General features: G+C 35.8%; 38 protein-coding genes, 4 tRNA genes and 1 pseudogene (1 of these 43 running past the window's edge). 5 read left to right on the forward strand and 38 right to left on the reverse strand.

Annotated elements, in window-relative coordinates; genetic code table 11:
• The 5 genes and pseudogenes from VI621_RS10625 to dapF all read right to left on the reverse strand — a co-directional run.
• Nucleotides 1-342, reverse strand: a pseudogene (locus tag VI621_RS10625) (peptidoglycan-binding protein LysM); the annotation flags it as partial.
• A gap of 197 nt (nt 343-539) precedes the next feature.
• On the reverse strand, nt 540-1,460 hold the full coding sequence (locus tag VI621_RS10630) for a DUF2279 domain-containing protein (RefSeq protein WP_324218366.1): 921 nt from the start codon (nt 1,458-1,460) through the stop codon (nt 540-542).
• Nucleotides 1,461-1,462: 2 nt separating this feature from the next.
• A complete protein-coding gene (gene mltG / locus VI621_RS10635) occupies nt 1,463-2,533 on the reverse strand; it encodes an endolytic transglycosylase MltG (protein ID WP_324218367.1) in 1,071 nt (356 codons plus the stop codon).
• A gap of 16 nt (nt 2,534-2,549) precedes the next feature.
• Nucleotides 2,550-3,077 carry a GNAT family protein gene (locus VI621_RS10640; protein WP_324218368.1) on the reverse strand — a complete coding sequence of 176 codons (528 nt, stop codon included), beginning with the start codon at nt 3,075-3,077 and terminating at the stop codon, nt 2,550-2,552.
• Nucleotides 3,078-3,100: 23 nt separating this feature from the next.
• Nucleotides 3,101-3,883, reverse strand: a complete 783-nt coding sequence (dapF, locus tag VI621_RS10645) for a diaminopimelate epimerase (RefSeq protein ID WP_324218369.1) — start codon at nt 3,881-3,883, stop codon at nt 3,101-3,103.
• 138 nt (nt 3,884-4,021) lie between these two features.
• On the opposite strand from dapF, the gene VI621_RS10650 reads away from it, so the two are divergent.
• The 3 genes from VI621_RS10650 to VI621_RS10660 all read left to right on the forward strand — a co-directional run bounded on the left by VI621_RS10650 (nt 4,022) and on the right by VI621_RS10660 (nt 7,849).
• Complete coding sequence (locus tag VI621_RS10650; RefSeq protein WP_324218370.1) at nt 4,022-5,422, forward strand: trypsin-like peptidase domain-containing protein; 1,401 nt, start codon at nt 4,022-4,024, stop codon at nt 5,420-5,422.
• A gap of 156 nt (nt 5,423-5,578) precedes the next feature.
• Nucleotides 5,579-7,024 (forward strand): glyceraldehyde-3-phosphate dehydrogenase, encoded by a 1,446-nt coding sequence (locus tag VI621_RS10655; protein ID WP_324218371.1) that lies wholly within the window; start codon nt 5,579-5,581, stop codon nt 7,022-7,024.
• A gap of 99 nt (nt 7,025-7,123) precedes the next feature.
• Nucleotides 7,124-7,849, forward strand: coding sequence for a hypothetical protein (locus VI621_RS10660; protein WP_324218372.1), 726 nt, complete (start codon nt 7,124-7,126; stop codon nt 7,847-7,849).
• A 210-nt stretch (nt 7,850-8,059) separates the two neighbouring features.
• Here the strand turns inward: VI621_RS10660 and VI621_RS10665 are convergent, their stop codons facing one another.
• Both VI621_RS10665 and VI621_RS10670 read right to left on the reverse strand, forming a co-directional pair.
• The gene (locus tag VI621_RS10665) at nt 8,060-9,469 is read right to left on the reverse strand and encodes an APC family permease (RefSeq protein ID WP_324218373.1); all 1,410 of its coding nucleotides are present in this window, start codon (nt 9,467-9,469) and stop codon (nt 8,060-8,062) included.
• Nucleotides 9,470-9,818: 349 nt separating this feature from the next.
• Nucleotides 9,819-11,066, reverse strand: coding sequence for an NlpC/P60 family protein (locus tag VI621_RS10670; protein WP_324218374.1), 1,248 nt, complete (start codon nt 11,064-11,066; stop codon nt 9,819-9,821).
• Nucleotides 11,067-11,831: 765 nt separating this feature from the next.
• Here VI621_RS10670 and VI621_RS10675 point away from each other — a divergent pair.
• On the forward strand, nt 11,832-12,416 hold the full coding sequence (locus tag VI621_RS10675) for a hypothetical protein (RefSeq protein ID WP_324218375.1): 585 nt from the start codon (nt 11,832-11,834) through the stop codon (nt 12,414-12,416).
• A 95-nt stretch (nt 12,417-12,511) separates the two neighbouring features.
• Here the strand turns inward: VI621_RS10675 and VI621_RS10680 are convergent, their stop codons facing one another.
• From VI621_RS10680 to VI621_RS10695, 4 genes are all read right to left on the reverse strand, one after another.
• The gene (locus VI621_RS10680) at nt 12,512-14,776 is read right to left on the reverse strand and encodes an aconitate hydratase (protein ID WP_324218376.1); all 2,265 of its coding nucleotides are present in this window, start codon (nt 14,774-14,776) and stop codon (nt 12,512-12,514) included.
• Between the two features lie 508 nt (nt 14,777-15,284).
• Nucleotides 15,285-16,238: a MoxR family ATPase gene (locus tag VI621_RS10685; RefSeq protein WP_324218377.1), complete on the reverse strand. Its 954-nt coding sequence runs from the start codon at nt 16,236-16,238 to the stop codon at nt 15,285-15,287.
• A gap of 79 nt (nt 16,239-16,317) precedes the next feature.
• Nucleotides 16,318-17,724, reverse strand: coding sequence for a peptidylprolyl isomerase (locus VI621_RS10690; RefSeq protein ID WP_324218378.1), 1,407 nt, complete (start codon nt 17,722-17,724; stop codon nt 16,318-16,320).
• 114 nt (nt 17,725-17,838) lie between these two features.
• Nucleotides 17,839-19,815, reverse strand: coding sequence for a peptidylprolyl isomerase (locus tag VI621_RS10695; protein ID WP_324218379.1), 1,977 nt, complete (start codon nt 19,813-19,815; stop codon nt 17,839-17,841).
• 222 nt (nt 19,816-20,037) lie between these two features.
• Here VI621_RS10695 and VI621_RS10700 point away from each other — a divergent pair, with 222 nt between their 5' ends.
• Nucleotides 20,038-21,627: a peptide chain release factor 3 gene (locus VI621_RS10700; protein WP_324218380.1), complete on the forward strand. Its 1,590-nt coding sequence runs from the start codon at nt 20,038-20,040 to the stop codon at nt 21,625-21,627.
• A gap of 149 nt (nt 21,628-21,776) precedes the next feature.
• Here the strand turns inward: VI621_RS10700 and VI621_RS10705 are convergent, their stop codons facing one another.
• From VI621_RS10705 to VI621_RS10835, 27 genes are all read right to left on the reverse strand, one after another.
• Nucleotides 21,777-21,989, reverse strand: coding sequence for a hypothetical protein (locus VI621_RS10705; RefSeq protein ID WP_324218381.1), 213 nt, complete (start codon nt 21,987-21,989; stop codon nt 21,777-21,779).
• 65 nt (nt 21,990-22,054) lie between these two features.
• A complete protein-coding gene (locus VI621_RS10710; RefSeq protein ID WP_324218382.1) occupies nt 22,055-26,623 on the reverse strand; it encodes a reprolysin-like metallopeptidase in 4,569 nt (1,522 codons plus the stop codon).
• Nucleotides 26,624-27,783: 1,160 nt separating this feature from the next.
• Nucleotides 27,784-35,460: a beta strand repeat-containing protein gene (locus VI621_RS10715; RefSeq protein ID WP_324218383.1), complete on the reverse strand. Its 7,677-nt coding sequence runs from the start codon at nt 35,458-35,460 to the stop codon at nt 27,784-27,786.
• Between the two features lie 483 nt (nt 35,461-35,943).
• The gene (locus tag VI621_RS10720; protein WP_324218384.1) at nt 35,944-36,255 is read right to left on the reverse strand and encodes a DUF3467 domain-containing protein; all 312 of its coding nucleotides are present in this window, start codon (nt 36,253-36,255) and stop codon (nt 35,944-35,946) included.
• A gap of 3 nt (nt 36,256-36,258) precedes the next feature.
• Nucleotides 36,259-40,572: a DNA-directed RNA polymerase subunit beta' gene (gene rpoC, locus VI621_RS10725; protein ID WP_324218385.1), complete on the reverse strand. Its 4,314-nt coding sequence runs from the start codon at nt 40,570-40,572 to the stop codon at nt 36,259-36,261.
• A 277-nt stretch (nt 40,573-40,849) separates the two neighbouring features.
• Nucleotides 40,850-44,662, reverse strand: coding sequence for a DNA-directed RNA polymerase subunit beta (rpoB, locus tag VI621_RS10730; protein WP_324218386.1), 3,813 nt, complete (start codon nt 44,660-44,662; stop codon nt 40,850-40,852).
• Nucleotides 44,663-44,928: 266 nt separating this feature from the next.
• Nucleotides 44,929-45,297, reverse strand: coding sequence for a 50S ribosomal protein L7/L12 (gene rplL, locus VI621_RS10735; RefSeq protein WP_324218387.1), 369 nt, complete (start codon nt 45,295-45,297; stop codon nt 44,929-44,931).
• Nucleotides 45,298-45,387: 90 nt separating this feature from the next.
• Nucleotides 45,388-45,882 (reverse strand): 50S ribosomal protein L10, encoded by a 495-nt coding sequence (rplJ, locus tag VI621_RS10740; protein WP_324218388.1) that lies wholly within the window; start codon nt 45,880-45,882, stop codon nt 45,388-45,390.
• A gap of 22 nt (nt 45,883-45,904) precedes the next feature.
• Nucleotides 45,905-46,594 (reverse strand): 50S ribosomal protein L1, encoded by a 690-nt coding sequence (gene rplA / locus VI621_RS10745; protein ID WP_324218389.1) that lies wholly within the window; start codon nt 46,592-46,594, stop codon nt 45,905-45,907.
• Between the two features lie 11 nt (nt 46,595-46,605).
• Nucleotides 46,606-47,043, reverse strand: coding sequence for a 50S ribosomal protein L11 (rplK, locus tag VI621_RS10750; RefSeq protein WP_324218390.1), 438 nt, complete (start codon nt 47,041-47,043; stop codon nt 46,606-46,608).
• Between the two features lie 66 nt (nt 47,044-47,109).
• Nucleotides 47,110-47,661 (reverse strand): transcription termination/antitermination protein NusG, encoded by a 552-nt coding sequence (gene nusG, locus VI621_RS10755; RefSeq protein ID WP_324218391.1) that lies wholly within the window; start codon nt 47,659-47,661, stop codon nt 47,110-47,112.
• A 10-nt stretch (nt 47,662-47,671) separates the two neighbouring features.
• Nucleotides 47,672-47,869, reverse strand: coding sequence for a preprotein translocase subunit SecE (gene secE / locus VI621_RS10760; protein WP_324218392.1), 198 nt, complete (start codon nt 47,867-47,869; stop codon nt 47,672-47,674).
• A gap of 16 nt (nt 47,870-47,885) precedes the next feature.
• Nucleotides 47,886-47,956 (reverse strand) — tRNA-Trp (locus tag VI621_RS10765).
• A 61-nt stretch (nt 47,957-48,017) separates the two neighbouring features.
• Nucleotides 48,018-49,205, reverse strand: a complete 1,188-nt coding sequence (gene tuf, locus VI621_RS10770) for an elongation factor Tu (protein ID WP_324218393.1) — start codon at nt 49,203-49,205, stop codon at nt 48,018-48,020.
• 60 nt (nt 49,206-49,265) lie between these two features.
• Nucleotides 49,266-49,337, reverse strand: a tRNA-Thr gene (locus tag VI621_RS10775).
• Nucleotides 49,338-49,414: 77 nt separating this feature from the next.
• Nucleotides 49,415-49,495 (reverse strand) — tRNA-Tyr (locus VI621_RS10780).
• 34 nt (nt 49,496-49,529) lie between these two features.
• A tRNA-Thr gene (locus VI621_RS10785) sits at nt 49,530-49,603 on the reverse strand.
• A gap of 91 nt (nt 49,604-49,694) precedes the next feature.
• On the reverse strand, nt 49,695-49,997 hold the full coding sequence (hpf, locus tag VI621_RS10790; RefSeq protein WP_324218394.1) for a ribosome hibernation-promoting factor, HPF/YfiA family: 303 nt from the start codon (nt 49,995-49,997) through the stop codon (nt 49,695-49,697).
• 33 nt (nt 49,998-50,030) lie between these two features.
• Entirely contained in the window at nt 50,031-50,927 is an 897-nt protein-coding gene (locus VI621_RS10795) for a tyrosine-type recombinase/integrase (RefSeq protein WP_324218395.1), read from the reverse strand.
• 69 nt (nt 50,928-50,996) lie between these two features.
• Nucleotides 50,997-51,191, reverse strand: coding sequence for a 30S ribosomal protein S21 (gene rpsU, locus VI621_RS10800; RefSeq protein ID WP_324218396.1), 195 nt, complete (start codon nt 51,189-51,191; stop codon nt 50,997-50,999).
• 180 nt (nt 51,192-51,371) lie between these two features.
• Nucleotides 51,372-52,547: an acyl-CoA dehydrogenase family protein gene (locus tag VI621_RS10805; RefSeq protein WP_324218397.1), complete on the reverse strand. Its 1,176-nt coding sequence runs from the start codon at nt 52,545-52,547 to the stop codon at nt 51,372-51,374.
• A gap of 20 nt (nt 52,548-52,567) precedes the next feature.
• Entirely contained in the window at nt 52,568-53,437 is an 870-nt protein-coding gene (locus VI621_RS10810; RefSeq protein ID WP_324218398.1) for a helix-hairpin-helix domain-containing protein, read from the reverse strand.
• Between the two features lie 9 nt (nt 53,438-53,446).
• The gene (locus VI621_RS10815) at nt 53,447-53,674 is read right to left on the reverse strand and encodes a PspC domain-containing protein (protein WP_324218399.1); all 228 of its coding nucleotides are present in this window, start codon (nt 53,672-53,674) and stop codon (nt 53,447-53,449) included.
• 60 nt (nt 53,675-53,734) lie between these two features.
• Complete coding sequence (locus VI621_RS10820; RefSeq protein WP_324218400.1) at nt 53,735-55,006, reverse strand: DUF2851 family protein; 1,272 nt, start codon at nt 55,004-55,006, stop codon at nt 53,735-53,737.
• A gap of 93 nt (nt 55,007-55,099) precedes the next feature.
• A complete protein-coding gene (locus tag VI621_RS10825; protein WP_324218401.1) occupies nt 55,100-55,582 on the reverse strand; it encodes a 3'-5' exonuclease in 483 nt (160 codons plus the stop codon).
• Between the two features lie 121 nt (nt 55,583-55,703).
• Nucleotides 55,704-57,065 (reverse strand): pyridoxal-phosphate dependent enzyme, encoded by a 1,362-nt coding sequence (locus VI621_RS10830; protein ID WP_324218402.1) that lies wholly within the window; start codon nt 57,063-57,065, stop codon nt 55,704-55,706.
• Nucleotides 57,066-57,223: 158 nt separating this feature from the next.
• On the reverse strand, nt 57,224-57,671 hold the final stretch of the coding sequence (locus tag VI621_RS10835) for a putative porin (protein ID WP_324218403.1). Its footprint extends 1,481 nt past the window's final position; the window shows 448 of its 1,929 coding nt (coding positions 1,482-1,929); its start codon lies beyond the right edge, outside the window — the gene reads right to left on this strand; it ends in the stop codon at nt 57,224-57,226.

Consider the following 57,671-nt stretch of genomic DNA (forward strand, 5'->3'; position numbering starts at 1 on the left):
GCTGTTTAAAAACGCTAAACTGTCGTGGATTCCTACGGTTTTCAAGGTTTCTTTACCAAATTGGTATTTTCCCATATAACCCAGTGAGTTAATCTTTTTGTACTTTCCTTCCGACTCTCTGTAAGCAACTGCTTCTTTAAAGCCAATAAAAAACCTTCCTGTAAAAGGAATATTTAAACTTTTGTAATCATTTTGTTTTTGGGAGGGAAACAGATAATTGGTATCATCATTAACATCTACATGAAACCAATCGTAATTTTCAGATTTTAAAGGCTTAAAACCTGAACTAAGAAGTGCTACAACGCTTATCAAAGAAGCGTAAAAAAACCATTTTATTAACATAATTTGTTTTTCTTCTTAACGATGTTTCGCGATTTACAAGACACTAATTCTCATTAGTTTGAACCTCTAAATCAACATCAAAACCAAACTAATTATTCAAATATTTTAAATAAATAATAGTCCAATTGTTAAGAAATTTCTACGTTGCAAAGATACGGCAAATAAAACAAGCCTGAAAATCACGGTGTTAAAGTTTTCTAAAAATAGACGAAGTGCCACTTTAACTGGTTGTACTGCGTAAATTCAACAGTAGGTGCGGGTAGTTTTACATTGTTAAAAATAGAAAAAACAGTTTTCAAAAGATGGGATTTCGTCTCGATTCTTGTCAAATCGACATCCAGACTCAAATAATACTGTCGGAATCTTTTGGGGTTTGGTATAGATGGATTATTTGCAGATTCCTCATGTCCGTTTATCATTCCTTCGGCTCCATATCCAACCGCCACGTTAAGCCATTTTGGAATTTTAGAAGCTTTAAAAAAAGAAGCCATATTTGCAGACAACCAATACGTTTGGCCATTATAGTCTTTTAGAATTTGCTCGTTCAATGAACTTCCGAGAACTTCCGGTCTTAGAGAGGCGTAACGCGTAGTATGAAACGAAAATTTAGGAACAATGCGCTGTTCGTTCCAAAGTAATTCCTGAGAGACAAACAAAGCCGTTCCTGAGGCATTCGCAATAACATCTCCCATAGAAGCTCCCCATTCCGAAGAATAACCATCGAAAACCTCAACAGCAGAGAGAAACACAAATCCTAAGGTGGCTCCATAAATCAACTGATTCTTTCTGCTTTCACCACTCCATTGCAAAGCATCTTTCCCAATACTACCAAGATGATACGATGAAAACACGTGACCTAACTTATCCATTTGATTCCAATCGGCATTATCATTTATAAAATGAAAATCAGATTTAGGATAATCGGCATACCAAAGTTGGTTCAATCCTACCAAAGTACCAGTGGCAAGCACGGTTTCGGATATCAAAACAGCATTTCTTCTCTGCATATTTAAAGTATCAGAAGGCTTAAGGAAATTTTCTAATGAATTTTGCGCAAAAGCAGCATTCAAAACAGTCAAAAGAAATAGTACTAAAAATAGTCGTTTATTCCATTTCAAAACTATTTATCTGAAGCTTGTTGCTCTAATGTTTGTTTTTCCAGAACTTGCTTATTGAGCCAATCCACATATTTTTTACGATTTACCGCATGTTGAGATAATGTAGTGGCAAATTCATGATAACCAAAATTAGTCACGCTGGCACAAAAATAAAGATAATCGTTCTCTTCCGGATTTAATACGGCTTCGATTGCTGTAATATCCGGCATAGCAATTGGTCCTGGCGGCAATCCGGTATAAACATAGGTATTGTATGGAGAATTGATTTTTAAATCATTAAAATACACTCTTTTTATAATGGTATCGAAATTGGCCAATTGCTTTTTCTTGGCAAAAATTACCGTTGGATCTGCCTGAAGCGGCATTTCTAATTTCAATCGGTTCAAATAAACCCTTGCAACTCTTGGTCTTTCGTCTTTTTTTACGGTTTCCTTGTGAACGATGGAAGCTAAAGTCGTTGCCTGAATAGGTGTTAATCCTAATTTTGCTGCCTTTGCAATTCGCTCTTCGTTCCAAAATTTACGATACTCTTTTATCATTTTATCACGGAATTTTTCTGCCGAAGTATTCCAATAAAACTCATATGTATTAGGAATACAGATGCTTATTACATCATCTTCCGTTAATCCGTTTTCTTTCAGAAAAGTAGAGTCTTTGAATGTTTTCATCAAAGAAATACTATCGGCTTCAATTTGAGAACCGACTCTTCCGGCAACGTTTTCAAGTCGTTCCTGATTATTGAAAGCCAATTTTACAGGAACATTTTGACGCAAAGTCTTCACCAAATCAAAACTGCTCATCCCTTTTTTGAATAAAAATCGTCCGGATTTTACATTCTCCGGATACGATCTTTTATTGGCAACCATTTCGAAACGATCCATATTTTCGATGAATGGGCTGATTATTGTTTTTACCTCTTCATAGGTTGCATCGGTCGGAATATGAACAAAAAATTCGCTTTCAGTAAATTTAGTATTCTCTGAGAATATGTCTTTGTACAATTTATAGCCATAAATTAATAAGGCCAGAATAACTACTATTGAAACTATTGATGCTATTTTTTTACTTTTCAAAACGTATAATTTAAAATTATTGATTGATTAACTGGAACAAAGCTTCGTCTTTATATTTTCCGTCAACTAAATTCCATTGTTTTTTGACTCCGATTTTTTCAAAGCCAAATTTAGTAAAAAGACTTATACTCGATTCGTTTTCGACATCAATATTTGCAAATAATTGATTTAAATTTAACTGATGAAAAGCATATTGAATTAATAATCCTAATGCTTCAGAACCAATGCCTTGATTACGATTTTCATTACTCCCGATAAGGATCCCGATTCCTGCGCGATTATTTTTTGGGTCAAACTCGAATAAATCGATTAATCCGATGGCCGGAAAATCTTCCTCTTTACAAATCGCCAAACGTAATTGTTTGGCTTCATAAATATCCTGATGCGCATTCTCGAGATACTGACGAATCAAAAACCGACTGTATGGTGTTTGCGTATTACTAACTTCCCATATCGTCTCGTCGTTTTCTAAAGCATAGACAAACTCAAGATCATTGGGTTCGAGTGCTCTTAGATAAATGTTTTCTCCTTTTAATGTTATCAAAATAGATTATTAGATTTTATAATTTAAACTGCAATTTTACCTTCAAAAACAAAAGTTGCCGGACCTTTCAGAAACACATTGGTAAATCTACCATCCAAAAAAGTAAACGAAACTTCTAATTCACCGCCTTCTACATTCAGATGAATTGAATTCGATTGTGTTTTTCCTAATACTTTCATAGCAATGGCAACCGCAGTAGCGCCTGTCCCACAAGATAAGGTTTCGTCTTCTACACCTCTTTCGTAAGTTCGAACAGCAAACGAATCCGTTCCTTTTTGCTTTACAAAATTCACATTGCTTCCTGCTTTTCCATATAGATCACCATAACGAATGGCTGCTCCTTTTTCTTTTATATCTAAATTCTTCAAATCATCCACAAGTTGAACATGATGTGGCGAGCCTGTATCTAAAAAAACATATTCCGGAGTTACCTTAATAGTATTGACATCCTTCATTTGTAATGAAACTGTTCCATCATCAGATATGGTTGCATAATGCAAACCATCAGTGGCGATAAAAGTAGTTTCGTTTTGAATTATTTGCAATTTTTTGGCGAAAGCCACCAAACATCTACCGCCATTCCCGCACATGGAACTTGGGTTTCCATCGGAATTGTAATAGACCATTTTGAAATCGGTATTTTTATCATTTTCCAATAAAATCAGTCCATCACCGCCAATCCCAAAACGTCGGTCGCATAAATGGGCTATCAGTTTGATATTGTTTTTCGGAAAAGTTTCCTGACGATTGTCTATCATCACGAAATCGTTTCCTGTTCCCTCGTATTTATAAAAATTAATTTCCATTGTTGTCCTTGTGTGATAACAAAAGTACAAATATTAATGAAAAGTTAATCATTGTTAAACGAGCGTTAAACTCATTTTATAGAAATAAAACTTTTTTAACTTTACTCATTAAGAACTCAAAAAAATAATTTAAACACCATGAAAAGATTTTCAAGCCTATTTTTAGTATCAATGCTAAGTGGAGCCATGACTCTTGGAGCCTACAAGTTATTATTTGACAGTGACGGATTTTTTTCAAATGACAATAAATCAATAGTATCACTTGCTCTGGAAAATCAGGGAAGAACCGTTGGCTTGTCTTCTGAAGCCGTCGATTTTACTGATGCTGCCGAGAAAGCAGTTCACACGGTTGTCCACGTAAAAAATGTTTCTTACAGAACCGTTTCTAATCCAATTCTAGAATATTTTTATGGCTATAAAGGAGGACAACAACAAGAACAAATCGGAACAGGCTCAGGGGTTATCATTTCGGAGGACGGCTATATTGTGACCAACAACCACGTGGTAAAAGACGCCTCTGAAATTGAAATTACACTGAATAACAAAAAATCCTATAAAGCGAAATTAGTGGGAACCGATTCCAAGATGGATATTGCTTTACTTAAAATCGATGCTGAAGTAAAATTACCTTATACCACTTTTGCCGATTCAGATAACGTAAAAGTTGGCGAATGGGTATTGGCTGTTGGAAACCCATACAACCTGACTTCGACAGTTACTGCGGGAATCATTTCGGCGAAAGCCAGAAATTTGGATACCAAGGGAATTCAATCTTTTATACAAACTGATGCTGCTGTAAATCCCGGAAACAGTGGTGGCGCCTTGGTAAATACGCGCGGCGAATTAATTGGAATCAACACGATGATTTCTTCGATGACGGGCTCCTATGTAGGGTATTCGTTTGCCGTTCCTTCTAATATTGCCCGTAAAATCATTCAGGATTTGATGGAATTTGGCAATGTGCAAAGAGGAATCCTTGGAATTGAAGGCGGGGAATTAAACAACAATGCTTCCAAAGAATTGGGCATAACCCAAACAGAAGGTTTTTATGTGAACAAGGTAACCAAAAACTCCGGTGCTGAGAAAGCAGGTTTGACAAAAGGTGATATCGTTATTAAATTAGACAATCAAAACATCTCTTCTTATGCCGAATTAAACGGTTACATCAATACCAAAAGACCCAATGACAAAATTCAGGTGACTTTTATTCGTAATGAAAAAACGATGATTGTTCCCGTTACTTTGACCAAAAATGAATTTGTATCCTATGAATATAACGGATTACAGCTTCAGGATATTGATGCTGCCGATAAAAAGAAATATAAAATTGATTTTGGTGTAAAAATCAAAGACCTCAACAATGAAAAACTGAATGCTTATGCCAATGACTTAATGGGAGGAATTATTTTGAGTATTGACAATGCCAAAGCTCTAGATGTTGAAACAGTCACAAGAATTCTTTCGAGTAAACAAAGCAACGAAAGTGCTCAGATAGAAATGATTACTAAAAACGGTCAGGTTATCCGATTCATACTGTAACCTACCCCTATATTTTTTTAAAGAAAAGCCATTTCCATAACGAAATGGCTTTTTTTATGAAAATTATAACCAAAAACACTTTACGAAAACGTTTGAAATCTCTACTTTTGCACCAAATTAAAAATAACAACACTAACTATTTATAATTTAATACAAATGGACAACACTTTATACGAAAAAGAACTTTCATTTCAAGCGGATCGAAGAAGAGCCGGCGTAGAATTTATCAAAATCATAAGTGATTTATGGTATGACAAATCTATTGAAATGGTACTTTTCAGAAATCAGTTGATTGATAAAAATGTAAGCGACATCATCAACCTGCACGAATACGCAGGCGCTTTTGTCGAAAAACCAATCAACATTTTTGATTCTGTTGAAATCGCAAGAGAAATTTTATCATTGGATTTACCGCCATCAAAATTAGATATCGGTAAATTAACTTACGAATACCATTTAGAAGACAACAAATACAACGACGCGAAAGCTTTTGTAATTGATAAATTAAAAGGCGCAAAAAACATAGAAGAAATCAAACCTAAAGACGTAGTGCTTTACGGTTTTGGTCGTATCGGACGTTTGTTGGCTCGCGAATTAATGTCAAAAACAGGAAAAGGAGATCAATTGCGTTTGAGAGCCATTGTAACCCGTGATAAAAACGATGCAACTACACTTGAAAAAAGAGCGTCTTTATTACGTTACGACTCCATTCACGGTGATTTTCAAGGATCAGTTGTAGCTGATTTAGAAAACAATGCGTTGATTATCAACGGAACAACCGTTCATGTGATTACTGCAAATGGTCCGGAAGAAATCGATTATACTTCATACGGAATTCATGAGGCGCTAGTGATTGATAACACAGGTGCATTCACAACAGAAGAAGCATTAAAAAGACATTTGACTTCAAAAGGAGCCGATAAAGTTTTATTGACCGCTCCGGGAAAAGGAGTTCCAAATATCGTTCACGGGGTAAACCACAACGAATACAATCCTGACGAAGTGCACATTTTCTCTGCAGCTTCTTGTACAACCAATGCAATTACGCCGATTTTAAAAGCTGTGGAAGATACATTAGGTGTTGTAAAAGGACATTTAGAAACGATTCACGCCTATACCAATGACCAGAATTTAGTGGATAACATGCACAAAAAATACCGTCGTGGTAGAGCTGCAGCCTTAAACATGGTAATTACAGAAACTGGCGCCGGAAGTGCTGTTGCTAAAGCATTACCAAGTTTATCAGGAAAATTAACCTCAAATGCTATTCGTGTTCCGGTTCCAAACGGTTCATTGGTAGTTTTGAATTTAGAAGTGAACAAACAAACCTCTATTCCTGAAATTAATGCAATCATGAAAAGATATGCATTGGAAGGGGAATTGGTAGAGCAAATCAAATATTCATTAAATAACGAGTTGGTTTCTTCTGATATTGTTGGAACTTCTGCTCCATCGATTTATGACAGTAACGCTACGATTGTTTCGGCTGACGGAAAAAATATCGTGTTGTACATTTGGTATGATAACGAATACGGTTACAGTCACCAGGTAATTCGTTTGGCAAAATATATTGCTAAAGTAAGACGTTTTACTTACTACTAGCAGATTTTGAATTTAGATTTAAAATATTAGAATTTATAAAAACAGAAAATCCGTTCCGATAAACCGGAGCGGATTTTTTTATAAATAAAAGAAATTTTCATGAAACACATAGACTTTTTATATACTTCAATTTTAATTGTACTTTTTAACTTTTTTAGCTTTGGCCAGATTCAGGAAAAACCCAAGGAGTATACAAAGATTAAATTTGTTTATCAAAGTAAAGTCAATTATGATTTTGATGAGAAAGGTATCTATGGCGATACCATTCAATTAAAAATTGATATACCAAATAAGAAATTCAGGAAATTACAGTCTACAACTGATAGTACCAAAACTATTGGTTTTATTCCTTATAAAAACCTCACCGTTGATGAAATTGGACATTTGAGAAGCATCTTATATCATACCAATGTTCGAACCGAAATGGTATATAAAGTAAAGAGCAAAAAAGCTATCTCTAAGGCTTATTTCTGTAGTGATCAACAAACAAAAGACATATTCACTAATTATTTTGGTTATAACTGTGAGGAAATTGAAAGTTTTCGGACCCTTATTATTTTTAAAGATGGAAAACACAAGGTAATATCTTATAGCAATGTTGTCACCTATAAGGAAAGTGCTGTAAAATGGATTGAAGACATGGAAAATGTTGGGACCTATGAATATAAAACCAAGGATATGGTTTATACCAATGCTATTATTGTTGACCCAAACCTCGACAAACACATTTCTCCTATACACCCATTTACAAACTGTGACTACGGTATTACAAAGGTTATAACATCTTTAGGAACTACCAATTTGATTTCTGTAACATATGAATAATTCAATATAATGTGGTTCTAAATTGATGCTATTAAATAAAAAATCCGTTTCATTTATTTGAAACGGATTTTTTTATTGGAAGCTATTCCTGCTGTCCGTTAAATCTTTTGCTGCTTAAAGAAAGCAGCAAAAGGATACCACTCCCATCAGGGCTAGGGCATTTGTAATTCCAAAACTATTCCTTGAACTAAAATCCAATTCATAACTCAATTACTCTTTCGGTTTGGTCATATAATATACCGGAATTCCGATAAGCATAATCAAAACACCCCAACCGCACGTACTGGTTTTGGTAATCAATAAAGCTATAGAAAGGGCGCTGGCCACAATAATATACAGAAACGGTAAAAACGGATATCCAAACGCTTTATAAGGTCTTTCTAAATCCGGTCTTTTCTTGCGAAGGATAAAAATACCATAAATGGTCAGAATGTAAAATATCAATACAATGATAATTACGAAATCAAGTAAATCACCATATTTCCCAGTCAGACACAAAGCCGAAGCCCAAATACACTGTGCCCACAAAGCCCAGGCCGGAACACTGGCATCATTCAGAATGGCTGCTTTTTTGAAAAACAATCCGTCTTTTGCCATAGTATAATAAACTCTGGCTCCCGCCATAATCAATCCGTTATTACAGGCGAATGTCGAAATCATAATCATCAGGGCGATAATTAATGTTCCGATGTCTCCAAAAATATATTGCGAAGCCACGACCGCTACCCTATCGGATTTTGCGGTGGCAATTTCGTCCAACGGAATTACGGCTAAGTACATTAAATTGGCCAAAACATAAATCACACTTACAATTAAGGTTCCTAGAAACAAGCTCAATCCTACGTTGCGTTTCGGGTTTTTAATTTCTCCAGCTATAAAAGTCACGCCATTCCAGGCATCACTCGAAAACAAAGAACCCACCATCGCGGCAGAAATTCCGGTTATCAAAGCCGTTCCGCTGATGGGAAGCCATGAACCACTTGCTACATTAAACGATCTGGTGCTCCAGGCATCGGCCCAGTTGGCATTCCAGACCTCAGCTTTTGCAGCCAATATAAATCCGAAAACGATTAATCCTAAAAGCGACAGGATTTTGATAATCGTTAAAACCGTTTGCATGATTTTACTATTTTTCACCCCGCGACTGTTGATGTAAGTCAGTAAAACAATGGTAATGATCGAAACAATTTGTGCCGCATTGAGCTTGAAAGATCCGATTTCGAACAAAATATTTTCATCGCTCAGCGGTTCGTATAAATAGGCCGCAAATTTAGAGAAAGCCACGCCGACAGCGGCAATGGTTCCGGTTTGTATCACGGCAAAGAAACTCCAGCCGTATAAAAAACCGGTTAGTTTTCCGTAGGCTTCTTTTAGATACACGTATTGTCCGCCCGCTTTTGGGAACATGGCGCTTAATTCGCCATAACTCACGGCGGCGATAACCGTGATTAATCCGGTTAATACCCAGATTAAGGTTAGCCAGCCCGCGGAACCCACTTGACGTGTGATGTCGGCACTTACTATAAATATTCCGGAACCTATCATGGAACCCACAACGAGCATGGTTCCGTCGAGTAATCCGAGTTCTCTTTTAAAATCTTCCTGGTTATTTTCTTGCATGTTTTTGGTTTTGGTTGGCTAAAGATATACTTTTTTTGGAATTTTAGGAAAATGGAATCAAAAAGTAGAAAGTAAATAAATAAGATTACTCACTGTCATTAATTTTATTGTAAAATAATAGGGTTGGCTTAGCCCTGATGGGAGTGGAAAGCCTTTTGAAGGTGCATTGCATTTTTTCCTGACAAAAAAGAGCGACCATAGAAGCTCCTTTTTTGTTTTGGAAAAAAGCAATGGAACGAAAAAGCTTGTAACGGACAGCGGGAATAGCTGCTGGAAATTTTAGATTTAACAAAAAAACTCCCAAGTTGCCTAGAGAGTTTATGTTATGAAAAATGTATCGTCTGATAAATTACAATACGATTCTATTGACTTGAATAAAGTTTTTCTTGTAATAATTTTCTTTTGTTGAAGATATAATTACTCCCCGCTGCACAGAGGCATGAATAAATTTTATTTCTCCCTCTACCACTTCCACCACCATTCCCACATGGTTAATTTGGCCTCGACCGTTGGTTTTAAAGAAAATCAAATCTCCTTTTTTGGCTTCTTCGGTGTTAATCTTGGTGCCGTAACTGGATTGTTCGAAAGAAGTTCTTGGTAACTTAATGTCGAAAGCTCCGAAAGTGTTGCACATCAAACCCGAACAGTCAAATCCTGCTTTTGAAGTACCGCCGGTATGGTATCTGGTGCCAATGTTCTCTGAAGCATTTCTAATTAATTGGTCCACCATATCGCTATTGAAAAATGTTTTCTCCGGAAAATTTATCTCCTTATTTTCTGATTTCGTGTCGTTATTTACAGTTGCAACAACTTCATTAGTAAGATTTGGATTGTTGATATTCAATTTGAAACCTACCGGAAGTGTTTTTTTAACTTCTGGATTTTGTTTTTCCAATTCGGCTACTGTGATTCCGTAACGTTTGGCTAAAGAATATTTGGTTTCTTTTGGCAATACTTCGTGAACGATTGCTTTACTTATTGTATTGACGGTTGTGTTTTGTTCCGTCATAACTGGAATTTCTGCAGTTGGAGTAACTTTTTTGGGCTGAGTTATCACTGCTGTCTCAATGATTGGCAATTCTTTTTTTGGTTGAACTACTACAGCGGTCTCAATTACTGGCAACTCTTTTTTGGGTTGAATTACCACTGCTTTTTCAGTAGTTGCCGAAGCATTTCCGGGAATGTTGATTTTTTGACCAATTTTCAATGCATTAGATCCTAATGCTGGATTAGCTTCATTTAATTCCTTAATCGTAATCCCGTATTGTCTGGATATACCATAAAGGGTTTCTTTTGGAAGTATTTCGTGAACTATTGCGGGAGAATTTGTTGCTGGTACTGGCGTTTTTGTTTGGACAACCTTATTTATTTTTTTTGACTGAACAGTAGGAATTAATAATATGGAATTGAGTTTTAAAAGTTTTTTGGCATTTGGATTTAGTTTATAAATGTCTTCCGGTTTCACGTTATAATCCTGAGCTATTTTTGTAATGGTTTCTCCTTTAACAATGGTATGCTTGGTATGTTTTTCCTGGGAGAAAACGTTAATGCTGGTAAAAAAAACCAATGCGGCAATTAATGCAAATCTTTTTATCATATTTTTCAAATTATTTATCCCATTTTAATTTTTTAAAATTGCTTGGGATATAATTATTAAATCTCTATCATGTTTTTTTCTGAACAATATCATAGTTAAGAATGGTGATTCTAACTTTAATTTTATATTTAAAATGGGATTTACAAAAGTTGTTGGGTATTCCTTAATATTACAATCTGTCAACTGACAGCTAAGAATTAATATCGCGGAAATGTTTATCAGAACCACTCCAACGCCTCACTTTATAAAAATTTTATGGATATTCGAAAAAGCTAATTTAGGTTTTAAAAACAAACGACACAACTTTTCATCCAGCATTTTTTGTTAAAATGCTTACAAAACAAGACTTTAACATTTTAACAGATTTGCAGGTGTTCTGTTTTAGTAACAATTTTCGCAAATTAATAAAAATTCCAAAAACCACTTTCTTTAAAAAAACAAATGAACTCCAACACTGATAGTATTGAAATATATCGACAATAAAAATACGTTTTTTGAAATCTGATACACAAAATAAATTCTTATTTTATAAAATTTAAGAAAATAAAGAAAAGATAGTTAGCTAATACCCCAAAATCTGTTTTATGATATTAAAACGGGTCATCTTTGTATTTGAAACTAAAATCTTACATACAAAAAGTCAAAAAAGATAATAATCTTTTTATCTGTAGTAAAAGCGCTATAAATAAGTTAACCAGACCTTTACAAGGCATACAATCGGAATTATTATTCATTATATTTGTTTTTTAAAAATGAGAATATCATATGAATACAATCAGAATTTATCCTAACGAAGAATTTAGAGAAATCGAAGTCGATAAGTCCCTTAAATTACGTTATGCTATTTCTAACAAAGCAAGACTGATTAGTTTTAAGGACGACATGAAGACCGGAAGATTATTAAAAGGAGGTATGGTCGATGGGTACAAAACATTTGGATATAAAATTTCCCAAGAAGGCAAAAGAGTAAACAAACGTTTTTTTATTTTTAAACTCGTTGCAGAATATTTTATAACAAAAACTTCCGAAGATCAAACCTATGTTTTGCATTTGGACTACAACAGAGACAATGATGATGTAAGGAACCTAAAATGGGCCACTAGGGAAGAAATGATTGCCCATGGCAAAAAAAGTCCCCATGTAATTCAGGCCAAAAAAAATTTAATAGAACACAATCGTAAATCCGATGGAACAAAGCTGACGATTACCAAAGTCATTCTGATAAAAAAAATGCTTCAAAATCCGGATCGAAAAACAAGATTAAAAATGATTGCCAAACAATTTGGCGTGAGTGAAACCCAAATAATAAGAATTCAAAAAGGCGAAAACTGGGGCTACATCAAAGTATAAAAAATAGAATTAAATAAAAACAAACTTTTCGCTAGAAATAAAAAAAACGCTCTGTTTTCACAGAGCGTTTTTTTATTAAAATTCTAACCTTAAAATTATGCTTTTCCAGCCGCAATCAAGTTTAAAGCAGAACCCGCAATAAACCAGCCAATTTGGCCTTCGTTGTAGGTATGGTTTGCTAAAATAATATCTTTTGTTCCGTCTGCGTGAACGAATTCCAGAGTTAATGGTTTTGCAGGAGCAAATGAGGTCAAATCTAAGAAATTGATGGTATCATCTTCCTGGATTTTATCGTAATCAGCTTCGTGAGCAAAAGTCAATCCCAACATTCCTTGTTTTTTTAAATTCGTTTCGTGAATACGAGCGAATGATTTTACCAAAACCGCTTTTACACCAAGGAAACGAGGTTCCATAGCCGCGTGTTCACGAGAAGAACCTTCACCGTAATTGTGATCGCCTACAACAATAGTTGGAACTCCGGCTGCTTTATAAGCACGTGCCACAGCAGGAACTTCTGCATATTCACCTGTCAATTGGTTTTTAACATTGTTGGTTCTTTGGTTGAATGCATTTACGGCACCGATCAACATATTGTTAGAAATGTTATCCAAATGTCCACGGAAACGCAACCAAGGTCCGGCCATAGAAATATGGTCGGTGGTACATTTTCCGAAAGCTTTGATTAACAATTTGGCTCCTGTAATATTTTTTCCGTCCCAAGGAGAGAAAGGCGCTAAAAGTTGTAATCTTTCTGATGTTTCGCTTACTGCTACAACAACACCTGAACCATCAGCTGCCGGTGCTTGAAAACCTGGGTCTTCTGCGTCAAATCCTTTTGGAGGCAATTCATTTCCTGTCGGCGCGTCCAACATTACTTCTTCACCGTCTTCATTGATTAATTTATCAGTCAATGGATTGAAACCTAAATCTCCTGCAATCGCTAAAGCGGTTACCAATTCTGGCGAACCAACGAAAGCTAATGTATTTGGGTTACCATCGGCACGTTTCGAGAAGTTACGGTTGAACGAGTGCACAATCGTATTTTTTTCTTCTTTCTCTGCTCCTTCTCTATCCCACATTCCGATGCATGGTCCGCAAGCATTTGCGAATACCGTGGCTCCAATTTTTTCGAAAGTATCGATAAATCCGTCACGCTCGATTGTATAACGAACCACTTCAGAACCCGGAGTGATGGTAAATTTTGATTTTATTTTTAATTTTTTGTCTAAAACTTGTTTAGCCAAGGAAGCCGCACGGGAAATATCTTCGTAAGAAGAGTTCGTACAAGAACCTATTAAACCATACTGGATATTCAAAGGCCAGTTGTTTTTTATAGCCACTTCTTTAAGTTTAGAAATTGGCGTAGCCAAATCTGGTGTAAAAGGACCATTTATATGTGGTTCCAATTCAGATAAATTAATTTCGATCACCTGATCAAAATATTGTTCTGGATTGGCATAAACCTCAGCATCACCTGTTAAGTATTTCGCCACTTTATCGGCAGCATCCGCAACATCGGCACGGTTTGTAGAACGCAAATAACGGCTCATCGAATCATCGTAACCAAAAGTAGAAGTAGTTGCGCCAATTTCGGCACCCATATTACAAATTGTCCCTTTACCGGTACAAGACATTGAAGTAGCACCTTCTCCAAAATATTCTACGATAGCGCCAGTTCCGCCTTTTACGGTAAGGATACCTGCTACTTTCAAGATAACGTCTTTTGGAGCCGACCAACCTGAAAGTTTACCTGTTAATTTTACTCCGATTAATCTTGGGAATTTTAATTCCCATGCCATTCCTGACATTACATCTACTGCATCTGCACCACCAACTCCGATTGCCAACATCCCTAAACCACCTGCATTTACGGTATGTGAGTCTGTTCCAATCATCATTCCGCCTGGGAATGCATAATTTTCTAAGACTACTTGGTGAATAATCCCTGCTCCCGGTTTCCAGAAACCAATTCCATATTTATTAGAAACTGAGGATAGGAAATCAAAAACTTCACTGCTTTGAGATTTTGCACGAGCCAAATCGGTTTTCGCATCAACTTTCGCTTGGATTAAGTGATCACAGTGTACAGTTGTCGGAACCGCAACTTTGCTTTTCCCAGCGTGCATAAATTGCAATAATGCCATTTGTGCAGTTGCATCCTGACAGGCCACTCTATCTGGGGCGAAGTCAACATAATCAATACCTTTTTGAAAAGATTGAGAAGGAGTCCCTTCCCAAAGATGCGTATATAAAATTTTCTCTGTTAATGTCAATGGACGACCAACCAATTCACGCGCTTTATCTACACGGGCGGGCATGTTATCGTACACTTTTTTAATCATTTCTATATCAAAAGCCATATTGTGAATGAATTATATTATTACTGGTTTGTTTTGTTAAGTGGCACAAATTTAAACAATCTTAATGAGATTTAAAAATTTTTAGTGTTTGGGTATTTTCAAAGAATTAATATTTATAAACATTCTATTTTAATGAATATACTTCAAAGAAACATCATTTTCCTAGGTATTATTTAAGAATTCGGAATTATAAAAAGTTATATTACTAATTTCTGAAAAAAGAGGGTGGTAAATTGCTGATTCAATAGTTTTTTTGTCTGTCGCGGTAGTCCATAATTGGCTTTTCAAAGAATTTATAAAGCAAAAAACTCAGAAAAAAAGTTATTGTTAAATAACTAAAAGCAAATAAATTCAAAGAAAATGCGAACACAAAACCATAAGAATCGCAGTTGCACGCATGACATCTAACCCAAAAATCCTTTGGATATCTTTCATTTTCTTTAATTATTCATCTGATAATTTATTTCTGTTTTTACAAAGAGAAAATAAAAATATTTTAATCGATAAACTAAAATAAGGATGTAATAATCTTTTCAATGGAAATTCCTTCTGCATCAGCTTTATAATTTTTCACAACCCGATGTCTAAGAATCCCTATAGCCACGGCTTTTACATCTTCAATATCCGGAGAGAATTTTCCGTTGAAAGCCGCATTGGCTTTAGCAGCCAAAATTAGGTTTTGAGACGCTCTTGGTCCTGCACCCCAGTCGATATAATTTTTGATAAAATCATTCGATAATTCATTTTCGGGACGGGTTTTACTGACTAATGTCACCGCGTATTCAATCACATTATCGGCAACAGGCACTCTCCTTATCAAATGTTGAAAATCGATAATATCTTGCGCAGAAAACAATGGATTAATAGTTTGACTGGCATCAGAAGTGGTGCTTTTCACGACCTGAACTTCTTCCGCGAAAGAGGGATAATCCAGTTTTATAGAAAACATAAAACGATCTAATTGTGCTTCCGGCAAAGGATATGTCCCTTCCTGCTCAATTGGATTTTGGGTTGCCAAAACAAAATAAGGCAACGACAATTTATAATTATGTCCTGCAATAGTCACTGCTCGTTCCTGCATGGCTTCTAATAAAGCCGCTTGTGTTTTAGGTGGCGTTCTATTAATCTCATCGGCCAAAATAATATTTGAAAATATGGGTCCTTTTATAAATTTGAACTGGCGGTTTTCATCAAGAATTTCACTTCCTAAAATATCAGAAGGCATTAAATCCGGTGTAAACTGAATACGTTTGAAATCCAATCCCAACGCTTGCGCGATAGTATTCACCATTAAGGTTTTGGCCAAGCCGGGAACACCAACAAGAAGGGCATGTCCGCCTGAAAAGATGCTTAGCAGAATTTGGTCCACGACTTCATCCTGACCTACAATGATTTTAGCGATTTCACGTTTGAGTTCGTGTCGTTTCTGAACTAGATTCTGAATTGCAGCTACATCTGACATTTTCTGATATATTTTAAATTAAAAAAGAGTTAGCTCTATGAATTCATAAAACTAACTCTTTTTATTTATTTAATAAAAATTATTTTTTTAACCAATTGTTTGTAAAAATACAATCTCTGTATTCTCCGTTGATTTTGATATAGGTTTCTTTGATTTTTTCTTCAGACCATCTACCAATTTCCTTGATTTGTTTTTCCTTCAAAGCAATATTCTTGATTTTGATATAATCTTGCGCATAATTAGCCGTGTGCTCATTAATACGATTGGTCACCGTAATTAATTTGTATTTTCTGGCTCCTTTCTGATCTTCTTCCATCAAAGGATTAGAAACTTCTCCTTCTTTCAAACCAGAAACCTGACCATATAAACTCGGGTCCATTTTTGTTAATTCAAAACGGGTATCCTGCGTTTTTGGATTAATTAAAGCTCCACCATTAGCTTTGGTTTCTTTTTCATCAGAGAATGTTCTTGCAGCCTCAGCAAAAGTAATTTCTTTCTCTTCGATACGCTTTTTGATAAGTGCTGCCTTTTCTTTGGCGTCTTTAAGTGCTTGTTCATTCACTTTAGGAATCAAAAGGATGTGTCTCAAATCGATTTCTTGTCCTCTGATTTTTTCAACCATGATAATGTGATATCCGAACTCGGTTTCGAATGGTTCAGAAATTTCTCCTTCAGCAAGTGAAAAAGCCACATCTTTAAATTCTTTTACAAAAGGTGTTTTTCTGGTCATTTTGTAAAAACCTCCATTAGAAGCAGAACCTTTGTCATCTGTATATAAAACCGCTTTACTAAAAAAACTGGCACCTTCCTGAATTTCTTTTTTGAATTCTTTGAGTTTGTCAATAACTGCTTGCTTTTCTTCCTGAGATACTTTTGGCGTGATCACAATTTGTGCTACTTCCATTTCTGAACCAAAAAGAGGCAATTCAGTCGTTGGTATTTTTTTGAAAAAAGTTCGCACTTCTTCAGGAGTAACTTCAACTGCATCAACAATTTTTCTTTGCATTTCTTCTGTCAACTTATTTTCTTTTAGAATATCAAAGAAATAAGTTCTGAATTCCTCTTCCGAATCTTTTTTATAGTACTGAACCACTTTTTCCATAGAGCCAATTTGCTCTATCATATAATTAATTCTGTCATCCATCATTTTTTTGACTTCATCATCGGTAACTACAATACTATCCTGAATGGCATGATGCGCATATAATTTATCTTCAAGCAGTTTTCCTAACATTTGACATCTTGTGATATCTTTTATGGAATTTCCCTGGCTTGATATTTCTAAATAGCCTTTGTCAATATCAGAATCTAAAATGATAAAATCACCAACAGTAGCAATTACTCCATCAATTTTTTGTTTTTGACCTTGTACATTTGTCGTACTTACAGCCACTGTTTTCTCCGGAATAATTTCTTGTGCATTCATCACACCTGAAAATACAAAAAGGCAAATTGTCAGTGCAATTTTATTATTTAAAAATCTCATGTTTATTGTTTTTATTGGCATCATCTGTATTTTCTTATTCAACTTTTTTAAATTAATTATAACTTTATTTTATTTAATCATACTTCTCTTGAAGTAAATTTTATCTGTCTGAACTTATGATTTCAACTGTTTTTTAACTTTCTCAAAAGTTGTCTGGTTTACCTCGACTTTAAATTCTTTCTTCAAATCCTTAACCCAGTTTTCTTCTAAATATTGCTGATAATCATTGATTACTTTTCCTTTACACTCTTCCAGCGTTTTTGGGCCGGCCGGCAGTACTTTATTTACTTTAGTCACAAAATAATATTCGCCTTCTTTTATAATATCGGAAACACCCGTTTGCAATTTTAAATTCTTTGGCAACACATCATTTCCTTCTTCAAAAACGCCAACATTAGTCATTATATTAACTGCGCCGCCTTTTTCATTTAATTTCTCTTTGATAAATTCCGGTGTTTTACCTTGGTTTAATAATTTTTGAGCCTTTTTAATCACATCCATCTTTGTTGACGACAGAATGATTACATCCACTCTATTTTTCCAATTGTAGTTTTTAAGGTTTAACTCATAGAATTTTTTCAATCCCAGCGTATCCGTTTTAGATTTCTCCCAAATTTCTTTTTCCATTAAATCAAAAAGTAACAATCCATCGCGATATTCATCCATCACAGCCGAAAACTCAGGAAATTCGTTTTCTAAATTATCATTGTAATAAATATTCAATTGCTCATCAACAAATTTCTGATATAAATTATCTGTCAATTTAGTGATTGGCTTTAAAGTATTTGTTGTTTTTTGTTGCTCTTTTACAAAAGATAAAAATGCTGTACCATTAATCACCTTATCATTAATAGCAAACAATTTCTTGTCATAATCTTTCATGTTTGAGGGAACATCCCATTTTCCTTGATAGAAATCATTCGTCACCAACTTAGAAATTGCAGCATATAATTTATTATCTCTTTTTACAGTGTATTTTTTTCTCAATTTCTCCGTCATGGAAGCCATTATCAATCGGGAACGTTCGTCTTTACTGACTTTATTTTCCAATTCAGGCTGCATTTCATCCAATGTTTTTACTGGAAATTTCTCTACCAGTTTGACAATATGCCATCCAAATTGACTTTGAAAAGGTTCGGAAATCGGTTTTTCTTTGGTTAAAGAAAAGGCTACCGCTTCAAATTCTTCTGAACTCAATTGCCCTGAAGCAAAACGGTTTAGCAATCCTCCTTTTGAAGATGAAGATTTGTCCTCTGAAAACTGTTTTGCCAAATCCTCAAAACTCTCTCCTTGCTGAATTTTTTTATAAATATCCTGAATAGTATTTTTTGGTTTATCGATATCGGCTTTGTTGTCTGAAGTTGTGGCTGGATTTAAAATCATAATGTGCGCCACAGTAACTTCGCCTCTATTGTCCCTTACGTCATCCACTTTAATCAAGTGATACCCAAAACGAGTTCTGACCGGGTTTGATATATTTCCTTTTTGCGTTTTATAGGCTGCAGATTCGAAAGCATAAACCATTCGAAAAGCCGAGAAATAACCCAAATCGCCTTTGTTCTCTTTTGCCGAAGGATCTTGAGAATACTCAGCAGCTAATGCACCGAAATCTTCTCCTTTCAACGCTCTTTGGCGAATATCCAAAACTTGTTTGTAAGCTTTCAAAGTATCTTCCGGGGAAGCATTTTCATCCACCATAATTAAAATATGTGATGCTTTGATTTCTTTTAAAGAACGGTTATATCCTTCTTCAATTAACTCTTTGGTAACTTTAGAATCCGAAGTATAATTTTTGGAAAGTTGTGTTCTGTATGATTTTAACTCATTTTGGTATTGAGTTCCATTTTGCAAACCTAATCTATATGCTTTGTTTATTTTAAGCTTATAACCAATAAATAATTCTAAATATTGATTTAAATCCTTTTGAGATTCGTCTTTTACCAAATCAAGGTTTTTATTGTAAACCCTTGAAAACTCATCTGTATAATAAGGTTTATTATCAATTGTAAATAAAACTTCTTTGCCAGTTTGAGCATAACCGATTAAATTCAAGGAAAGTAACAATCCAAAAAACAATTGTTTCATTTTCATTTTATAATTTTTAGTTAAGTAAATTAGGTTAAAAATAAATAGGGCATGATTTGCAACCAACAAAAATAACAATTCAATTACATTAAACAAGTATAGCCCTTACTATTAACAAAAATTTATTAACATAAAAATCGAATATATATTGCCTGTTTTATTCTCTTTTAAAGGTTTGCGAATTATTTGTTGAATAAATAGTATTTTTGCAATCCATTTACACAAAATATGAGCTTTTTAAAAGAAATAGAACGTAGAAGAACTTTCGGAATTATCTCGCATCCAGATGCCGGAAAAACGACATTGACAGAGAAATTACTATTATTTGGTGGTGCCATTCAGGAAGCCGGAGCCGTAAAAAACAATAAAATCAAGAAAGGGGCCACTTCCGATTTCATGGAAATTGAGCGTCAGAGAGGGATTTCGGTTTCTACTTCGGTTTTAGCATTCAATTATAAGGACAAAAAAATAAATATTCTCGATACACCGGGACACAAGGATTTTGCCGAAGATACTTTCAGGACTTTAACTGCCGTAGATAGTGTTATTGTGGTAATTGACGTTGCAAAGGGAGTCGAAGAACAGACAGAAAAATTGGTTTCCGTTTGTAGAATGCGTAATATTCCAATTATTGTTTTCATCAATAAATTAGACCGTGAGGGAAAAGATGCCTTCGATTTGATGGACGAAGTCGAACAAAAATTAGGGCTGACCGTTACGCCTTTGAGTTTTCCTATCGGAATGGGTTATGATTTTCAGGGGATTTATAATCTTTGGGAGCAAAATATCAATCTGTTTAGTGGAGACAATCGTAAAAATATTGAAGAAACCATCGCTTTTTCGGATGTACAAAATCCGGAATTAGAAAAAATAATAGGTCAGAAACCTGCCGACAGATTACGAGAAGAATTAGAATTGATTGACGAAGTATATCCAAAATTCGACAGACAACAATATTTAGACGGAAAATTACAACCCGTATTTTTTGGTTCGGCTTTGAATAATTTTGGAGTACGTGAACTTTTGGATTGCTTTGTGGAAATTGCGCCATCGCCAAGACCAAAAGAATCTGAAACGCGATTAGTGGATCCGAAAGAAGAAAAAATGACTGGTTTTGTGTTTAAAATCCATGCTAATATGGATCCTAAACACCGTGACCGTTTGGCATTTATCAAAATTGTATCCGGAACTTTCGAGCGTAACAAGCCTTATTTGCATGTTCGTTTAAATAAAAATTTAAAATTTTCCAGTCCTAATGCCTTTTTTGCAGAGAAAAAAGAAATCGTTGACATTTCGTATCCAGGTGATATTGTTGGTTTGCATGATACCGGGAATTTCAAGATTGGCGATACTTTGACCGAAGGTGAAATCATGAGTTTCAAAGGAATTCCAAGTTTCTCTCCGGAACATTTCAGATATATCAACAATGCCGATCCGATGAAAGCCAAACAATTGGACAAAGGAATTGACCAGTTGATGGACGAAGGTGTTGCCCAGTTATTTACGCTAGAATTAAACAACAGAAAAATAATAGGAACCGTTGGCGCCTTACAATATGAAGTAATTCAATACCGATTAGAGCATGAATATGGCGCTAAATGTACTTACGAAAACTTCCCTGTACATAAGGCATGCTGGGTAAAACCTGACGATGCCAAAAGTGAAGAATTTAAAGAATTTAAACGTATCAAACAGAAGTTTTTGGCAAAAGACAAATACAATCAATTGGTCTTTTTAGCTGACTCGGATTTTACGGTTCAAATGACCCAGAATAAATTTCCACACGTGAAGTTGTTCTTTACTTCGGAGTTTGATTAATGATCTAAACTGCTGAAAAGAGAATCTCAATACGTTTTAAAACAAAAAAACCTTCCAAATATTTTTTCGGAAGGTTTTTTATTTACAGTATTTTTATACAAAAAAGACCTCGCAAACGAGGTCTTTTAAAATGCTTATTTAGTAAGAAGCTATGCTCTTTTTCTATTATTTCTAAAAGTATATACCGCTAAAACAATTCCGGCTAAAGCCAAAACAATTAATTTACTGCTTATAGGAGCCATTGGTGCATCATCCCCTTCTAAGTCTCCGCTTCCATTATCGTCCCCAGGCTGGGCAAACATGACAAATCCATTCAATAAGAAGAAGGCAAGGAGATATGTTTTTAATAAAATCTTTTTCATTTCATTTTTTTTTTAATTAACCAAATAGCTTAATAACTAATTGTGGTCACAAATTATATGATGAATTAGTTAACTACTTTTTTACTTATTTTAATCTGTGTGTTTGATGTAATTTGGACTATTAAAACCTGAGTTGCAAATTTTGAGGTATTGATAGTAGTTGCGGTTGAATTAACTTCTTGTTTTTCAGTTAATAATCTGCCACTAATATCAAATATTTTTACATTATCGATAATTACAGCCCCAGAGCTGATATAGACTGAACCGTTATTTTTGTATACTACTACACTATTTTCATCGAATACAGGAAGATTTACATCTAATAGATTTTGGTATATAATTTCAAATCTTGAATTGAAAACTCCTGCCGCTGTTGCAAAAGTATAGCTACCTGCTTTCAAATCTTGAATAGTATTGTTCATATTGTCTCTCAAGAAAACATCTTGATTTAAAGTAAACAATCCATCAAAATGATCTAGAGCAATAGTATAATTCCCTGCTAACTCCGTTTTGAATCCTAATGGAACCACATCGCTTGCATCGAATGGCAAAGCCCTGCCCTGTACAGCAAACTCTTCGTTATTGATGATAGATGTCAAGGCCGTTTGACTGTCATTAAAGAAACGACCATCAATTGCAGCATCAACTCCTTGCGTAGCATTGGGCATATAAGCCACCATTGTCTGACTGAACAATCCGTTTGTGTTGGTTAGATTCAACCAAACTCTGCTTTTATTTGCCGTAGTTCTCAAGAATTGGTTTCCATTATCAGCTAATCGCATCGGATTGGTGAACGAAAGCGTTGTAGCAGTTGATTTAGCAATAAATCCTTGCCCAACCTGAATAATCCCATTTGGAACTAATCCTAAAGGATCCCCAGAATTAGAACCTGTTCCCGCTCCACCAGCTAAAGTATAAGTAGCATATGATGTTGTAGCTGCATTATTGGTTTTTCTCCAAAAATAAAGTGCTTCAGCAATACCATTGGCGGATATAAATAAATCTGCATCGATGGTGGACGGATAAGGGTTTCCTATAGCATTATAAGAACCGTTTGTAACTACAAGATTCACAGTTCCGTTGTTTGGAATTCCGGTAAAAGTTCCGTTCCAAATTGTTGGTGTTGCAGGGTGATCATTTGGCATACGAATTAAATAACCTGTTCCTGCAGCAAAATTAGTTGCAGCCGGAGTACCTACCGTAACATATAAATTGGTTGAAGGGTTATAGGTATAGAACCTTGTTGCCAAAGTGAATGGCGAGAAAGATTGTAATTGTTGCCCGACTACAGGCGAAGACCATAAAACATAATCTTGGCGCATTAACGAAGCTGTAGTTCTTTTTACAATAATGTTCCCAATATTAGAAACATTTTGAGTCTGAATTAAATTAGCATTGTTTTCAATCGTTAAATTGGCTGTACCAGCTACATTCACTACTCCCGCTACCGTTAAGTTATGTCCTGACAAAACTGTCATTTGTGCCGTTCCGGCAACATTCAGGGAACAGGCTTCTAAATCACCTGTAGAAGTATAATTGCCATTGATAGTTGTTGCCACATTGTCTAATGGCTTACCATTACTCCAGGCACTTCCATTCCATGTGGTTGCAATTTGCCCACAGGTTGTAGGTAAAAAAGTATTGTTACAAATATTTAAACTCCAATTGGTAATAGATCCACCATCAGTATTAAACCCATCATAAACTCTCAATGTCCAAACCCCTTGTGAAAATTCTCCGTTAAAAGCGGACAAGGCTTGAGCAGGAATAATAGTCCCTGATATGGCAGGGTTTGTACCACATACTAATGTAGCTCCTGCATCGTCGAAAGTTGCGTTTATATTGTTATTACTGGTACACATCCCTGTTACCAATTGTACTTGGATACCAGTTGGACTTATTAATGTAATGGTTAAATCAGACGTATAGGAATGTGTAATTTGAGCCGTGATATTTAAATCTGAAATGGTAACATTACTTCCGCCTGGAATTGTTATTGTTGAATCTACTGTTGGTGTTCCTGAAGCAGAAATTGTTAGTGGGATATTTGTAGATGCAAAATTATTACATACTGGCGCTCCTAAAGTACCTGTGGTGAAGCGATATGACGAACTATAAACTCCTGAACATCCAGCATTTTTTGGTAAAACCTTCCAAAAATAGTTTGTAGCTGGTGTTAAGCCAGATAACAAATAACTGTTAGTCGCAACATTTCCGTTAACTATAATATTAGAAAAGGCATCATCTGTAGCAACCTGAACATCATAGGATGTAGCAGTAGCATCAGCAACCCAGCTCAAGTTAGGATTTGTAGGTTGTGCAACAGCTAGATTTGCGGGTGAGGTCAAAGACATTACAGCAAAACCTGCATTCAAAACCTCTAAATACAATTTTACAGTCTTAGTGGTAGCTCCCGACGTTCCTGTAACAGTCATTGTATAAAGCCCGGGAGCGCAGGATATGGTATTACTGATAGTTGCATTAACAGTCCCAGTTGTATTTATTGATGTTGGAGAAAAAGTAACTATTGATCCCGCAGGATTACCTGTCACACCGAAAGTTGTATTCCCTGAAAATCCTGCTATTGTTGAATAATTCAAATCATAAACACTATCGGTACCCTGGCATGTCGCTTTGAATTGCCCATCTGCAACACCTGAAAATGCGAGTGCAAAAGTGGAAGCAGGAGCAGCAATTGTAAAATTAATATCCGAGATATCGAAAAAAATATGATTGTTCCCTTTTATCATTATTCGATTTGTAGTTCCTGCTGAATTTGGAATGGTAACTGTTTCGGAGCCATCGTTAGGTACTTTTCCAGCTAATAATACAGGATAAGTATTTCCTCCATCTGTAGAAAGGTAAATATCCACATATGCCGCGTTGACACCATTTGCAGTAGTCCCCGCAACAGTCCAAGTAACCGTTTGATTGGAACCAGGAGCCCAAGAAACATTTGTATTTGGAATACTTACTAAAAAAGGTCCAGCCGTAGCATTCACTGTTATTACAGCATTATCGAATCCGGTTTGTCCCCCTAATATATTATTATCCCTGGCAGTTAATCTAAAGGTTAAAGTTCTTACTACAGAACTTAATGCTTCGGCTACAACATCTAACCCTGCAGTGGTACTTTGATTTGCTATAACAGAACTCAATCTAGGAAAATATCTTGATGGAATTGTACTTGGAACATAATTTACCCAGTTTGGTCCAGTTGGTTTGTTTGCACGTGCACCACTATTGGCAGCTGTCTGACCAACACCATCATCATTCTGTTCCCATGCGTAATTTAATGCATCATTATTTGAATCGGTTGCAGAGCCTGTAAGCATAAAAGGAGTGCTTTTAGGAATTGTGTAATCTGTGCCTGCATTAACAACTGGCGCACCATGAGTTAGGATTGTTTCCGTTTGACATGTCTTAGTTAACATGTTTGCTTGTATCTGTGCAATATTTCCAGCATGAAATAAATCAATGGAGTGCAAGTGGGTATCGTAAGGGGTAATTCCTGCATATCCCATAATCGTTACGCCTGAACCTACTTCAACATTTACACCGTAACCCTCATTATTATTAGAAAAAGTATGATTTCCTCCAAATTGATGCCCCATTTCGTGAGCAACAAAATCAATATCAAAATCATCACCAACAGGTATTGATCTAGTAGTAAATCCACTCCCTTTTTGACCATTAACACACACACAACCAATACAGCCTGCATTTCCATTACCCGTTATCCCTCCAGTGGCAGACACAAGATGACCAATATCATAATTTCCTTCTCCAATTTGAGCCGTTAAGGCAGCTTGTAATTCCGCATTATAATTAGCATCAGTAGCACCATAAGGATCAGTCCCTGAATTTAAGTAAATTACATTCGTAGTACTGGCGATCAAATTCATATGGATTCCTAAATCTTTTTCATACACACCATTAACTCTCGTTATAGTATTATTAAAAGCAGCCAGCACCAAAGCTTGTGTTCCTCCATGATAAGTTGCATATTCGCCCGTACATGACATGGCCAATCTGAACGTTAATAATTTTCCAGCGCCAGATCTAGCCAAATCAGAAGTCTTTCCAGATAAATCATTCACTAATTTTTCGTCTACAGTAGAACAGGTAAAAGAGTTATCCCCTTTATTTCTACTAGAATTATAAACCGCATAAACGCTTCCATCAGCAGAATAAGGTTCCATAAATTCATTTCCTGATTCTGTTCTGAAAATCATGGTTTGGATACCCTGTGAAGAAATACTCATGCGCAATTGTGCATACTTGTCTTCTAAGCTTCTTCCAGCATAAGCGCGAATATCTGGAAATTGTGCCTGTAATTCTGGGGTAAAGTTTGAAGCTTCAAAAACTTCAAATTGCTCTAACTTTCCTTGCGTGTTAGGTAAAGAAATAACAACTCCTTTTTTGGACACAAAACGATCTTGAGCATGAGATAAAATTTGCTTCATGGAAGCAATATTCAGCTGATATAATTGAAAGTCTTTTGGAAACGAAGGTCTCTTTACATTTTTTGAGGTAGTCTCAATTGTTCCTTTATGTGATTTCCATAACTTGTCGGTCTGGGCAAAACAATTTGTAATCGCTATAAAAGCAATAAAAAGTAATATTTTTTTCATAAATTAATGCGTATTTGGTAATGTATAATCAACAAGTCTCCAATATTATAACAATTTCACCAAATAAAGTTTTATTTTTTTTAAAAAATGGAGTTTAATCGGATTTTTCATCCTGTTAATCGATATTTATAATACTTTTCTCTAATAATAATTTTTTATAAATTATGGTATTTAACAAAAAAAGGGCCGACTAAAAAAGTGCTTCTAAATAATCTGATTGTATAAAAAATTTAGCTACAACTGCAGTTATTTTTCATTCGTAAAGATTTCCAATCAGATAGTAAAAAAGACGCTCCTGTAAACTATTTTTTTATTAAATCTATAACGAATAATATATATATTACAGTTTGCAACTTTGTTTTTAGCTGACCTCGATTTTAAGATTCAAATGACCCAGAATAAATTTCCACACGTGAAGTTGTTCCTTACTTCAGAATTTGATTAATAAGTTAAATCAAATTTCTAATTTAGTTTATGGAATCACTCGGTTTTTAAAATAAAAAAACCTTCCAGAGATCAATATGGAAGGTTTTTTTTGAACTAACTCAGTAACCAATTAATTTAAGAAATCTATGTTATCGTACAATCTGTATGAAAGTATTTTTTTAATGAAAGTACTATGCAAAAACTATTTTGCTGATATTTATGCCTTGCTTTTCTTTTTTTTGGAAATTATTGGTTGAAATAATTTTTCTCCATTTGAGATTGTTACGACCTTATTAACTAAAAATCCAAACCCATTTTTGACTTTGTTGTACTAATAATTTCTAAATTTTCTATAACGTTTTTACACTGTCGAATGAACTGAAAATTAAGTAAAAACAAACTTCTTTGAGAATAGCAATACAACAAAAACAACCAATCTTCTTTAACTCTTATTCGGATAATTCCTCATCATTTGGATTTACTTTTAAAAAATATTTTACAGTGGTTTTATCTTTTTATTTTCTGCTTTTAATTCTAAAACTATAATTTATGTCTGTAAATCTGTATTAAAGTTAAAACATAAAATCCCTAACATGAAATTTTTTCGATGAATTACAATTATACTCGTTAAAATCTCAAAGTCACTTTTTGACTGAATATTCTAGCAAATATTAGATTCTATAAAAAACAAAAGCCACCGTTTCGGGTGGCTTTTGAAAAACAAAATGTTAATGTTATTTTTTGATTACTTTGACTGTTTTTGTTGCTTTATCTGATGATACTTTAATGAAATAAGCACCATTTGCAAAGCCTGACATATCAATCTGAGTTGTAGTTGCATTTATGTTTTTGGCAAACACTTGTTGACCAATTAAATTAAACACTCTTACATCCGTCATTTCTTGAGAATAAGATAAATTCAAGATATCGTTAACCGGATTCGGATAAAACGAGAATGAATTTGAATCAAAACTATCAACTTTTAAGGTAACGGTAACTGTAACAGCTAAACTAGTTGTACTAACACAACCAGAAACCGTTTGAGTAGCATAATAAGTAGTATTATTTACTAATACAGTTGAAGGTGAAATTGGATTTGTCGCAGTGGATGCATCACCTGATGAAGCATACCAGATAATGTTACTTCCACTTACCACAATATCTGAAACCATTTGACCTGTTACAAATGTTTGTGTTGCTGCTCCTGTAGGTGCAGGTGTATTATTTACAGTAACGGTTACATCTAATCTTGTCGCTGATTCACAACCAGAAACAGTTTGAGAAGCATAATAATGCGCTCCATCAACTAATGGTGTTGTAGAAACTAATGCTGTTCCTCCAATTGCATCCGCATACCATTGAATTGCTGTTCCTGTCGCTGTTAGATTAGCTACAGTTGCTGCATTACAGAATGTTTGCGTTGCAGATCCTGTTGGTGCTGCAGTTACAGTAACAGTAACGGTTACATCTAATCTTGTTGCTGATTCGCAACCAGAAACGGTTTGAGAGGCATAATAATGCGCTCCATCAACCAACGCATCTGTAGAAGCTAATGCTGTTCCTCCAATTGCATTTCCATACCATTGAATTGCTGTTCCTGTCGCTGTTAGATTAGCTACAGTTGCTGCATTACAGAATGTTTGCGTTGCAGAACCTGTTGGTGCTGCAGTTACATTTATAGTAACAGTAACATCTAATCTTGTCGCTGATTCACAACCAGAAACAGTTTGAGAAGCATAATAATGCGCTCCATCAACCAACGCATCTGTAGAAGCTAATGCTGTTCCGCCAATTGCATTTGTATACCATTGAATTGCTGTTCCTGTCACTGATAAATTAGCTACAGTTGCTGCATTACAGAATGTTTGCGTTGCAGAACCTGTTGGTGCCGCTGTTACATTTACAGTAACCGTAACATCTAATCTTGCTGCTGATTCGCAACCAGTAAGGGTTTGAGAAGCATAATAATGCGCTCCATCAACCAATGCATCTGTAGAAGCTAATGCTGTTCCTCCAATTGCATTTCCATACCATTGAATTGCTGTTCCTGTTGCTGATAAGTTAGCTACAGTTGCTGCATTACAGAATGTTTGCGTTGCAGAACCTGTTGGTGCCGCAGTTACATTTACAGTAACCGTAACATCTAATCTTGTTGCTGATTCGCAACCAGTAAGGGTTTGAGAAGCATAATAATGCGCTCCATCAACCAATGCATCTGTAGAAGCTAATGCTGTTCCGCCAATTGCATTTGCATACCATTGAATTGCTGTTCCTGTCGCTGTTAGATTAGCTACAGTTGCTGCATTACAGAATGTTTGCGTTGCAGAACCTGTTGGTGCTGCAGTTACGTTTACAGTAACAGTAACATCTAATCTTGTTGCTGATTCGCAACCTGAAACGGTTTGAGAAGCATAGTAATGTACTCCATCAACTAATACTGTTGTAGAAACTAAAGCTGATCCTCCAGTCGCTGCCGCATACCATTGAATTGCAGTTCCTGTCGCTGTTAGATTAGCTACAGTAGCTGCATTACAGAATGTTTGAGATGCTGAACCTGTCGGTACTGCTGTAGCGTTTACCGTTACATCTACCGTGGCCGTTCTTGAACAAGAGTTAACACCTGTACCTGTAACTGTATAGGTTGTTGGGCCTCCAGCTGTGCTTGATTTAAAGTAAACAGTTGTAGCACTTGTTCCTAAATAAGGTGTTAAAGCCGTGGCATCAGTATACAAATTAGTTATTGGAGACCAAACCAGACTAGTTCCCGGCACAGAAGCGGTAATTATCATGTTAGGCCTAGAATTTCCTGAACTTGTTGGTGTTGCTGCTGCTAAAATTGCTGCAGAAGTTACACTATCAGCTCTATACCAGTTTGTACTAACAAAACCAGGGTCAGAATTAGTCATTTGAACATAATCTGTACTTGTTCCTGCGTTTGCATTACTGTAAGATGTTTGAATAACAAGATTATCCGTTCCATTCCATACAAAAGGAGTTGTTAGGGTATGGGTAACGCTTGCAGGCAATCCCGTAGTTGGTATAACCACACTAGTAGCCGTTAAAACATTTGTTAAACCAGATTCAAAAGATGTTGAAGTAAGCACATTAGAAGCAGTGTTCTTCATATCAATTTGAAAATTATTTAAAGTACCGGTAAAAGTTGTACCTACAGCCGTAACATTAAATGCAATTTTACTTATTGCAGCTCCAGGTACTATACCTAAGCCAGTAAGTTCAGATGCTCTGATTAACATTTGATGTTTAGTTCCTCCATAGTAATTAGAGTATGGAGCTGGGTAAGCAGTAGTACCATTAGTTGTAGAACCTAATCCTAAATTTACAACATTTGAAGCTACTGAAGCTGTTAATGGTTGAATATTATCAACACAAACAATCGCAGGTGATGGTGTTATTGTTATAACATTTGGAAGTGCATTAACTGTAACAACAACAGTTGCTGTTGTTGCGCACAATGCCCCACCAGACTGGGAAGCTGTTAAAGTATACGTAGTTGTCGATGTTGGATTAAATACCCAACCAGTAATTTCATTTCCTGATACGCCTGTTGCTGGAGACCAAACATAGGTGTCGTAATCAGAAGCCCCTGCAGTTACAGTTACAGCCGATGAGGATTGTCCTGCACATATTGCAGCCGGATTACCGCTTAAAGTAAATGTAGGCGGTGGCGTTACAGTTGCAGTAACCAAAGCTCTTGGTGACTCACAAAACACTGCCATAGACCAATTGTACATAAAATAATAACTAGCTGATGTTGTAACTGTTCCTGTTATAGAAGATACAAATCCGTTAATTTGTCCAAAACCAGATAATGCAATTGGGTAGGTAACACCAGAGTTTTCTCTAATAAAATTACCCGTCATACCGTTAGCAACTAGCCTGTAAGTTCCAGGAGCCAGGTCCCATCCTAAAGCAATGGCTTGGGTAGATCCTGCAGTAACCGCAACAGCTCCGGTTGTCATTAATTGGGTGGTACCTGTACTATTATACAAACTAATTGTAATTGAGGTACCTGTCGTTGAAACAACATCAACACTATATAGCTTCACATTTTGTGTTACTGTGAAATCTTGACCATAAGTAATTAAATTCGTACCTGACACTCCTACTGGAGTTAATCTACCTGTAAATTGAGGTGCCCCCCCTGTACTTGCAGCCGCATAATAATTTGTTGAACTACTGATAGACGGTGTAGTAAAAGAAGTTCCTGTAGCTAAAGATGTACCGCCCGTTTGAGCAGCATACCAATTAATTGTACTTCCTAAATTACTAGTGGCATTTAAAGTAACCGTTCCAGTTCCACAACGCGAAGCAGGAGTTGTTGTTAAAATACTATTAGTAAATATAATTTGAACAGGAGTAGAAATTCCTGTATTTCCGCTACAAGTAACCTGAGCTCTGTAATAAGTAACAGCAGTAGGAACTATAACAAATGTTGGATTTATTGCTCCGGATATTGGAGTAAATAAAATTCCATCAGTAGAACTTTCCCAAACATAGGTCACTCCTGACCCAGAAGTTGTATTTTGTAATGACAATGTAACCGAAGTTCCTAAACAAATATTGTTAACTGAAGCTATAGTATTTCCTGGCGCAGGTGTTCCACTACATGAGTTAGAATCTGCATAAGAAAGAAAACCAGTATAATTAGCACTTGTCACGACTGTATTGGATCTAGTAGTAGGAGGAGTTCCAGCAGCATAAGTTGCAACGCTTCCAAAAGCATTAGTATAGACACCAGCAGCAGCAGATCCTTGTACTGGAATACTTGTGGTAACAACTCCAGCATCACCAACTCTAACATTGATATCCGTAAAAGTACCTGACACTAATGGTGCTTCCCATCTTCTAGTAGCAGATAAGTTAACCAATGATGCATCATTAGTTCCTGTATTTGTGTCAAAAGTTTCCGCTTTCATATTAGAAACTGCTGTTGTAGCAGGCGCTAACCAAATCGGGGCATAAATAGTCTTACCGACTGGAAATAAAATATAGTTGGTATTAGCATTTGCAGTAGCTATCGTTCTTGCAAATGGACCATTTATGTAGGCTGTTGCACTACCTCCAGACAAAGTACCCGCTAATAAAGCAGTTCCTAAAGTTAATAAATTAGTACTATTTGTATTTAATTTCCCTGTTGTTAAAGTTAGCGTACCACTTAATGATAAGGGAACATCCATTGTAACACCAGCAGGATTATTATTATTAATCGTTAAACTTGTTAAATTAGCTGTTGGAGTAGTTGCTAAATTTGAAAACATTCCAGATCCTGAAATAGTTTGTGCGTTTGAAGTAATGCTTCCGGTTCCATTTGACCAAGTCCCTAAAATTAACGTACTTGTTGATAACAAACGGTCATTATTTATAATATTACCCGCAACATATGTCGTAGATGCTAATTGATACTCTCCCATTGTTATGGTAAGATTACCCATAATCCCAACAGTAGAAGTAGTTTTTACAAAACGGTTTGTGCCAGATGCAGAGTTTACAATTACATTTCCTAATGACAAATAACCTGTCGATACAAATAAATAATTATAAAACCCATTAGTATGTCCTCCTGCATCAGTAGAAACGCCATCACCAAACTGGATAGTATGGCCTGTACCACAAGCATAATGTAATGTAGAAGTTGAATAACCTAAAGCATAATCTGATGTGGAAGTACCTGCATGAGGATCCACAATAGTTATTTTACCTCCTGTTAAGTTTAATAAATTGGTATTTATTCTTAATAGATTTGTACCAGTTAATACACTATTAGCAATAACACCTGCTGCATTACCATCAATATTAATATCTCCTCCGCTTTGATTAAAAGTAGAAGCTGTATTGTGTACCAAATTCCCATTTACATTTAGAGTTCCACTAGAAACGGTTAAAATTCCACTGTTTGAAAACAATCTGTTTCCTCCTCCTACTGGGCCCAAATTAACTGTCCCTCCAGAAATAGTAGTTGTTGCTCCGGAAGCATTTGAATATCCTGTTGCACTACCTCCAGTTACAGTAATTGTTCCTCCAGATACAGCTACAGTTCCGCTATTTGCAATTGTTGTTGGTACTGTCAATGTTCCCGAACTAACTGAAACCGTTCCGTTATTTACAAAACCAGCTCCCAATGTTAAATCATTCGTTAATGCTAAAGTTCCTCCAGAAACAACCGTAACAGCAGACGCTGAAGCAGCACTGGTTAAAGATACAGTATGTGTAGCATCAATTGTAACTACATCTGTTGCTGTTGGCACAGTATTCTTATTCCAGGTTGAAGCTGTATTCCAATCTCCTGTAGTCACAGAAACAAAAGAAATGTCAGAAGAAGCTATACCTAGATACAATGCTTCGGCTGTTAATTGAGCCGTAGTCAATCCTATACGCTGAGCTCCCGGAGTAGCAGTACCATTTTGGTGAGTACCACCCGCTGCTGCATTCAATAACATTATTCTTGAATTCCCATTTATAGCATAATAAATATTATTCGCTAAAATTGTTGCCGTATGAGTTCCGGAAGCATAAACATATCCTGATTCCGATGTTACAGACCAATTTCCATTGTATCTATCTGTTATGGTATAAGCACCATCGGCAATAGAAAGTCCTGATGTAATTGTTGAATCATCAACATATGCAACAGATAATTGCCCCGCTGTATTTCCAGTCGCTGAAGATGAAGATCTGGTTATATACATTGCTCTTGTTTGTCCACTAGCAGATAAAAAAGGATATCTGCTTGTAGCATTAGTTGGATCTGAACCAGCTGTAATTGCTGAACCTGTAACAGTAGTAGTCCACCATCTGGAAAATGTGCCTCCTAAAAATCCTGTTCCTGTTGGAGCAGTAAGAGTACCCCCTGCCGCTGAATTCCCGAAAATTAATTTATTCCCATTAAGATTAACTTTAGCACCAGTTAAGTTTAAATTATTTGCTATTTTAATATTGTTCATATTCCAATTAATATTTGGAATAGAAGCACTTGTATTTGAGAAAGTTAAATTTCGAATAACTGATGTATTAAAAACACCTGAACCAGATATGGTTTGTACTGTCGCTCCACTTAGAGTAAGATTTCCAGCCGTTGTTGCCCCAACTGAAATGTCAATTGTTCCGTTATTTACAATGTCTCCTTTAACATTTAAAGTTTTACCAGTTGTTGCATTAAAAACATTAAAAACACCCCCTGAATTTACAGTTAGATTACCATTTACGGCAAAAGATGTAGGGGTTGTTCCGTACGCTAAAGTCCCTGTAACATTTAAATCATTTATCACTAAACTCGAAACATCAATTGTAACGGTATGTCCTGTTGCAATGACTGCTGAATCATATAGTGTCGGAACTGAACCAGCATCCCAAGTTCCAGCAGTATTCCAGTTACCCGAAGCTATGGAAGTAAAAGTTCCTGGTGCCAAAGTAGATTGTGACCCCGTTAACCCATTTGAATTCGCTGCTTCTGTAAGTGCTTGAATTTTATAATAATACAAAGTACTTGGCAATAAACCGGTTTGTGATGAAACATAAGGCCCACCTGTTGCTCCAGAAGTTAAAGAAGCAACGTTAGTTGTTACAACGTTAAGTGTGAAAGCTGCATCGGTGGCTCTTGTTATCAAAAAACCAAACTCGTTTGTTGAATTATCAACCCAGTTAACTGTAGTTGCAATAGTATTAATCCCAGTAAATGTCAGGGATATTGGGTCGCTTACAGTTGTATTTGCCGGTGAAAAACTATAAACCGTTCTTGAACCATCAGCCGCAGAATACAAATTAGCAATATTTGACGATGAAGCAAAAGAATTTGTAGTTGGACTTGCCGCTAAGGTAAATGTAGGAACGGCTCCAACAGTTATATATCCGGCTGTTGTAGCAGTATTACTTGAAGCAATAAATATTGAACGCGAAACAGCTGCTGCATTATTATTATACATACTACCATATACAAAATCAATTTTACCGGTAGACTCAGAAAGCCATAATTGCATATTACCTCCTACAGTACCTAAAGCATTAAAAGGTATTTGGAAATTTTTCCATTGAACTATTAATACTCTGTTTGGAGCAGTTCCTGTAACAACGTAACTAACTGGATCTAAATCTCCTGCAAAACCACTGGAATTATCGCCAGCCATAGGCACTAACAAAGGAACAGAAGCAGTTGTTGATGTAATATTAGTCCCACTCACTACCGTTGCCCCTAATCTCATTTGTCCATTAGTGTTAACAGAAAACTGAGTATAGGGTAAACCCATAAAATAAAAAGTGAAACCTAAGTTAGTTATTGCAGAAGCATTATCATCATTATATCCTGCAGTTATAGCACCGGAGCCGACCAATGAAGTAGAACCTATCATTGAATCTAAAGAACCCGTGTTGTTTGAAGAAAATGCATAATTAGCCATACTCTGCCCATATATCTCTTTTGGTATTAAAAGAAATAAAAAAGCGAGTACTAATAACGTTTTAAATGAAGATGACGTCCGCGAATGCGTGGGTGGATTTTCATTTTTAATTTTTTTGCCGGATGTAAAAAACCCAAGCAATACAGGGTAATTGTTCCTCATAGATAAAAATTTAGTTTGGTTTTAAAAAATAAACTGTTTTAGAAAATAAGCAATAAAACTATTAAATTATTAGATTAATAATAGCTCTCCACTTATTAACTTCCAAAACTAATCTTTTATTAAGTAAATATTTATAAAATAAAATAAAATAAAAATCGCGAAATCCTAATTTTTGTTATATATATCACATCTCAAACTCATTCTTTTAAAATTAAACTATTACAGAAAAATCCTCTCTCAATTATTTTTATTACTTAAGCCTTTATCGCTTTTTCAAGAGGACATAAAAAAACCCCTTCATTTCTGAAGAGGTTTTCTATTTTAAGCTTGTCCTGCGGGACCAAAATTAAGTGGAATTGGAGGTTGTTCCGTGTCTTTAATCTCACCATGGGTGGTTTCAAAACGGTGGACATTCTCTGCCAATGCCTTGATCAATCTTTTGGCATGCTGCGGTGTCAATACAATTCTCGATTTTACCTTTGCTTTTGGAGTTCCAGGCATGATACATACAAAATCTAAAACAAATTCTGAAGCGGAATGATTGATAATTGCCAAGTTGGAATAAATTCCTTCAGCAATAGCCTCATCTAATTCAATATTTATTTGTCCCTGTTGTGGTTTTGGATCGTTCATATCTTAGTAATTATACTCTTCTTTGTTAGCCATCATTTCATGAAAGTCTTCTTTAGAACCTACAATCGTATTATCGTATTCTCTCATACCGGTACCGGCAGGGATTCTATGACCTACAATTACATTTTCTTTCAATCCTTCTAAGTAATCTACTTTTCCTGCTACAGCTGCTTCGTTCAAAACTTTGGTAGTTTCCTGGAAAGAGGCTGCAGAGATAAATGATTTCGTTTGAAGCGAAGCTCTTGTGATACCTTGTAAAACCGGAGTTGCAGTTGCTGTGATAACATCACGAGCTACAACTAAGTTTTTATCATTACGTTTTAATAATGAGTTTTCATCACGCAATTCTCTAGGAGAAACAATTTGTCCCGCTTTCAAGTTTACTGAATCACCAGCATCTTCAACTACTTTCATTCCGTATAATTTATCATTTTCAACGATAAAGTCTTTGGTATGAATTAATTGATCCTCTAAGAATAAAGTATCACCTGGATCCTGAACTCTTACTTTACGCATCATTTGACGAATAACAACTTCAAAGTGTTTGTCGTTGATTTTCACTCCTTGCAAACGGTATACTTCTTGAATTTCATTAACCAAATACTGTTGAACAGCTGCTGGTCCTTTAATTCTCAAGATATCGTCCGGAGTAATTGCTCCGTCAGACAATGGCACACCAGCTCTTACGAAGTCATTTTCCTGAACTAAGATTTGACTTGATAATTTAACCAAGTATTTCTTAACCTCACCAAATTTAGATTCAATAACCACCTCACGGTTACCTCTTTTGATTTTTCCAAAAGAAACAACACCATCAATTTCTGAAACTACTGCCGGGTTCGAAGGATTACGAGCTTCTAACAACTCTGTAATTCTTGGCAAACCTCCTGTAATATCCCCAGATTTTGAAGAACGACGCGGGATTTTTACTAAAATCTTACCTGCTTTAATTTTCTCACCATTGTCAACCATTAAGTGGGCTCCAACTGGTAAGTTATAAGAACGAATCAATTCGCCATCTTTACCGTAAACCAATAAAGTCGGGATTAATTTTTTGTTTCTTCCTTCAGAAATTACTTTTTCCTGGAAACCAGTTTGCTCATCGATTTCAACTTGGAACGATTGTCCTTGTTCTAAATCTTCGTATGCGATTTTACCGGTAAACTCAGAAATAATAACTCCATTATATGGATCCCATTTACAGATAACATCTCCTTTTGCTACGGATAAACCATCTTTTACAAAAATACTAGAACCGTAAGGAATGTTATTTGTTGCTAAAAGAATACCTGTTTTAACATCGATTAATTTCAATTCCGTAGAACGAGAAATCACAATATCAACAGCATTTCCTTCGCCATCTTCACCTTTAACTGTTTTTAAATCTTCTATTTCTAAACGACCTGCAAATTTAGCAACGATACTGGATTCTTCAGAAATACCTCCCGCAACCCCTCCAACGTGGAAGGTACGTAATGTTAACTGAGTTCCTGGCTCTCCAATAGATTGTGCGGCAATTACACCAACAGCTTCACCTCTTTGAGTCATTTTTCCGGTCGCTAAGTTTCTTCCGTAACATTTAGCACAGATTCCTTTAGTAGCTTCACAAGTCAATGGTGAACGAACCTCTACTCCCTCGATTGGAGAAGCTTCGATTACTTTCATTATCGCCTCCGTGATTTGTTGTCCTGAAAGAACCAACACTTCATTAGTTAAAGGATTAATTACATCTTGCAAAGCAACACGCCCTAAAATTCTTTCTCCTAATGTTTCTACTATTTCCTCATTCTTTTTCAATGCAGAAACTTCTACACCTCTTAAAGTACCACAATCTTCGATATTAACAATAACATCTTGAGAAACGTCGTGCAATCTTCTTGTTAAATATCCTGCATCGGCCGTTTTCAAAGCGGTATCCGCAAGACCTTTACGCGCACCGTGAGTAGAGATAAAATACTCAAGAATCGAAAGACCTTCTTTAAAGTTAGAAAGAATCGGGTTTTCAATAATTTCACCACCACCAGCAGTCGATTTTTTAGGCTTAGCCATCAAACCACGCATACCGGTTAACTGACGAATTTGCTCTTTGGAACCCCTTGCTCCAGAATCAAGCATCATATACACTGAGTTGAAACCTTGTTGGTCTTCTCTAATGTTTTTCATTGCTAATTCCGTAAGCTGTGCATTGGCAGAAGTCCATACATCAATAACTTGGTTGTAACGTTCGTTATTGGTAATAAGACCCATGTTATAATTTACCGAAATACCTTCAACTTGTTCTCTGGCATCTGCGATTAATTTTGGTTTTTGTTCTGGAATTCTAATATCACCTAATGAGAATGACAATCCACCTTTGAAGGCAAATTTGTACCCCATATCTTTCATGTTATCCAAGAAGGCAGCCGTTGTTGGTACATTGGTTGCGCTCAAAATATGACCGATAATGTCTCTAAGGTTTTTCTTAGTCAATACATCATTGATATATCCAGCTGCTTCCGGTACTACTTCATTAAATAATACACGACCGGCAGTAGTTTGAATAATTTGGAAAACCAATTCTCCAGCTTCATTGAAATCTCTTGCTCTGATTCTTACTCTGGCATTTAATTCCAATCTTCCTTCGTTCAATGCAATATTAACCTCTTCCGCAGAGTAAAAAGTCAGGCCTTCACCTAAAATTTTGTGCTCTGGAGTAGACAAACGTTCCTTAGTCATATAGTAAAGACCAAGTACCATGTCTTGAGAAGGTACCGTGATTGGCGCACCATTTGCAGGATTCAGGATATTGTGAGAAGCCAACATTAACAATTGTGCTTCCAAAATAGCTTCTGGTCCTAACGGCAAGTGAACTGCCATTTGATCCCCATCAAAATCCGCATTAAATGCAGTACAAACTAAAGGGTGCAATTGGATTGCTTTTCCTTCAATTAATTTTGGTTGGAATGCCTGGATACCTAATCTGTGCAAAGTAGGAGCACGATTCAGTAAGATTGGGTGTCCTTTAATTACATTTTCAAGGATGTCCCAAACTACAGGCTCTTTTTTGTCTATTATTTTCTTAGCTGATTTTACAGTTTTTACAATTCCTCTTTCTATCAATTTACGGATAACGAAAGGCTTGTAAAGTTCGGCTGCCATATCTTTTGGGATACCACATTCGAACAATTTCAATTCAGGTCCAACAACAATTACCGAACGAGCAGAATAATCCACACGTTTTCCAAGTAAGTTTTGACGGAAACGACCTTGTTTACCTTTCAATGAATCAGAAAGAGATTTCAATGGTCTGTTAGATTCTGTTTTAACAGCAGAAGCTTTACGCGTGTTGTCAAATAATGAATCTACCGATTCCTGCAACATACGTTTTTCGTTACGAAGGATTACTTCTGGAGCTTTAATCTCCATTAATCTTTTCAAACGGTTGTTACGGATGATTACACGACGGTATAAATCATTTAAATCTGAGGTTGCAAAACGACCACCATCAAGAGGCACAAGAGGACGTAATTCTGGTGGGATAACAGGAACCACTTTCATAATCATCCATTCAGGACGGTTTTCACGGTTCAGGTTAGATTCACGGAATGACTCTACTACTTGTAATCTTTTTAATGCTTCTGTTTTACGTTGTTTAGACGTTTCATTGTTAGCACTGTGACGTAAATCGTATGACAATTGGTCTAAATCAATACGCGCCAATAAATCCATAATACATTCAGCTCCCATTTTGGCAACGAATTTATTAGGATCAAAATCGTCAAGATATTGATTGTCTTGAGGAAGGGTATCTAAAATATTCAAATATTCTTCTTCAGTCAAAAAGTCCAGTCTTTTTACAGATTCACCTTCAGCATTTTTTGCATTACCTGCTTGGATTACTACGTATCTTTCGTAGTAAATGATCATATCTAATTTCTTAGAAGGAAGCCCAAGGATGTAACCAATTTTGTTTGGAAGAGAACGGAAATACCAGATATGAGCAATTGGCACCACCAAATTGATGTGACCTACTCTGTCTCTACGTACTTTCTTTTCTGTAACTTCCACACCACAACGGTCGCAAACGATACCTTTGTAACGGATTCTTTTATATTTACCACAAGCACATTCGAAATCTTTTACTGGTCCGAAAATTCTTTCGCAGAAAAGTCCGTCACGCTCTGGTTTGTGTGTTCTGTAGTTGATAGTTTCCGGCTTTAATACCTCACCTCTTGACTCTGCCAAGATAGATTCTGGAGAAGCTAATCCTATCGAAATTTTGTTAAACCTTTTGATCGGGTTTTTGTCTTTATTATTGTTATTTCTATTATTCATCATAGTTTTTACTATTGATTTAATTGCAATTAAAAAATTGATTTTAGATTTATGACCTATTCAAATATTGAGTTATCTCAAAAAAAAAATTAAATCATTAAGCTACTACCTCGGATTACTTCTCTAAACTTCAAATAAAAATTTTGAAGTGCTATTTATAAAACCTATTGGTTAAATAAAAAATCGGAACGGATTACGGGTATAAATCCTAAAAACTTGTATAAATGAGTAATCAGTTTTCAGATATTGCTACCTGAAAACTGAATACTAAAAAACTTATTTATTCTTCTAAACGAATGTCTAATCCAAGACCTTTTAGTTCATGCATCAATACATTGAACGATTCAGGTAATCCTGGTTCTGGCATAGCTTCACCTTTTACGATTGCTTCGTAAGTTTTGGCTCTACCGATAACGTCATCCGATTTCACAGTCAAGATTTCTCTCAGTGTGCTTGATGCTCCATACGCTTCAAGTGCCCAAACCTCCATCTCTCCAAAACGCTGACCTCCAAATTGAGCTTTACCTCCAAGTGGTTGTTGTGTAATCAACGAGTATGGTCCGATAGAACGTGCGTGCATCTTGTCGTCAACCATGTGTCCTAATTTTAACATATAGATCACACCTACGGTTGCCGGTTGATGGAAACGTTCTCCAGTCCCACCATCATAAAGATAGGTATGACCGAATCTTGGAATTCCAGCTTCGTCAGTCAATTCATTGATTTGGTCTAAAGTAGCACCATCGAAAATTGGAGTAGCATATTTTCTACCTAATTTTTGTCCAGCCCAACCTAAAACCGTTTCATAAATCTGACCGATGTTCATACGTGAAGGTACCCCTAGTGGATTCAACACAATATCAACTGGTGTTCCGTCTTCAAGGAAAGGCATATCTTCGTGACGAACGATACGAGCAACAATACCTTTGTTACCGTGACGACCCGCCATTTTATCCCCAACTTTCAGTTTACGTTTTTTAGCAATATATACTTTTGCTAATTTCAAGATTCCTGCTGGCAATTCATCTCCAACAGTAATCGTGAATTTCTCTCTTCTCAACGCACCTTGTAAATCGTTCAGCTTAATTTTGTAGTTATGGATAAGATCATTCACCATTTTATTGGTTTCATCATCAGCAACCCATTGTCCTTTGCTTAAGTGAGCGAAATCTTCAACTGCATTCAACATTTTTTGAGTGTATTTTTTACCTTTTGGCAATACTTCTTCACCCAAATCATTCATTACACCTTGAGATGTTTTTCCGTTTACGATATTGAAAAGTTTTTCAACCAATTTGTCTTTTAATTCAACAAATTTTACTTCAAATTCCAATTCAAGTGCTCCTAAAGCATCTTTGTCCTGGGTACGTTTACGTTTATCTTTTACTGCTCTTGCGAATAGTTTTTTATCTAAAACCACACCGTGTAAAGATGGAGACGCTTTTAACGAAGCATCTTTTACATCTCCTGCTTTATCCCCGAAGATTGCACGAAGCAATTTCTCTTCCGGAGTAGGATCTGATTCTCCTTTTGGTGTAATTTTTCCGATTAGGATGTCGCCAGGTTTAACCTCTGCTCCAATTCTAATCATACCATTTTCATCTAAATCTTTGGTCGCTTCCTCACTAACGTTTGGAATATCATTCGTTAATTCTTCGTTACCTAATTTAGTATCTCTAACCTCTAATGAATAATCATCAATGTGGATAGAAGTAAAAATGTCATCACGTACTACTTTTTCAGAAATTACAATTGCATCCTCAAAGTTATACCCTTTCCAAGGCATAAACGCCACTTTTAGGTTTCTACCTAAAGCCAGCTCTCCGTTTTGCGTTGCATACCCTTCCGAAAGTACTTGACCAAGAACTACTCTGTCACCTTTTCTTACGATAGGTTTCAGGTTGATACTTGAACTTTGGTTGGTTTTTCTGAATTTAATTAAGTTGTATGTTTTCTCATCTTCATCAAAACTTACCATTCTTTCTGCATCAGAACGATCGTATTTGATAGTGATGATATTTGCATCAACGTATTCTACAGTACCATCTCCTTCAGCATTGATCAATACTCTGGAATCGGACGCCACTTGACGCTCTAAACCTGTACCTACAATTGGTGCTTCCGGACGTAATAAAGGAACTGCCTGACGCATCATGTTAGATCCCATCAAGGCTCTATTCGCATCATCATGTTCCAAGAAAGGAATTAATGAAGCAGAAATTGAAGCAATTTGGTTAGGAGCTACATCGGTATAATCCACTTTTGATGGGTCAATTACCGGAAAATCACCTTCTTGACGCGCAATTACGTTGTCGGCAGTGATATGTCCTGTAGCATCCATTTGAATGTTTGCCTGAGCAATCAACATTCCCTCTTCTTCTTCAGCGCTTAAATATACTGGAGTCGATACTAAATCAACTTTACCATTAGTTACTTTACGGTAAGGTGTTTCGATGAAACCCATTCCGTTTACTTTCGCATAAACACCAAGAGATGAAATCAAACCAATGTTTGGTCCCTCAGGAGTTTCAATTGGACATAAACGTCCGTAATGCGTATAGTGAACGTCACGTACTTCGAAACCGGCTCTTTCTCTAGAAAGTCCACCTGGTCCTAGTGCAGATAATCTTCTTTTGTGCGTAATCTCGGCTAGTGGATTCGTTTGATCCATAAACTGAGACAACTGGTTGGTACCAAAGAAAGAGTTGATTACCGATGATAATGTTTTCGCATTAATCAAATCAATAGGTGTAAACACCTCGTTATCTCTAACGTTCATTCTCTCACGAATAGTTCTGGCCATACGGGCTAAACCAACACCGAATTGTTGAGACAATTGTTCTCCAACTGTTCTAACACGACGGTTTGATAAGTGATCAATATCATCAATCTCTGCTTTAGAGTTGATCAATTCGATCAAATATTTTACAATGGTAATGATATCTTCTTTGGTCAAGACTTGCTTTTCCATTGGGATATCCAAACCAAGTTTTTTGTTCATTCTGTAACGACCTACTTCACCTAAGTTGTAACGTTGGTCAGAGAAGAACAATTTATCTATAATACCACGAGCAGTTTCTTCATCAGGCGGTTCTGCGTTACGCAATTGTCTGTAGATATGCTCAACGGCTTCTTTTTCAGAATTGGTTGGATCTTTTTGTAATGTGTTGTGGATGATTGAATAATCTACTTGGTTGTTATCTTCCTTGTGTAACAAGATTGATTTAACGTTAGACTCTACAACTTCTTCCACATTATCTTTGTCAAGAATGGTATCTCTGTCAAGGATAATTTCGTTACGTTCGATAGAAACTACTTCACCAGTATCTTCATCTACGAAATCTTCATGCCATGTATTCAATACACGAGCAGCTAATTTTCTACCGATATATTTTTTAAGTCCTGTTTTGGAAACTTTAATTTCTTCAGCTAGGTCGAAAATCTCTAGGATATCCTTGTCTCTTTCGAAACCTATTGCACGGAATAAAGTTGTTACAGGTAATTTTTTCTTTCTATCGATATAGGCGTACATTACGCTGTTGATATCGGTAGCAAATTCTATCCAGGATCCTTTAAAAGGAATTACTCTGGCAGAATATAATTTCGTTCCATTTGCATGGAATGATTGTCCAAAGAAAACACCTGGTGATCTGTGTAATTGCGAAACAACCACACGTTCAGCACCGTTGATAACAAAAGTACCACTTGGCGTCATGTAAGGAATTGTTCCAAGATATACGTCTTGCACAATAGTTTCAAAATCTTCGTGCTCTGGATCTGTACAATATAGTTTTAATCTTGCTTTTAACGGCACACTATAGGTAAGACCTCTTTCAATACATTCTTGAATTGTATAACGTGGTGGATCTACAAAGTAATCGAGGAACTCCAATACAAAGTTATTTCTTGTATCTGTAATTGGAAAATTTTCCATGAAGGTGTTGTATAACCCTTCGTCGCCTCTCTCGTCAGATTTCGTTTCTAATTGAAAGAAATCTTTAAACGACTTAACCTGAACATCTAGAAAATCCGGATAGTCAGGAATATTTTTTGTTGAGGCAAAATTCAATCTTTCAGTCTGATTTGTTATCATCAATGGACAAAATTTTGATTAAAAAAAAGTAGTTTTTTTGTGTAAAAACACTGTTTAATTTATACTTTCTTTTTATAACCGATACATCTTTAAAAATTATTCAACAGTAATCTTTGATAATTTTCTTTCCTCGTATTGATTAAAAATTTTTTCGTATTTTAAACTATTATTATAATAAAACTTGTTGTAATTTTATTATACGAAAAATGGTTTAGGCCCTTGGACGCTTGTCCAAGGCCTAAACCTAGTTCTAAAACCGTGTGTTGTTATTTTAACTCAACAACAGCTCCAGCTTCTTCTAAAGCTTTCTTAAGACCTTCAGCTTCTTCTTTAGAAACTCCTTCTTTAACAGGGCTTGGTGCGCTATCAACTACGTCTTTAGCTTCTTTAAGACCTAACCCAGTAAGTTCTTTTACTAATTTAACTACAGCTAATTTAGAAGCACCAGCTTCTTTAAGGATAACTGTAAATTCAGTTTGAGCTTCTTCAACAGCAGCGTCTCCACCACCTGAAACTACTACAGCAGCAGCAGCTGGTTCGATACCATACTCATCTTTTAATATTGTTGCTAAATCGTTAACTTCTTTTACAGTTAAGTTAACCAATTGTTCTGCGAATTGTTTCAAATCTGCCATTTTTTCTATCGTTTTAAAATGATTTGTAAAATATAATTTATTAATGTGCGCGTGTTTAATGCACCTAATTCAAACTATTACTAGTTTTAATTAAGCAACCTCTTCTTCTTTGAATTGGTTCAAAAGAGCTGAAATAACTCTTTGTGCCGGAGATTGAAGTAATCCGATGATTTCTCCAATAACTTCCTCTTTCGATTTTAGCGATGCTAATGAATCTAATAGGTTGTCTCCGATGTAAATTTCAGAATTGATAAAAGCACCTTTCAATACTGGTTTATCTGATTTTTTACGGAAGTCTTTCATGATTTTTGCAGGAGCGTTTGCTATATCTGCAAGAAAAATACAAGTATTTCCAGTTAAAGTTTCAGGTAATTCACCATAATTATTTTCAGAAGCTTCCATTGCTTTTGCAAGTAATGTATTCTTTACTACCTCTAATTTAATTCCTGCTTTGTAACAAGCTCTTCTTAAGTTTGAAGTCGTTTCTGCATTTAGCCCAGAAATATCTGCTAGATAAACAATATTTGAACCGGCTAACTGTGCAGTTAAATCTTCAATCGCGATTGATTTTTCTTCTCTAGTCATACTAAAAATTTTTAACTACCAATTATACTGCTTTAGGATCCAATGCAATTGCAGGACTCATAGTGGTTGTAAGGTAAATACTTTTGATGTAAGTTCCTTTCGCCGCAGTTGGTTTAAGTTTGATTAATGTTTGAATAATTTCGTGTGCGTTGTCAACAATTTGCTCAGATCCGAAAGATACTTTACCAATTCCCGCATGCACAATACCAGTTTTATCAACTTTAAAGTCAATTTTACCAGCTTTAACTTCTTGAACTGCTTTTGCAACATCCATTGTTACTGTACCAGTCTTAGGGTTTGGCATTAAACCACGTGGTCCTAAAATACGACCTAATGGACCTAATTTACCCATAACACTTGGCATAGTGATGATTACATCAACATCTGTCCAACCGTCTTTAATTTTTTGTAAATAATCGTCAAGACCTACATAGTCTGCACCAGCTGCTAAAGCTTCCGCTTCTTTGTCCGGAGTAACCAATGCTAATACTTTCACATCTTTACCAGTTCCATGAGGTAATGTTACCACACCTCTAACCATTTGATTCGCTTTTCTTGGATCTACACCCAAACGTACTGCGATATCAACAGACTCATCAAATTTTGCAGAAGCTATAGCTTTAACCAATACCGCAGCATCTTTTAAAGAATATAGTTTGTTCTTTTCAATTTTTGAAGCAGCCTCTTTTTGCTTTTTTGTCAATTTTGCCATGTCTTTCTTAATTAAAAAGGAGCGTCTCCCGTTACAGTTATACCCATAGATCTAGCTGTTCCAGCGATCATGCTCATAGCAGACTCGATAGTGAATGCATTTAAATCAACCATTTTGTCTTCTGCGATAGTTCTAATCACATCCCAAGTAACGTTAGCTACTTTTTTACGATTAGGTTCTCCAGAACCAGACTTTAGCTTTGCAGCATCCATTAACTGAATAGCAGCAGGTGGTGTTTTTACAACAAACTCGAAAGATTTGTCTTTATACACTGTAATTTGCACTGGGCAAACTTTGCCGGCTTTATCTTGCGTTCTTGCATTAAACTGCTTACAGAACTCCATGATATTAACACCAGCAGCACCTAAAGCAGGTCCAACCGGTGGCGATGGATTCGCAGCACCTCCCTTAACTTGTAGTTTAACTACTTTACTAATCTCTTTAGCCATTTTTAAAAAATTTAACACATCATCATTGGAAGCGATGTATGTGGTTTATTATATGTAACGAAAATATTATACTTTTTCAACTTGCATAAAACTCAATTCTAAAGGTGTTTTTCTTCCGAAAATTTTCACCATTACTTCAAGTTTACGCTTTTCATCATTGATTTTCTCAACCGTTCCATTGAAACCATTGAAAGGACCATCAACCACCTTAACTGTTTCTCCAATATTGAAAGGTACCGAACGAGTGTCTGTATTTACAGCCAATTCATCTACTTTACCTAACATTCTGTTTACTTCAGAAAGTCTTAACGGCACAGGATCTCCTCCTTTTACTTCACCTAAAAAACCAATAACACTTGTTATAGACTTAATAATATGAGGTATTTCACCAGCAAGATTTGCCTCGATCATTACATATCCAGGAAAATAGACTTTGTCTTTGGTGATTTTTTTTCCGTCTTTCACAGTCACTACTTTTTCAGTAGGCACTAATACTTGCGAAATATAATCTCCCATTCCCAATCTGTTGATTTCGGTTTCGATATAAGCTTTCACTTTATTTTCTTGCCCGCTTACCGCTCTAACAACATACCACTTTTTCACATTATTATCCGTCATCACAAAAAAATTAGGCTTTTATCCAATTAAAAAATCCAGCTAATGCTTTTGCGAAAATTTCATCTACTCCCCAAGTTGCCAAGGCGAATAGTACTGAGAAAACAGCAACTATAATCGTTAGACGTTGCACTTCAGCCCATTCCGGCCAAGTTACGTTTGATTTTAATTCTTCAAACGCTTCACTAATGTAATTAACAACTTTTGTCATTATAATTTGTTTTTTGCACGGGCGGAGGGATTCGAACCCCCATCAACGGTTTTGGAGACCGCTATTCTACCCTTGAACTACGCCCGTATAAAAAAGCCAGTGATATCATTTAAGAAAACCAACTGGCTTTTAAAATTTGTTTAGATAATTATTGTACTATCTCAGTAACCTGACCTGCACCTACAGTTCTACCACCTTCACGGATAGCGAAACGCAAACCTACGCTTAAAGCGATTGGGCTTAACAAGGCAACATTGATAGTTAAGTTATCTCCAGGCATAACCATCTCTACACCTTCTGGTAAAGTGATAACACCTGTAACGTCTGTTGTACGTACGTAAAACTGTGGACGGTAATTATTGTGGAATGGAGTATGACGTCCACCTTCTTCTTTTTTCAAGATATAAACCTCTGCTTTGAATACAGCGTGTGGTTTTACTGAACCTGGCTTAATAATAACCATACCTCTTTTGATATCAGCTTTATCAATACCTCTCAACAACAAACCTACGTTGTCTCCAGCTTCACCTCTATCAAGGATTTTACGGAACATCTCAACTCCTGTAATAGTAGAAGTTAATTTTTCAGCTCCCATACCAATGATTTCAACAGGATCTCCTGTATTAGCAATACCTGTTTCGATACGACCTGTAGCAACAGTTCCACGACCAGTAATTGTAAATGAATCCTCAACTGGCATCAAGAATGGTTTAGCAATGTCACGCACTGGCTCTTCGATCCAAGCATCAACAGCTGCCATTAATTCAATAATTTTAGGAACCCAAGCTGGATCGCTATTCAATCCACCTAAAGCTGAACCTTGGATAACTGGACAATTGTCTCCGTCATATTCATAGAAAGACAATAAGTCTCTAATTTCCATTTCAACAAGTTCTAACAATTCCTCATCATCAACCATATCCACTTTATTCATGAATACAACCATTCTAGGAATACCTACCTGGCGACCTAAAAGGATGTGCTCACGAGTTTGTGGCATTGGACCATCTGTAGCAGCAACTACCAAGATAGCACCATCCATTTGAGCAGCACCAGTAACCATGTTTTTTACGTAATCCGCGTGACCTGGACAGTCAACGTGAGCGTAGTGACGGTTAGCTGTTTCGTACTCTACGTGAGATGTATTAATTGTAATACCTCTTTCTTTCTCCTCAGGAGCGTTATCAATTTGATCGAACGATTTAGCTTGACAGTAACCCGCATCAGATAGTACTTTAGTAATCGCTGCAGTTAATGTAGTTTTTCCGTGATCTACGTGTCCAATAGTACCGATATTTAAATGCGGTTTGGAACGATTAAAAGTTTCTTTTGCCATTTTACTTAATTTTTAATCTTAGTTATATAATCTATTAGTGTTCAATATTATACTTATTTGAGCCAACTACGGGAATTGAACCCGTGACCTCTTCCTTACCAAGGAAGCACTCTACCTCTGAGCTAAGTCGGCAGAATCCTTGACTTTAGATTTAAAATATTAGAATTTAGATTTAAAATCTTAACTCTGAAATCTTATATCAATTCTAGTGGGGAGAGCAGGATTCGAACCTGCGAAGTTCACACAGCAGATTTACAGTCTGCCCTCGTTGGCCGCTTGAGTATCTCCCCTCACTTCTCTTATTATCAAACCCTTACAGTCTTGAGCCGGCGGAGGGACTCGAACCCACGACCTGCTGATTACAAATCAGCTGCTCTAGCCAACTGAGCTACGCTGGCAAATCAATAAAAAAAGTCCGCTATTTCTAACGGACTGCAAATGTATATCTTTTTGTTTTTTAATCAAAACTTTTTTATAAAAAACTTTCAATTATATGTAAGGACTTATTTTTTCTTTTCGTTTCTGCAATAATCGTTCTAACGATTCTGACGATTGCTCTACAGCTTCTTCGAATGTTTTACATTGTTTCTTGACCATAAAATCATCTCCTGGCACGTTAATCTTCACCTCCGCAATTTTGTTCTCTTTTTCACTAGTCTTTTCAACTTTTAAAAAAACATCTGCCGAAACTACTTTATCGTAATACTTTTCTAACTTATCCATTCTTTCTTGAACGAAATCTAACAGTTTCCCATCAACAGTAAAATTAACTGCATGAACATTTACCTTCATAATCAAAATTTTTATAGGTTAAACAATATTAAATTATTTTTGACTCCTAGGGTGGGCGGCCCCATACACTTTTTTCAATTCAGACAAACTGTTGTGTGTATAAATTTGAGTCGATGCCAAACTGGAATGTCCTAATAATTCTTTAACTGAATTCAAATCTGCCCCGTTGTTAAGCAAATGTGTCGCAAACGTATGTCTTAATATATGCGGACTCTTTTTTACCTTCTCTGAGACATTACTAAAGTAGTCATTTATTAAACGATACACAAGAGAATCATTTAATTTTACGCCTTTTAACGTTAGAAAAAAAAACGCCTCATCTTTAATTTGCTCTAAACAAGACCTTTCCGACAAATAGCTGTTAAATTGATTTATTATGATTGGCAGCAATGGAAGAATCCGCTCCTTATTCCTTTTTCCCAATACTTTTAAAGTAGAATTTGACTGGTCGATATTGGCCATTTTAAGATGAATCAACTCCGTTCTCCGTATTCCGGTAGTATAGAATAAATCGATAATTAATTTGTCACGGATGCCCTCAAATCCCTCCGGATATTTTATTTGAGTAAGCACCTCATTCAATTCTTTTTCAGAAAATGGAATTTGTAGTGTTTTTGGAACTTTTAATGATTTGTGTTTTAACAAAGGACTAACTTCTATTTGCTTGGTTTTTAATAGAAACTTATAGTAGGATTTCAAGGACGAAATTTTCCTATTCACGGAAACATTGGAAATACCTCCATCCACTAATGAAACAATCCAGCTCCGAATTTGACTGTAATTAACTTCCTGAAGATTTTCCTGTTCAAAATTCACAATAAGAAAAGTCTCAAAAAAACCAACATCATTCAAATAAGCATTCACTGTTAGCGGAGAATAGTTTTTCTCCAACTGTAAATAATCCCGAAATGCCGCTTTGCTATTTTCCATAAAAAAAACCGTTAGCATCAAAGTTATAAAACTTTAATCACTAACGGTTATATTTCGAAAAGTTATTTACTAACTTTCTAAACCATCTTTCATGTTTTGAATGTAAGCCGCTTTTTGAATTTTCATTCTGTTTGAAACAGAAGGCTTAATAAAAGCAGTACGTGCTCTTAACTGACGAACAGTTCCTGTTTTATCAAATTTTCTTTTATAGCGCTTTAATGCTCTATCGATATTTTCTCCGTCTTTAATTGGTATAATTAACATAATATTGACACCCCCTTTCGTTAGGCTGCAAAAGTATATTTTTATTTTGGATTTTGAATGATGAATTTTGAATTATTTTATCATCCCAATGAGAAAAAGAATAATAGAAACTATAAAAACAAAAAAATCCAAGCTGCAATTTCTTGCATTCTGGCTTTTTCCTATAATCTGTTTTTCTTTCTATTGGTGTTTTACAGCCGGTTGGTAATTTTGTTTATCGATAATCATTTTCGCTAAAATCTCTTTCAATATTTCCGACGTTCCTCCTCCAATTGGCCCTAAACGGCTGTCCCTAAACAAGCGCGCTAAAGGATATTCTTCCATATAACCGTAACCTCCTAACATCTGCAAACAACTATAAATTGTATCATCGGCTACTTTTGTTGATTTCAGTTTAGCCATAGTAGCTTCTTTTACCACATATTCTCCTTTATCCAATCGCGCTGTAGCTGCATAATTAAATACCTTACAATGCTCAACATCCGTTGCGTGCTCAACAATTGTATGTCTTAATGCTTGAAACTTATCTATTGTTTTGCCAAATGCCTCACGTTCTGACATATATCCTATAGTATAATCAATAGCATATTCTGCTCTTGCGTGACCATTGATAGCCATTATTAAACGCTCAAATGCAAAATGCTGCATGATATACGGAAATCCTTTTCCTTCTTCTCCCATTAAATTCTCCACAGGAATCTCTACATTATCAAATGCAATTTCTGCCGTATCCGAGGCTCTCCACCCTAATTTATCCAGTTTTGTAGCCGAGATACCTTTAAGATTACTGTCAACCAAAAACATACTTATTCCCTTATTTCCAAGGTCCGGGCTTGTTTTAGCCGCAACAACATAATAATCACCATAAACACCATTTGTTATGAATGTTTTAGAACCATTAATGATATATCTGTCCCCCTTTTTTACAGCTGTCGTGCGCATAGCTGCAACATCACTACCACCAAAAGGCTCTGTTACGCACAAAGCACCTATTTTATCACCAGTTATACTCGGCACTAAATAATCTTGTTTAATTCGTTCACTTCCTTCAGCATTTAAATGCGTCATTGCTAAATAGGCATGTGCCCACATCGCTGCTGCAAAACCGGAGGATCTTATTTTTTGAAGTTCTTCTAAAAAAATAACTGTATAAAATAAATCCAAATTCAATCCACCATAAGCTTCAGGGTATCGCAAACCAAAGAAACCCATTTCACCGAATTTTTTCCAAATAAATCGTTCTATAGCACCTGTTTTCTCCCACTTTTCAATATGTGGAACGACTTCTTTCTGCAAAAAATCTTGCAAACTCTTTCTAAATAATTGGTGCTCTTCAGTAAAATATATTGAATTCATAGGATTGAAATAGTTGGTATTTAATTAAAGTCCAAATATAAGGCAATTATATCAACTTTGTCAACTGGAAAATTCTTAATTTTCAGTAAATCTTCCTTTATTTTTATTTCTCCGTTCATACTTCTGTAAGTGACAATCGCTTTCGCCAGAGCATAACGAAAATAAGGAAATTGAGATAATTCTTTTACTGAGGCATTATTAATATCAAACTTCTTTACTTTTGGCAGAGTGGAAACTTTAAAATGTTTATTCAGATTTTCGATTACTTCGGGCGATAATCCCCAGACATCGCTCATTTGTTCCATACTGACAAAACCGCCAAACTTTTCTTTCTCTTTGAGAATTCTTTCTGACAAAGTTGCCCCGATTCCATACACTTTGATCAAATCCTCCGAAGTGGCCTGATTGATATCTAAAACCACTATTTTCTCTTTCTTATCGAATGACTGTTTAACATAAGCCTTGAATTCTTTTTTATTGGTTACCCAGTCCGGAAATTTAAAATACGGAGCAATAGCATGTAACAACGAATCGGAGACTTTAGTGACTTTTTGAAATTCTGAAGCCGAATTGACGTATTTGTTTAATTTTCTATAAGCCAAGAGTCGGTCTATTTCCGCAACTGACATGCCGAGTTTATAACCTTTAAAATCTGTGATGAAGTTAGGATTGAAAGGATATATTTTGGGCACATAATCATACCGAACTTGTTTCAGCGAATCAATCTCTATTTGAACAGCGAGCCATTGTTGCTGTTCTTTGCTTTTCTTTTCCTCAATTTTGAAATCAATAAAAAAATAACTCAACTGTAAAAGGACACTAATCGCAAGTAAAATAAAAATTCCGCTCCGTTGCGCTTTAGAAAATTGAAAGTAGGATTTTAATGTCATAAAAAAATATTATAAATCGAAAACTGAAGTGCGTTTTGCCCTAATTAAATCTTTCAATTTAATCCAAAAAGCCAAAGTCAAATAAACCCCAAACCACAAACCTGCCGTCACAAACGAGATGTAAATAAAAAACAACCGCACGCTGCTGGCACGCATTCCCAATTTATCCGCCAAACGGGAAGACGCATTAAAACCGTGTTTTTCGAAGAAATATTTAAGTTGGATTACGAAGGACATTTTGGTTAATTTATTATTTGTTATTTCATTAAACAATACAAAATTACTATATTATCTGATTCAAATTGATTTTAATAGCTCCATTCCGATGGCACATTCCAGACACCTGCTTTTATTACAATATTCATTCTTGAGCTGTAATAGAGATTGCGTCTCAAAAGCATTTTTAGAAGCAACACCAAAAGAATCAAACTTATCAATTATAGCGTTATTTTCGGGTGATACCTGATTTAACAAATCAATCAAATTCTCTGAAATTTCTTTGCCCTGACTTTTAGCATAAGCAAATTGCAAGGGTATGATCGTGTTAATGATAAGCAAATCGATAAAGGATTTCGAAAGCGCTTTCTTTTTTTTCGGGCTTTCTCTATCAAATTGATAATGCGTTTCCCAATAAGATGAAACTGAAACAGCAAAAATCTCATAGATGCTTTTTACAGAAGTCGCCTCGATTATTCTTGAAAACAAATGCTGCTGACTGTGATACAAATTCGCCAATTGAGACAATCTGATGGTTGGAAAATTATCAGGACGGTGTTTAAAAAACTGAACGGGTTCTATGACTTTTTTCTCTATTTGATATTTATGCAGCAAATAGTAAAATCTAAAGTGCAAATCTTCGAAATAATTATCTTCCTTTTCTATGTCCAATAATCCGGCAATTCCAAAAAAGAAACTTTCCAGATTCTCGACTTCGAAACTTTCTTTTCTGATAACAGAAAACGGAATGGACTGTGCGATTTTCAAAAAAGATTCGCCGTTTGTATTCAATCCGAAGTTCTTTGCCAAAAGGCAAAACAAAACGGCTTCCCAATCATGATTCGTGTTTTCTAGTAATTCCTGAATGGGTTTTGATTTTCGTTCCAGTCGCTCGAAAAACAACCGTTCCTGCCAATTTTTAAGCGCAAAATTATCAATGCTTGCCAGTTGCTTTTCACAGAAAATCCAGGATTTCGGAGTGATTAAGGATTGGTAGTTCTCTAAGGTTTCCTTAGCAACATGCTTTTTAAGTTCCAAAACCGGAATTTCGGTGTTGTTTTTTCTAAAAATTTCGGTGTCATGTTCCCAAACTACATGCAGAATTACACTTTCATAGGCTTCATCCCTTTCGTGATGGTGCACATACCAGTCAGAAGATTTGATATGTATTTCTACATTCCCTGCCCATTTTTGATTTCCAATACTAATTTGTGCATTGAAGAAATCCGGGCCAGCCAATTGCAGATATTGTCCTGAATTGACAATCGTAATTTCTTCTCCATTTGAAGTTTGCAAATTTGTAATATCGAACTTTTTGAATTTCCAGAGATAATGGAGAAAATCTTCTTTCATTTTATAGGCTTATAGATAATAGCAACGAATGCTATCACTAAAGTACTAAAAAAATTAACATATTGCGAAACCAATCTGTCAAATTCTAAAAATCTATTTCAGCAAATACAATTTGGCGCAGGCTCTTGCATCCGACAAGGCTTCGTGATGGTTTAAGGCGATCTTCATTTCTCTGCAGCAATCGCTTAATTTCGCAGGCTTCAATCCTTTGGCTTTGTATATTTTTACCGTACATTCCCAACGGGAAGCAATATTCAATTCAGCGTAATCCAAACCGTAAAGCGCCATTGATTTGGCAAGAACATTCCGGTCAAAGCTCTCATTATGCGCCACTATTACTCTGTTTTCGAGTCTCTTTCGTATTTCAGGATAAACCTGAGAAAATGACTTCGCATGTATTGTATCTTTTGGATAGATCCCATGCACCCGAATAGTGAAAGGAGAATACAGATTGTCCGGTGGTTTGATTAAGGTTACAAACTCATCAGTTATCACTCCGTTTTCTACAGTAACGATGCCTACAGAACAGGGATGATATCCAGTTGCAGTTTCAAAATCTATGGCGGTAAACGTCATTTGATTGAATATTTGATTTGTAAAAATAAGCCCCAAATTTCATGAATTAGCACTAATTAAATTGGTGATGATTCGTGAAATTCGGGGCTATAAAAACTTTATTATCTATAATTGAAAAAAACTATTTTATAGAACCAATAATATCATATTTCGTGATAATATGGTGTTTCCCGTTTCCTAGATCAACCAAAACTGCTTGGTTTTCTTTTGTAAATAATTTCGAAACCTCTTCAATTGGCGTTCCTACTTTTACAATTGGATAGGGTTTGCCCATCACTTCTCTGATTGGTTTGTCGGCAACATCTTTATCTGAAACATAACTTTGAAACAAATCAGATTCATCTACTGAACCTACAAATCCTGTAATATCAATTACCGGAATTTGTGAAATTTTATATTTACGCATACGCTCAATGGCATGCGAAACCAATTCTTCCGTACGAACGATAACCAATGGCTTGTCGATATGATCTTTGATGACATCTTCGGCTTTGGTGATTTCTTCGTCTAAGAAACCTCTTTCGCGCATCCAATCGTCATTGAACATCTTACCTACATAGCGGCTTCCTGAATCATGGAATAAAACAACCACAACATCTTCGGGTTTGAAATGCTCTTTAAGCTGCAACAATCCTTTGATTGCAGAACCGGCAGAGTTTCCAACAAAAATCCCTTCTTCTAAGGCTATTTTACGGGTGTAAACTGCGGCATCTTTGTCGGTTACTTTTGTAAAACCATCGATTATAGAAAAATCAACGTTTTCAGGAAGAATGTCTTCCCCAATTCCTTCAGTGATATAGGAATAGATTTCGTTTTCGTCGAAAATTCCGGTTTCATGGTATTTTTTGAATACCGAACCATACGTATCGATTCCCCAAATTTTGATGTTTGGATTTTTCTCTTTTAAATATTTCCCAACTCCGGAAATCGTTCCGCCTGTTCCTACTCCGGAAACAAAATGCGTAATTTTTCCATCGGTTTGTTCCCAAATTTCAGGACCCGTTTGTTCGTAATGCGCAATAGCATTTGATGGATTATCATATTGATTTACGTACCAGGAATTTGGCGTTTCTTCTCCCAATTTTTTAGATACCGAATAATATGAACGCGGATCTGTAGGTTCTACGTCTGTTGGACAAACAATTACTTTGGCTCCAACGGCACGAAGTATATCAGACTTTTCTTTCGATTGCTTGTCGGAGATTACACAAATCAATTTGTATCCTTTTACGATAGCCACCAAGGCTAATCCCATTCCGGTGTTTCCTGAAGTTCCTTCGATGATGGTTCCTCCTGGTTTTAAACGTCCGTCGGCTTCGGCATCTTCGATCATCTTTACGGCCATTCTGTCTTTTACGGAATTGCCGGGATTGAAGGTTTCTACTTTGGCCAAAACTAAGGCGTCAATTTCTGCGGTAACTTTATTTAGTTTTACTAAAGGTGTGTTACCGATAGTTCCTAATATATTTTCTGCGTATTTCATTTTAATTTTATATTGACAGTTTTAAAATGCAAAGATAGCATTTTGTTCTAAATAGTGTTTATTCCCGAAGTTGCGTTCGTGATAGGAGCGGCATCCTTTGCTTGCTTTCTTTAAGCAAGCAAAGATACAGCGGATAGCGCGATAAAACGTCCAAAAAATTATTGGAAGAAATTCCATACCAACCCGAAACGCACTATAAAGTCGCGGTAAGGATAATTGGGTGCGGAATAGAAATCATTTCCGGTCATTGAAGAATTGAAATGTTCGGCTTTAAGAAAAATCCTAGTTTGGCGCACTCTTGCATTGATAAAGAAATCGAAGGTTGGGAAGTTCCCAATTTCTTTTTGGTTTTGAACAAAAAACTCTCCAATTACAGGATTATAATCATTGGCATTATATTTAGTAAAATAGTTGAATATCACTCCGGTTTGCAAATACATGGCTTTTTTGAAAAGATTAGTAGAATAATACAGCGTATTTCTGGTTACGATTTGCGGCACATTTAAGATTGCCTCCGTTTGATCTGTTTTTTGGTATAAAACTGTATTGTCGAGTGCAAATTTTCGGAATTTGAATTCTTTGCTCACTTTTAATGACAAATAGTTG

This window comes from Flavobacterium sp. (assembly GCF_035292545.1).
Taxonomy (GTDB): domain Bacteria; phylum Bacteroidota; class Bacteroidia; order Flavobacteriales; family Flavobacteriaceae; genus Flavobacterium.

Excerpts from the sequence above, each read along its gene's own strand:
- VI621_RS10825 (WP_324218401.1), bottom strand. The coding sequence starts at position 55,582 with ATGACGTTTACCGCCATAGATTTTGAAACTGCAACTGGATATCATCCC.
- VI621_RS10700 (WP_324218380.1), top strand. The coding sequence starts at position 20,038 with ATGAGCTTTTTAAAAGAAATAGAACGTAGAAGAACTTTCGGAATTATC.
- rpoC (WP_324218385.1), bottom strand. The coding sequence starts at position 40,572 with ATGATGAATAATAGAAATAACAATAATAAAGACAAAAACCCGATCAAA.
- VI621_RS10675 (WP_324218375.1), top strand. The coding sequence starts at position 11,832 with ATGAATACAATCAGAATTTATCCTAACGAAGAATTTAGAGAAATCGAA.
- VI621_RS10655 (WP_324218371.1), top strand. The coding sequence starts at position 5,579 with ATGGACAACACTTTATACGAAAAAGAACTTTCATTTCAAGCGGATCGA.
- VI621_RS10715 (WP_324218383.1), bottom strand. The coding sequence starts at position 35,460 with ATGGCTAATTATGCATTTTCTTCAAACAACACGGGTTCTTTAGATTCA.
- VI621_RS10705 (WP_324218381.1), bottom strand. The coding sequence starts at position 21,989 with ATGAAAAAGATTTTATTAAAAACATATCTCCTTGCCTTCTTCTTATTG.
- VI621_RS10660 (WP_324218372.1), top strand. The coding sequence starts at position 7,124 with ATGAAACACATAGACTTTTTATATACTTCAATTTTAATTGTACTTTTT.
- secE (WP_324218392.1), bottom strand. The coding sequence starts at position 47,869 with ATGACAAAAGTTGTTAATTACATTAGTGAAGCGTTTGAAGAATTAAAA.
- VI621_RS10690 (WP_324218378.1), bottom strand. The coding sequence starts at position 17,724 with ATGAGATTTTTAAATAATAAAATTGCACTGACAATTTGCCTTTTTGTA.
- dapF (WP_324218369.1), bottom strand. The coding sequence starts at position 3,883 with ATGGAAATTAATTTTTATAAATACGAGGGAACAGGAAACGATTTCGTG.
- rplL (WP_324218387.1), bottom strand. The coding sequence starts at position 45,297 with ATGGCAGATTTGAAACAATTCGCAGAACAATTGGTTAACTTAACTGTA.
- rplK (WP_324218390.1), bottom strand. The coding sequence starts at position 47,043 with ATGGCTAAAGAGATTAGTAAAGTAGTTAAACTACAAGTTAAGGGAGGT.
- nusG (WP_324218391.1), bottom strand. The coding sequence starts at position 47,661 with ATGACGGATAATAATGTGAAAAAGTGGTATGTTGTTAGAGCGGTAAGC.
- hpf (WP_324218394.1), bottom strand. The coding sequence starts at position 49,997 with ATGAAGGTAAATGTTCATGCAGTTAATTTTACTGTTGATGGGAAACTG.
- VI621_RS10695 (WP_324218379.1), bottom strand. The coding sequence starts at position 19,815 with ATGAAAATGAAACAATTGTTTTTTGGATTGTTACTTTCCTTGAATTTA.
- VI621_RS10810 (WP_324218398.1), bottom strand. The coding sequence starts at position 53,437 with ATGACATTAAAATCCTACTTTCAATTTTCTAAAGCGCAACGGAGCGGA.
- VI621_RS10710 (WP_324218382.1), bottom strand. The coding sequence starts at position 26,623 with ATGAAAAAAATATTACTTTTTATTGCTTTTATAGCGATTACAAATTGT.
- VI621_RS10820 (WP_324218400.1), bottom strand. The coding sequence starts at position 55,006 with ATGAAAGAAGATTTTCTCCATTATCTCTGGAAATTCAAAAAGTTCGAT.
- VI621_RS10685 (WP_324218377.1), bottom strand. The coding sequence starts at position 16,238 with ATGTCAGATGTAGCTGCAATTCAGAATCTAGTTCAGAAACGACACGAA.
- rpsU (WP_324218396.1), bottom strand. The coding sequence starts at position 51,191 with ATGTTAATTATACCAATTAAAGACGGAGAAAATATCGATAGAGCATTA.
- rplJ (WP_324218388.1), bottom strand. The coding sequence starts at position 45,882 with ATGACTAGAGAAGAAAAATCAATCGCGATTGAAGATTTAACTGCACAG.
- tuf (WP_324218393.1), bottom strand. The coding sequence starts at position 49,205 with ATGGCAAAAGAAACTTTTAATCGTTCCAAACCGCATTTAAATATCGGT.
- rplA (WP_324218389.1), bottom strand. The coding sequence starts at position 46,594 with ATGGCAAAATTGACAAAAAAGCAAAAAGAGGCTGCTTCAAAAATTGAA.
- VI621_RS10830 (WP_324218402.1), bottom strand. The coding sequence starts at position 57,065 with ATGAAATACGCAGAAAATATATTAGGAACTATCGGTAACACACCTTTA.
- VI621_RS10680 (WP_324218376.1), bottom strand. The coding sequence starts at position 14,776 with ATGGCTTTTGATATAGAAATGATTAAAAAAGTGTACGATAACATGCCC.
- VI621_RS10805 (WP_324218397.1), bottom strand. The coding sequence starts at position 52,547 with ATGAATTCAATATATTTTACTGAAGAGCACCAATTATTTAGAAAGAGT.
- rpoB (WP_324218386.1), bottom strand. The coding sequence starts at position 44,662 with ATGATAACAAATCAGACTGAAAGATTGAATTTTGCCTCAACAAAAAAT.
- VI621_RS10720 (WP_324218384.1), bottom strand. The coding sequence starts at position 36,255 with ATGAACGATCCAAAACCACAACAGGGACAAATAAATATTGAATTAGAT.
- VI621_RS10795 (WP_324218395.1), bottom strand. The coding sequence starts at position 50,927 with ATGGAAAATAGCAAAGCGGCATTTCGGGATTATTTACAGTTGGAGAAA.
- VI621_RS10665 (WP_324218373.1), bottom strand. The coding sequence starts at position 9,469 with ATGCAAGAAAATAACCAGGAAGATTTTAAAAGAGAACTCGGATTACTC.
- VI621_RS10650 (WP_324218370.1), top strand. The coding sequence starts at position 4,022 with ATGAAAAGATTTTCAAGCCTATTTTTAGTATCAATGCTAAGTGGAGCC.
- VI621_RS10670 (WP_324218374.1), bottom strand. The coding sequence starts at position 11,066 with ATGATAAAAAGATTTGCATTAATTGCCGCATTGGTTTTTTTTACCAGC.
- VI621_RS10815 (WP_324218399.1), bottom strand. The coding sequence starts at position 53,674 with ATGTCCTTCGTAATCCAACTTAAATATTTCTTCGAAAAACACGGTTTT.